The 57,671-nt window shown below is 60.7% G+C and carries 38 protein-coding genes, 1 tRNA gene and 1 other RNA gene (2 of these 40 cut by a window edge); 31 read left to right on the top strand and 9 right to left on the bottom strand.

Going from position 1 to position 57,671, the window contains the following annotated elements; all coding sequences use genetic code 11:
- From DW943_RS06775 to DW943_RS06745, 7 genes are all read left to right on the top strand, one after another.
- Positions 1–1,326, top strand: partial view of a PTS fructose transporter subunit IIC gene (locus DW943_RS06775; RefSeq protein WP_117862571.1) — the 3' portion only. 147 nt of this gene lie to the left of the window's left edge; 1,326 of the gene's 1,473 nt are visible here — the last part of the coding sequence; the start codon falls outside the window, past its left edge; the stop codon is at positions 1,324–1,326.
- A 144-nt stretch (positions 1,327–1,470) separates the two neighbouring features.
- Positions 1,471–2,745: a class II D-tagatose-bisphosphate aldolase non-catalytic subunit gene (locus tag DW943_RS06770; RefSeq protein ID WP_117862570.1), complete on the top strand. Its 1,275-nt coding sequence runs from the start codon at positions 1,471–1,473 to the stop codon at positions 2,743–2,745.
- Between the two features lie 71 nt (positions 2,746–2,816).
- Positions 2,817–3,500: a fructose-6-phosphate aldolase gene (gene fsa, locus DW943_RS06765; protein ID WP_117757862.1), complete on the top strand. Its 684-nt coding sequence runs from the start codon at positions 2,817–2,819 to the stop codon at positions 3,498–3,500.
- A 62-nt stretch (positions 3,501–3,562) separates the two neighbouring features.
- Complete coding sequence (locus DW943_RS06760) at positions 3,563–4,393, top strand: transketolase (protein ID WP_117862569.1); 831 nt, start codon at positions 3,563–3,565, stop codon at positions 4,391–4,393.
- The gene (locus DW943_RS06755; protein WP_117862568.1) at positions 4,393–5,331 is read left to right on the top strand and encodes a transketolase family protein; all 939 of its coding nucleotides are present in this window, start codon (positions 4,393–4,395) and stop codon (positions 5,329–5,331) included. Before DW943_RS06760 ends, DW943_RS06755 begins: the two co-directional genes overlap by 1 nt.
- Before the next feature lie 12 nt (positions 5,332–5,343).
- Positions 5,344–5,796, top strand: a complete 453-nt coding sequence (locus DW943_RS06750) for a PTS sugar transporter subunit IIA (RefSeq protein ID WP_117862567.1) — start codon at positions 5,344–5,346, stop codon at positions 5,794–5,796.
- Between the two features lie 394 nt (positions 5,797–6,190).
- Positions 6,191–7,891: an ATP-binding protein gene (locus DW943_RS06745; protein WP_117862566.1), complete on the top strand. Its 1,701-nt coding sequence runs from the start codon at positions 6,191–6,193 to the stop codon at positions 7,889–7,891.
- 119 nt (positions 7,892–8,010) lie between these two features.
- Here DW943_RS06745 and DW943_RS06740 read toward each other — a convergent pair whose 3' ends face one another.
- A complete protein-coding gene (locus DW943_RS06740) occupies positions 8,011–8,889 on the bottom strand; it encodes an ATP-dependent sacrificial sulfur transferase LarE (RefSeq protein ID WP_117862565.1) in 879 nt (292 codons plus the stop codon).
- A gap of 173 nt (positions 8,890–9,062) precedes the next feature.
- Here DW943_RS06740 and DW943_RS06735 point away from each other — a divergent pair, with 173 nt between their 5' ends.
- Positions 9,063–9,713 carry an HAD family phosphatase gene (locus DW943_RS06735; protein ID WP_117862564.1) on the top strand — a complete coding sequence of 217 codons (651 nt, stop codon included), beginning with the start codon at positions 9,063–9,065 and terminating at the stop codon, positions 9,711–9,713.
- Positions 9,714–9,826: 113 nt separating this feature from the next.
- Here the strand turns inward: DW943_RS06735 and DW943_RS06730 are convergent, their stop codons facing one another.
- Positions 9,827–10,939, bottom strand: a complete 1,113-nt coding sequence (locus DW943_RS06730) for a LacI family DNA-binding transcriptional regulator (RefSeq protein WP_233543616.1) — start codon at positions 10,937–10,939, stop codon at positions 9,827–9,829.
- 330 nt (positions 10,940–11,269) lie between these two features.
- On the opposite strand from DW943_RS06730, the gene glmS reads away from it, so the two are divergent.
- Complete coding sequence (glmS, locus tag DW943_RS06725) at positions 11,270–13,117, top strand: glutamine--fructose-6-phosphate transaminase (isomerizing) (RefSeq protein WP_117862562.1); 1,848 nt, start codon at positions 11,270–11,272, stop codon at positions 13,115–13,117.
- Positions 13,118–13,227: 110 nt separating this feature from the next.
- Here glmS and DW943_RS06720 read toward each other — a convergent pair whose 3' ends face one another.
- Complete coding sequence (locus DW943_RS06720; RefSeq protein WP_117848570.1) at positions 13,228–13,929, bottom strand: GntR family transcriptional regulator; 702 nt, start codon at positions 13,927–13,929, stop codon at positions 13,228–13,230.
- Between the two features lie 193 nt (positions 13,930–14,122).
- Here DW943_RS06720 and DW943_RS06715 point away from each other — a divergent pair, with 193 nt between their 5' ends.
- From DW943_RS06715 to DW943_RS06705, 3 genes are all read left to right on the top strand, one after another.
- Positions 14,123–15,157, top strand: a complete 1,035-nt coding sequence (locus DW943_RS06715; RefSeq protein WP_117862561.1) for a YeiH family protein — start codon at positions 14,123–14,125, stop codon at positions 15,155–15,157.
- Positions 15,158–15,423: 266 nt separating this feature from the next.
- Positions 15,424–16,641 (top strand): helix-turn-helix domain-containing protein, encoded by a 1,218-nt coding sequence (locus DW943_RS06710; protein WP_117862560.1) that lies wholly within the window; start codon positions 15,424–15,426, stop codon positions 16,639–16,641.
- Between the two features lie 276 nt (positions 16,642–16,917).
- Positions 16,918–17,301: a hypothetical protein gene (locus DW943_RS06705; RefSeq protein WP_117862559.1), complete on the top strand. Its 384-nt coding sequence runs from the start codon at positions 16,918–16,920 to the stop codon at positions 17,299–17,301.
- A gap of 128 nt (positions 17,302–17,429) precedes the next feature.
- Here DW943_RS06705 and DW943_RS06700 read toward each other — a convergent pair whose 3' ends face one another.
- On the bottom strand, positions 17,430–17,951 hold the full coding sequence (locus DW943_RS06700; RefSeq protein ID WP_117862558.1) for a nitroreductase family protein: 522 nt from the start codon (positions 17,949–17,951) through the stop codon (positions 17,430–17,432).
- 294 nt (positions 17,952–18,245) lie between these two features.
- Between DW943_RS06700 and DW943_RS06695 the strand changes: the two genes are divergently transcribed.
- The 4 genes from DW943_RS06695 (at position 18,246) to DW943_RS06680 (ending at position 22,943) form a co-directional block, all read left to right on the top strand.
- Complete coding sequence (locus DW943_RS06695) at positions 18,246–18,536, top strand: CDP-alcohol phosphatidyltransferase (RefSeq protein ID WP_118260475.1); 291 nt, start codon at positions 18,246–18,248, stop codon at positions 18,534–18,536.
- Between the two features lie 177 nt (positions 18,537–18,713).
- Positions 18,714–19,214 carry a MarR family winged helix-turn-helix transcriptional regulator gene (locus tag DW943_RS06690; RefSeq protein WP_117862557.1) on the top strand — a complete coding sequence of 167 codons (501 nt, stop codon included), beginning with the start codon at positions 18,714–18,716 and terminating at the stop codon, positions 19,212–19,214.
- A gap of 8 nt (positions 19,215–19,222) precedes the next feature.
- A complete protein-coding gene (locus DW943_RS06685) occupies positions 19,223–20,938 on the top strand; it encodes an ABC transporter ATP-binding protein (RefSeq protein WP_370448074.1) in 1,716 nt (571 codons plus the stop codon).
- 1 nt (position 20,939) lies between these two features.
- Positions 20,940–22,943, top strand: coding sequence for an ABC transporter ATP-binding protein (locus DW943_RS06680; protein WP_117862555.1), 2,004 nt, complete (start codon positions 20,940–20,942; stop codon positions 22,941–22,943).
- A 109-nt stretch (positions 22,944–23,052) separates the two neighbouring features.
- Here the strand turns inward: DW943_RS06680 and cysE are convergent, their stop codons facing one another.
- Positions 23,053–23,757, bottom strand: a complete 705-nt coding sequence (cysE, locus tag DW943_RS06675; protein WP_117855419.1) for a serine O-acetyltransferase — start codon at positions 23,755–23,757, stop codon at positions 23,053–23,055.
- Positions 23,758–23,981: 224 nt separating this feature from the next.
- On the opposite strand from cysE, the gene DW943_RS06670 reads away from it, so the two are divergent.
- Positions 23,982–24,629, top strand: coding sequence for a VTT domain-containing protein (locus tag DW943_RS06670; RefSeq protein WP_117800261.1), 648 nt, complete (start codon positions 23,982–23,984; stop codon positions 24,627–24,629).
- 289 nt (positions 24,630–24,918) lie between these two features.
- Positions 24,919–25,971, top strand: coding sequence for a branched-chain amino acid aminotransferase (locus tag DW943_RS06665; RefSeq protein WP_117862554.1), 1,053 nt, complete (start codon positions 24,919–24,921; stop codon positions 25,969–25,971).
- 560 nt (positions 25,972–26,531) lie between these two features.
- On the opposite strand, the gene DW943_RS06660 is transcribed toward DW943_RS06665, so the two are convergent.
- Positions 26,532–27,083: a LemA family protein gene (locus DW943_RS06660; RefSeq protein WP_199572810.1), complete on the bottom strand. Its 552-nt coding sequence runs from the start codon at positions 27,081–27,083 to the stop codon at positions 26,532–26,534.
- Between the two features lie 211 nt (positions 27,084–27,294).
- On the opposite strand from DW943_RS06660, the gene DW943_RS06655 reads away from it, so the two are divergent.
- Positions 27,295–27,879 (top strand): TetR/AcrR family transcriptional regulator, encoded by a 585-nt coding sequence (locus DW943_RS06655; protein ID WP_099432361.1) that lies wholly within the window; start codon positions 27,295–27,297, stop codon positions 27,877–27,879.
- 3 nt (positions 27,880–27,882) lie between these two features.
- Here DW943_RS06655 and DW943_RS06650 read toward each other — a convergent pair.
- Positions 27,883–27,972: transfer RNA gene (locus DW943_RS06650), tRNA-Ser, on the bottom strand.
- A 51-nt stretch (positions 27,973–28,023) separates the two neighbouring features.
- On the opposite strand from DW943_RS06650, the gene tadA reads away from it, so the two are divergent.
- From tadA to ffs, 3 genes are all read left to right on the top strand, one after another.
- The gene (gene tadA, locus DW943_RS06645; protein ID WP_117862552.1) at positions 28,024–29,805 is read left to right on the top strand and encodes a tRNA adenosine(34) deaminase TadA; all 1,782 of its coding nucleotides are present in this window, start codon (positions 28,024–28,026) and stop codon (positions 29,803–29,805) included.
- A 580-nt stretch (positions 29,806–30,385) separates the two neighbouring features.
- Positions 30,386–37,921 carry a Spy0128 family protein gene (locus DW943_RS06640; RefSeq protein WP_233543615.1) on the top strand — a complete coding sequence of 2,512 codons (7,536 nt, stop codon included), beginning with the start codon at positions 30,386–30,388 and terminating at the stop codon, positions 37,919–37,921.
- A gap of 94 nt (positions 37,922–38,015) precedes the next feature.
- Positions 38,016–38,111: signal recognition particle sRNA small type (ffs, locus tag DW943_RS06635), an RNA gene on the top strand.
- 353 nt (positions 38,112–38,464) lie between these two features.
- Here ffs and DW943_RS06630 read toward each other — a convergent pair.
- The gene (locus DW943_RS06630; RefSeq protein ID WP_117862550.1) at positions 38,465–39,433 is read right to left on the bottom strand and encodes an LPXTG cell wall anchor domain-containing protein; all 969 of its coding nucleotides are present in this window, start codon (positions 39,431–39,433) and stop codon (positions 38,465–38,467) included.
- A 212-nt stretch (positions 39,434–39,645) separates the two neighbouring features.
- Between DW943_RS06630 and DW943_RS06625 the strand changes: the two genes are divergently transcribed.
- The 4 genes from DW943_RS06625 to DW943_RS06610 all read left to right on the top strand — a co-directional run bounded on the left by DW943_RS06625 (position 39,646) and on the right by DW943_RS06610 (position 48,931).
- Positions 39,646–41,502 (top strand): ABC transporter ATP-binding protein, encoded by a 1,857-nt coding sequence (locus DW943_RS06625; RefSeq protein ID WP_117862549.1) that lies wholly within the window; start codon positions 39,646–39,648, stop codon positions 41,500–41,502.
- Positions 41,503–43,362, top strand: coding sequence for an ABC transporter ATP-binding protein (locus DW943_RS06620; RefSeq protein ID WP_117862548.1), 1,860 nt, complete (start codon positions 41,503–41,505; stop codon positions 43,360–43,362). It begins immediately after the preceding gene.
- Between the two features lie 127 nt (positions 43,363–43,489).
- Positions 43,490–44,041 carry a flavodoxin family protein BilS gene (bilS, locus tag DW943_RS06615; protein WP_117862547.1) on the top strand — a complete coding sequence of 184 codons (552 nt, stop codon included), beginning with the start codon at positions 43,490–43,492 and terminating at the stop codon, positions 44,039–44,041.
- Positions 44,042–44,842: 801 nt separating this feature from the next.
- On the top strand, positions 44,843–48,931 hold the full coding sequence (locus DW943_RS06610; protein WP_117862546.1) for a fibronectin type III domain-containing protein: 4,089 nt from the start codon (positions 44,843–44,845) through the stop codon (positions 48,929–48,931).
- A gap of 563 nt (positions 48,932–49,494) precedes the next feature.
- Here the strand turns inward: DW943_RS06610 and DW943_RS06600 are convergent.
- Positions 49,495–51,795 carry an LTA synthase family protein gene (locus tag DW943_RS06600; RefSeq protein WP_117862544.1) on the bottom strand — a complete coding sequence of 767 codons (2,301 nt, stop codon included), beginning with the start codon at positions 51,793–51,795 and terminating at the stop codon, positions 49,495–49,497.
- Between the two features lie 213 nt (positions 51,796–52,008).
- Between DW943_RS06600 and DW943_RS06595 the strand changes: the two genes are divergently transcribed.
- The 5 genes from DW943_RS06595 to DW943_RS06575 form a co-directional block, all read left to right on the top strand.
- Positions 52,009–52,881: a nitroreductase family protein gene (locus DW943_RS06595; RefSeq protein ID WP_117862543.1), complete on the top strand. Its 873-nt coding sequence runs from the start codon at positions 52,009–52,011 to the stop codon at positions 52,879–52,881.
- A gap of 159 nt (positions 52,882–53,040) precedes the next feature.
- On the top strand, positions 53,041–55,068 hold the full coding sequence (locus DW943_RS06590) for a KUP/HAK/KT family potassium transporter (RefSeq protein ID WP_117862542.1): 2,028 nt from the start codon (positions 53,041–53,043) through the stop codon (positions 55,066–55,068).
- Between the two features lie 60 nt (positions 55,069–55,128).
- Positions 55,129–55,323: a hypothetical protein gene (locus tag DW943_RS06585; RefSeq protein ID WP_117862541.1), complete on the top strand. Its 195-nt coding sequence runs from the start codon at positions 55,129–55,131 to the stop codon at positions 55,321–55,323.
- A 113-nt stretch (positions 55,324–55,436) separates the two neighbouring features.
- Entirely contained in the window at positions 55,437–57,062 is a 1,626-nt protein-coding gene (locus DW943_RS06580) for an ATP-binding protein (RefSeq protein ID WP_117862540.1), read from the top strand.
- A 4-nt stretch (positions 57,063–57,066) separates the two neighbouring features.
- Positions 57,067–57,671: the 5' portion of a response regulator gene (locus DW943_RS06575; RefSeq protein ID WP_117862539.1), read on the top strand. 109 nt of this gene lie beyond the right edge of the window; 605 of the gene's 714 nt are visible here — the first part of the coding sequence; its start codon is at positions 57,067–57,069; its stop codon lies beyond the right edge, outside the window.

The raw sequence follows: 57,671 nt of genomic DNA, 5'->3' as shown, positions 1-57,671 counted from the left end.
CAGGAAGACGTGGATTCCGCCGACCTGGTGCTCGAGTCCGTCGACGTGGGTGTCGAGAACGAGGACCGTTTTGAGCTGAAGATGGCTGAGGGTAAGTTCCTGAAGGTCGGCACCTCGGATGTAATCGCCGATCCGGTAAAGATCATCGACCAGGCCGTTGAGATCATCAAGGCGACGGGTGGCGCCGTTGACGCGCCCAAGGCCGAGGCCAAGGCAGAGAAGAAGGCCGTCTCCGCTGCCCCGCAGGCCCCGACACCGGCGTCCAAGCAGTCTATCTTTGCCGATCCTGGTAAGACGCTGCTCAATGCATTCAATACCGGCGTTTCCTATTTTATCCCCATCGTCGTTATCGGCGGCGTGTTTCTCGCCTTCTCGCTGGCATCCGGTACCGCCGGCGCCAACGGCATGGAGGTTACGAACCCGCTGATGATGAGTCTTAACACCATCGGCATGGCCGGCATCTCCATGATGATCCCGGTGCTTGCGGCTTACATCTCCTACTCGATGGCCGGCAAGCCCGCGCTCGCCCCCGGTTTTGTCTTGGGCTACCTGGTCAACAACGCAGTCGTTACCCCTAACGGCAATAGCGTTTCGACCGGCTTCTTGGGCGCCATGATCATGGCGGTTATCTGCGGCTACTTTGTCCGCTGGATGAAGACCTGGAAGGTCAACAACACCATCCAGACCATCATGCCCATCCTGATCATCCCGATTCTGACCTCGCTTGTCCTGGGTATGGCCTATATCTACATTCTGGCCACGCCGCTTGGCTTTGTGATGGACTGGCTTACCGGCGTGCTCGGCAGCCTGCAGGGCGGCTCCGCCGTCGTCCTGGGTCTGGTCATTGGCGTTATGACCGCCTTCGATATGGGCGGCCCCATCAACAAGACCGCCTCGACCTTCACCATGGCCATCATGGCCTCTGGCATCTACGGTCCTAATGGTATGTTCCGCGTCGCCGTCGCCGTTCCCCCGATCGCCTGTGGCCTCGCTGCGCTCATTGCCAAGAACAAGTTCGATGACGCCGACCGTCAGATGGGCATCTCCGCGCTGTTCATGGGCTGCATCGGTATTACCGAGGGCGCTATCCCCTTCGCGGTCAAGGACCTTGGCCACACCCTGCCCGGTATTTGCATCGGCTCTGCCGTGGGTGCGGCGCTTGCCGCCTTCCAGGGTATCGACTGCTATGTCCCGCACGGTGGCTTTATCGTCGCCCTTGCTACCAACAACGTCGCGCTGTTCTGCCTGGACATCGTGATTGGCTCCGTGGTCGCCGCTGCAATCCTGATTGCCATGAAGCCCACGCTCGACAAGCAGGCCAAGTAAACCTTTAAGGACTCCGGTTGTGCGGAGGGATGGATTTGACTCCGCACAACCGCTCCTACACAACAAAATCCATCCGTACTGATAGGGCCCGCATCTGGGTCCCAGGGAACTTTTGTCAAAAATCCTCTGGAGAAGGAGAACAAAATGTCCAACCTCACCATCCGCCAGGCCGTTCAGGGCATGCTCAAGCTGCAGGATAGCGGCGATCACGCAACCATGGTCGGCATTGGTCCCATGAGCCCCAACCTGATTCAGGCCGTGTTCGAGCTTGCCAAGGACGAGGATTTCCCGCCCATGTTTATCGCCAGCCGCAACCAGGTCGATATGGACGAGATGGGCGCCGGCTACGTCAACGGTTGGGACCAGACGCGCTTTGCCGCCGACATCAAGAAGGTTGCCGACGAGGTGGGTTACACCGGTCCGTACTACCTGTGCCGCGATCACGGCGGTCCGTGGCAGCGCGACGAGGAGCGTAACGCCCACCTGCCCGAGGACGAGGCCATGGAGCTCGCCCGCAAGTCCTTCGTCGCCGACATGGAGGCAGGCTTTGACCTGCTGATGGTCGACCCCACCAAGGACCCCTATCAGATCGGCAAGGTTATTCCGCTCGACGTGGTGCTTCGCCGCACGATCGATCTTATCGACTACCTTGAGCAGTACCGTCGCGAGCATAATCTGCCCGAGGTTGCCTATGAGGTCGGTACCGAGGAGACCAATGGCGGCTTGACCTCTACCGATAAGTACGAGGAGTTCATTTCTCAGCTGCAGCCCGAGCTCGAGAAGCGCGGCTGCCCCATGCCCACCTTTATCGTCGGCCAGACCGGTACGCTCACCCGTTGGACCGAGCAGGTCGGTCACTATAACTTTAAGAACGCCCGCGAGCTCGCCGACATGGCCAAGCGCTATGGCGTGGGCCTGAAGGAGCACAACGCCGACTACCTGGATGACGCGACGCTGCTCGAGCACATTCCGGCTCACGTGACCGCTTCCAATGTCGCTCCCCAGTACGGCACCGAGGAGACACGCGCTTACCTCAAGCTCTGCGCTACCGAGCAGATTCTGGTCGACAACGGCCTGTGCGACGATCCCTCCGACCTGTATCGCACGCTGCTGGTCAAGGCTATCAAGACCGAGCGTTGGCGCAAGTGGATGACCGGCGACGACGTCAACCTGCAGGTTGACGACATTCTGGCCGACGACGAGCTCAGCCTGAAGATTCTGGATGTCTCCGGCCACTACGCCTTTAACGATCCCGAGGTCAAGGAGCAGGTCGAGAAGCTCTACCGCAACCTCGCTGCCCAGGACATCGACGGCAAGCGCTTTGTGATCGAGCACATCAAGCGCCCGATCAAGCAGTACGTCGTCGGTCTTAACCTCAAGGGTGTTACGAGCCGCATCGAGGCTGCCCTCGCCGAGTAAGTTGTTTCGGTCTGGCCAGCGAGTCGACCGTTGTCCTTGGGTCACCAGTTTTTCTCTTGAAGGAGTGCACCATGAAGTTCTTTATCGATACCGCCAACCTTGACGAGATTGCCGAGGCCAAGAGCTGGGGCTGTCTTGCCGGTGTCACCACCAACCCGTCCCTGTATGCCAAGACCGGCGGTAAGCTTGCAGACTTTGAGCCTCACATGCTCAAGATCGCCGAGCTTTGCGAGGGACTGCCCGTGTCTGCTGAGTCCACCGCGACTACTGCCGAGGGCATGATCGAGGAGGGCAAGCGTCTTGCCGCCCTGGCTCCCAACATCGTGGTTAAGCTCCCCGTGTGCGAGGCCGGCCTTGCCGCTTGCCGCGCCCTGGCCGATGCGGGTGTGCGCGTCAACATGACGCTTGTTTTCTCGCCGACCCAGGCCCTGATGGCCGCCAATGCCGGCGCTCGCTACATCAGCCCGTTTGTCGGTCGCTTCGACGACATCGCCGAGGACGGCATTTCGCAGCTCGATAACGTTGTGACCTGCATCAAGAACTATGACTGGACCGGCAAGAACGTCGACGACACCGTCGAGATCATCACCGCGTCCGTCCGTACGCCCAATCATGTGACCCAGGCGGCGCTGCTCGGTGCCGATATTGCGACCGTCCCCATGGCCGCTCTTAAGAAGTGCCTGCACCACCCGCTGACTGACCAGGGCCTTGCCTCGTTCGAGGCCGACTGGAAAAAGGTTGTCGAGGCGCAGTAACGATGGTTCTGCCGGCCCAGCATGCGTTATGCCGGGCCGGCGTGCTCAAGAGAGGAAGTGCCATGACCGATCAGGAACTGGCCAAGATTGCCAATGAGGTCCGCCGCGGTATCGTCGCGGGCGTCCATGCCGCCAAGTCGGGGCATCCGGGCGGATCGCTTGGCGCCGCCGACATTATGACCTACCTCTACTTTGAGGAAATGAATGTCGATCCGGCGAATCCGAACCGTGCTGAGCGCGACCGCTTTGTGCTTTCCAAGGGACATTGCGCTCCGGCACTCTATGCTGTGCTTGCTGAGCGTGGGTTCTTTCCCAAGGAGGAGCTCGAGACGCTCCGTCATATCGGCAGCCGACTGCAGGGCCATCCCAATATGAATGACACGCCAGGCGTCGACATGTCGACCGGTTCGCTCGGTCAGGGCATTTCCGCTGCGGTTGGAATGGCGCTTGCCGCAAAGCACTGGGGCGACAGCTACCGCGTCTACACACTGCTGGGCGACGGCGAGTGCGAGGAGGGCCAGGTGTGGGAGGCGGCCATGTTCGCCGGTAATCACGATTTGGATAACCTTGTCGCCATTGTCGATCACAATGGCCTGCAAATTGACGGCAGTATCGACGAGGTTAACTCGGCTATGCCGCTTGCCGACAAGTTCCGTGCCTTTAAGTGGCATGTGATCGAGCTCGCCGACGGCAACGACATGGCACAGATTGCCGCCGCCTTTGCCGAGGCCCGCAAAGTGAGCGGGTCACCGGTGGCCATTATCGCCGAGACGGTGAAGGGCAAGGGCGTCTCCTTTATGGAAAACCAGGTGGGCTGGCACGGCAAGGCGCCCAACGATGAACAGTTTGAGCAGGCCATGGCCGAGCTCGCAGCAGCAGGGGAGGAGCTCTAATGGCAGACGTCAAGAAGGTCGCCACGCGCGTTAGCTACGGCGAGGCGCTTGTCGAGCTGGGCAATGAGCGCGATGACTTTGTAGTGCTCGATGCCGACCTGGCCGCCGCCACACAGACCGGTAAGTTTAAGGCCGTTCACCCTGAGCGCTTCTACGACGCCGGCATTGCCGAGAGCAACTTGATGGGGCTTGCCGCCGGCATTGCGACCACGGGTCGCGTCGCCTTTGCGAGCACCTTTGCCATGTTCGCCGCCGGTCGTGCGTATGAGCAAGTGCGTAACTCCATCGGCTATCCGCACCTCAACGTCAAAATCGGGGCCACGCATGCGGGTATTTCGGTCGGCGAAGACGGCGCTACGCATCAGTGCTGCGAAGACATTGCACTCATGCGCACGATTCCGGGCATGACGGTGATCGTTCCCGCCGATGACATCGAGGCTCGTGCTTGCGTGCGCGCCGCCTATGAGTTTGAGGGTCCGGTTTACATGCGTTTTGGCCGCCTGGCTACGCCGGTCATCAACGACCACGAGGACTATGAGTTCAAGATTGGCCGCGGCGTGGTCGTGCGCGAGGGGTCCGATGTGACCATCATCGCATGCGGCCTCATGGTCGCCGAGGCGCTCAAGGCTGCCGAGGTGCTCGCTGCCGAAGGCATCGATGCCGAGGTCATCAACATGCATACGATCAAACCGCTTGATGAGCGCCTAGTGGTTGCCAGCGCGAAGAAGACCGGTCGTGTGGTGACCGCCGAGGAGCATTCGATTGTCGGCGGATTGGGCGAGGCCGTTGCGGCGGTGCTCGCGGAGCAGCACCCGGTGCCTATGCGCCGCGTTGGCGTGCACGATGTGTACGGCGAGTCTGGCCCTGCGGTCGATTTGCTGCACAAGTACGGTCTGGACGCCGAGGGTATCGAGGCCGCGGTCAGGCCCGTGTTGTAAGGAGTGTTTTCCATGGGATTTGTATCTGCCAATCAGGTAACGATTGGGTATGCCGCCGCATCGCGCGAGGATGCTTTGCATTATTTGTCTGAGCAGGCCGTTGAGCTTGGCTTTGCCGACGATGCTTCTGCCGTCGAGGCCGCCTTTATCGCTCGCGAGAACGAGGCCGAGACTGGCCTTGTCGCCGGCTTTGCCGTTCCTCATGCCAAAAGCGACGCGATCCATGCGCCGGGCGTTGCCGTGCTCAAACTGGCCGAGCCCGTCGAGTGGCCGAGCTTTGACGGCGTGCCCGTCGATGTTGCGCTTGCGCTGTATGTTCCCGCGGGCGAGGCTGGAACCACGCATCTGCGTCTGCTCTCCAAGGCTGCCGTGATGCTGATGGATGCCGGTTTCCGTGACAAGGTGCGCGCGAGCACCGATCCCGCCGAGATCGCGGAGCTTATTAACGCCGGGCTCGAGGGCTAGTTGCAACCAGCCCGCTCAATCTATCGTTCCTTCTCCAAGGAGCAGGGCCGCAACGCATACGGCGTTGCGGCCCCGTTTGCGTTTCCCCAGATAAAGCCTGCCAAAACAAACCTGTCCCTTTTTGGCGGGTTGGCGGGGTAATGCCCGCCGCAACTTAGGGCACGGTTGGGATGTGTACGCTTTAAAGAGCGGAGCCCATGGTTAGAGAGATGCGCTCGTCTCTCTAAACGTCTCTCTAAAGAGAAAGTCGGTTAGAGAGATGGCTTTAGGTAATCTAGCAGTGAATTCGATACATCTCTCTAAATTTCTCTCTAAAAGAAGGTACTCATCTCTCTAAAGTTAGAGAGATATACTAAGCTTTAGAGAGATAAATCTATTGTTTTAGAGAGACGGAATGCCAATGCTGTTGGATGAACCTCTTGGCCTTATCGTTGAGCGCCTTCGCAGGCGGGGGACCGATGACGCATCGGTAGAAGTTAAAGCCTGCACGAATAAATTGAGTGCAGACGTATGGGAGACAGTGAGTGCTTTTGCGAACACTGCGGGCGGGCTCATTATTTTGGGCCTGAACGAAGCCGAAGGATTTGTTCCTTCTGCCAACTTTGCTATCGACAGGGTGCGCGACCAGTTTGTTTCGGGTATCGGAGACGGAGGCTCAGCGGCGGTGGTGACCCATGCGCCGCGGTATGAGCTTGGTCGAGGCGAGGTCGACGGGCTCCAGGTACTTCTGGTGCGCATCTTTGAACTTGAGCTCAAAGCGAAGCCATGCTATATCGGCGCGCGCGGCGTGCAGAACGGTAGCTACAAGCGCGTGGATGATAAAGATATCAAGATGTCGCCCGCTGAGCTATATGAGCTACAGAGTGCGCTGCTTCCGAGTGATGCAGACGGTACGGTGGTTTCGGAGGCAACAGTCGAGGATTTGGATCCAGATGTCGTGCGGTCCATTATCGCAAATCGCCGGCTGCAGACCCCGCGCGTTTTGCGCGGGGCCGATACGCTGGAAAAGCAGCTGGCCAGACTCAATATCACTACAAAGGATGGAGCTGTGAAGCTCGCGGGGCTGCTGTCGGCGGGAATTTACCCCCAGCAGTTCTATCCCAAGCTGATGATCGATGTCGCCGTTCATTCCGATGTGGAAAAATCTGCTCCTGGGCAACCCCGGTTTATTGACCGCCAGTTGTGCGATGGCCCGATTCCGGCTTGCATCGAAGATGCCCTCGCTGCGATCGGACGAAACTTGCGCAAAGCGGCGATAGTGCGAGGCGCTGGTAGAAGGGAAGATTGGGAAGTACCCCAGGAGGTTTTGCGCGAGGCCTTGGCGAATGCCTGTATCCATCGAGAGTATTCGCCCATGTTTGTGGGGCAGGCCGTGAGCGTCGATATCTACCCAGACAGAATAGAAATCAAAAACCCCGGCGGGCTTTGGGGCGGAAAGACGGTGGACAATCTTGCGGACGGGGAATCGCGCTGCCGAAACCCAAAGCTCATGAGTCTGATGGGGGCGACGCCGTTAGAGCATGCTGAGGGGGCTGTTGCGGAAAGTCAGGGATCTGGCATCCCGGCTATGATTCGCGAGATGGAGTCTCGTTCGCTTGGCAGGCCGAAATTTATCGTTAAGGCCGATTCGTTTACGGTGCTGCTTTCCCGGCACGGGGCGGAGCTTGCTGAAAACCGCATGTGGATTCAGGGCCATGTGGACACCGAACTGACGCATCGCGAGGAAACATTGCTCATGTTTATGCGGGAGCATGGGCGCGTATGCGTTGTTCAAAAAATACGAGAGGCTTTGAAGTGGGATTCGGATGACATTCGCCTGATCTGCGGGGGCCTTGTCAATAAACATGTCCTGTCAAAATGTGGCAAAGACACGTTTGAAATTATCGATATGAGCAGAGAATCGTCAGCTTCGACGGCGGATAGGATTTTGGAGGCTCTCGGCGCCGGAATGGATATGACGGCGCGAGAAATAGCGGTTGCATCGGGGGTCAAGATTTCGTCCGTCCGTTACCATCTGCCAAAAATGGCGGATAAAGGACTCATTGAAGTAATGGGTTCATCGACGAGCCGCAACCGCCGCTATCGGAAGAGGTAGATGCAGCCGAGTCGCCTCTCTAGTGTCTCTCGAAGTTAGATGGATACTAGAGAGGTGGTGGCTCCGCGATATTTCCCCAGATAAAACCTGCCAAAATAAACCTGTCCCTTTTTGGCAGGTTACTGGTTCATGTTGCCGTGGATATAGGGGGTAACCTCGGGGGAGATGTGGCCGCAGCCTAGGTCGCGCAGCGCGGACTCGATGGCGGCGGGCAGCGGGGTCTTGCCTTCAGCGTCGACGACGGTACCGCCGACGGCGGCAATCTTGGCGACATCTGCGGGTGCGGCCTCGATATGCATGCAGCCGCCGACGAGGCGTGCGCGAACCTGCGCCAGGTCAAGATCGTGCAGGTAGTCCTCGCAGGTACGGATTAAATCGATCTTATAGCGCGTAAGCTCCTCGCCCGTGGGGACACGCGTGGCCAGGCAGGCGCCTGCGGGCAGGTTCCAAACGGGGTATCCCCAGGCGCGCAGTAGCTCGCGCTCTTCGTCCTTGGTAAAACCGATCTCCATAAGCGGCGAGCGCACGCCGAGTTCCTGTGCGGCGCGCATGCCGGGGCGGTAGTCGCCGCGGTCGCTTGCGTTGCTGCCATCGATGACGGTGGGAAAGCCCAGCGACTTGGCGTGGTTGACGATGGCGGTAAAGCCGGCGCGCTTGCAGTGGTAGCAGCGGTCGGCATCGTTGCAGGCTACCTGGGGGAGCTGCAGCTGATCGACCGAAAGATTGAGCACGGGGAGCTTAAAATGCGGCCCCCCATCGGCCTGCCCGTCAACGGACCGCTCAAACGAAGCCTGCTCGGGCGTGCCGATGAGCGGCGTGGTCAGGTGAACGAGAAGGGTGCTGGCAGGCATGATGCGGGCGCAGACCACGGCCAGAAAGCTGCTGTCGACGCCGCCGGAAAAGCCGATGGCGACGCGTCCGTATGCCAAAAGCAGCTGCTCGAGCGCTGTGAGTTTGTCCTGAAGCCCCTCTGCAGGTGCGGTGGTGTCTAAAATCATGAAACGATCCTTGCCGTTGAGTACTCGGTCGAAAACTATAGTCCTACTGAGTCGCTTGTCATAAGACTTCTATCTATGTAACGAAAGTGCAATATGCTATATACGTTATATACAAGTTTACAGGTGCGGTAAAGTTGCAGGGGTGCAGCAGCGCGAAGCGATGGGGGAACGATATGATTAAGGCTGTTATTTTTGACATGGACGGAACGCTGGTCGATACCGAGCGTCTGGGCATCAAGGCGTGGAAGGCGGGCGCCGCCGAGCTTGGGGTCGCGATTGATGATGCGCTGATCCATCAGTTTATCGGTCGCACGCTGCCCGATGTCATGGACATTCTTGAGGCGCATTACGGCAGCAGAGAAACCGCTGAGGCGATCTATCATCGCCACAAGGAGATTCGCGACGAGATAGTCAAGACCGATTTGGAGCTTAAGGCCGGTGCCGCCGAGTGCCTAGACGAGCTGCTGGCTGCGGGCTATCACGTGGGTCTAGCGACGTCGTCGCGTCTCGTTACGGCCGAGCGCAACCTTAAGACGGTCGGCCTCTTTGATAAGTTTGAGACGGTGACCTGCGGCGAGGACGTCGTACACGGCAAGCCCGATCCCGAGATGTATCTGCTTGCCTGCGATCGCGCGGGCTTTGCTCCCGAGGAGTGTGCCGTGGTCGAGGATTCGCGCAACGGCTGCGTCTCGGGCATTACGGCCGGCTGCCATGTCTTTGCCGTCCCCGATATCGTGCCGCTGCCGCAGGACGTGGTGGATGGCTGCGAGGCCGTGCTCGATACGTTGTTCGACCTGGCGGCGGCAGCCAAGGCCGTGCGCTAGACAATTGCGGTGTTGAAACGAGCAATTACCCACGTTTGCGCTTAAGCAAAAGGGGCCCGGCAATGGTCGGGCCCCTTTTGCTTAAGCGGCGACTTGGCATACTTGCGGGCGTGCTATAGATACGCACCGAGGTTGATGGCCGTGGCGTCGGTCTGGCTGCTTGCCTGGGTGCTGGCGCGTTCCAGCAGGAACGGCCGCACGAGTTCTTGGCGGTTGATGTCCTCGATGGCCGTGACCGCGGTGACGGTGCGCGCTGCAGAGCCGATGTGGACTCGTTTGGTCTTTGCCGGGGCCTTGTTCTCGATTTGCTCCATTAGCAGTTGGACGCCCTTGCGGCCAATCTCGTAGCCCGGGGGCGCTACCGTAGTGAGCGGGACCGATCCGCTCCATGCGAGTGGGTTGCCGTCGCAGCCGGCCACGCGTACTTGCCCGGGGACAGAGATGCCCTTGTCGACCAGTGCCGAAACGACGCCAGAGGCCAGCACGTCGGTTAGACCGACGACAAAATCGGGGCGTTCGTCGGCGGGACGCTCGGCGATTTGGTTGCCGATACCATAGCCGTCGGCCGCCGTGTTCCACTCGCCGGCGTCAATGACTTCGATCTTGATGTCGGGATGTAGGGCGAGCGCCTTGTGAATGCCAAGGACGCGCAGGGTGAGTTGCATAAATGCTGCTCGGCCGACGACGACAATATGGCGCGCGCCACGGGCGATGGCGAGTTCGGCAATGATGCGACCCTGGGCCTCGTTGTCGGCCGCTACGTAGTAGCCGGGCTCGGAGCAATGGATGTCCAGATGGATGATCGGCACGGGCATCTTGGTCATGGCGGGGTGCCAGTCGGGGGATGCCATGGGCTGAACCATAACGCCGGACATCTGGGTGCCCATAAAATAGCGCAGGTAATGGTCCTGGAGAATATCGTCGTTATCGGCGTTGGCGATGAGCAGGTCGTAGCCGTGCTTGCGGGCCTCGTTGTGGGCGCCGCTGGCGATTTGGAGCGAAAAGCCATGATCGAGACGGGGGAGCACCAGGCCAAAGGACTTGGTGGCACCGCCCGCGAGCTGACGAGCGCTTTGGTTGGGCAGGTAGCCCAGTCGATTGATGGTTTCGTTAATGAGCTTGAGGGTCTCGGGACGCAACTTTTCGGGATGGTTGAGCGCGTTGGAAACCGTGCCCAACGAAACCCCGGCTTCACGCGCGACGTCGCTGATTTTAACCTTTGCCATAGCGGCCCCTTTGATGCGTTTCAAGTACAAGCCAGATTGTAGCATCGCCCGCCCCCGGGGTGGCAAAACCTGCCAATTAGGGACAGGTTTATTTTGGCAGGTTTTATCTGGGGAAACGATGCTGCCGCCCCAAACTACCACAAAGGTGCCTGTCCCCTTCGTGGTGGTTTGGACCGGCTGGGCATGTGTGCATCGGGTGGTATCTAAGTTGAGATACCACTTCTGGTATATCAGCTTGCGTTTGCGTGAGTACAATACTCGAACGTTGTACGTCTCAGCGCCCCTTGTGCGTGGACGTCTTGCAGTCACGCGAACGAAGGGATTTGTCCTATGTGCGGAATTGTCGGCTACACCGGCTTTGATATTGCAAAGAACATCCTGGTCACGGGCCTTAAGCGTATGGAGTATCGCGGCTATGACTCTTCGGGCGTCGCGCTCGAGGTGGGCGAGGGCGCCGCGGCGCACCTCGACGTCATCCGTCGCGTGGGCAAGGTCGCGGGCCTGGAGAGCGAGCTTTCCAACATCGACAGCGACGCTACCTGCGGCATTGGTCACACCCGCTGGGCCACCCACGGCAAACCTTCCGTCGTTAATGCCCATCCCCACACCAGCTGCGACGGTCGTATCGCCATCGTCCACAACGGCATCATCGAGAACTTCGCCGAGCTGCGCGAAGAGCTGGAGGGCCGCGGCCACCACTTTAAGAGCGAGACCGATACCGAGGTCTTCGCGCATCTGATCGAAGAGGCTTATGCCGAGACGCACGACCTGATGGCCTCCGTGCGCGAGGCTTGCACCCACGTGGTGGGCGCCTATGGCTTGGCCGCCGTTTCCGCCGATGAGCCTGGCGTGATCGCCGTGGCTCGCAAGGACTCCCCGATCGTAGTCGGCGTGGGCGAAACCGGCTCCTATGTTGCTTCCGATGTCATCGCGCTCATCGACGCAACCCGCGACGTCGTGGTACTCGAGGACGGCCAGTTTGCCAAGCTCACGCCCGCAGGCGTCGAGTATACCGACGAAGCCGGCAATGTGATTGAGCCCAAGGTTACCCATATCGACTGGGATCTGGACATGGCCGAAAAGGGTGGCTACCCCGACTTTATGCTCAAGGAGATCCATGAGCAGCCGCGCGTCGTGCGCGATACCCTGGTGGGCCGCATGACCCCCGCCGGTGAGCTCGATATCGATGAGCTGGGCCTTTCGCTCGAGGAGCTCAACGATATCGACCGCGTCTACGTGATCGCTTGCGGCACCAGCTACCATGCCGGTCTCATTGCCAAGAACCTTATCGAGGGCTGGGCTCGCATCCCTACTGAGGTTGAGGCGGCCAGCGAGTTCCGCTATCGCAATCCCATCATTACGCCGACGACGCTTGTCGTTGCCGTGTCCCAGTCGGGCGAGACGGCCGATACCCTTGCCGCCATTCGCGACGCGCGCATCAAGGGTGCCAAGGTCTTCGGTATCACCAATGTGGTGGGCAGCCCGGTGGCGCGTGAGAGCGACGGCGTCATCTACACCAAGGCCAACAAGGAGATCGCAGTCGCCTCGACCAAGAGCTTTATCGGCCAGGTCGTGAGCCTGACGCTGCTGGCCCTGCTGCTGGCGCAGGTTAAGTACCGCTTGACCACCAAGCAGGCGCGCATGCTGTTCCGCGAGCTTTCCGATACGGCCGAGCAGATTCAGTGGGTTTTGGATACCCAGACCGAGTCCGTGCATGAGGCCGCCCTGCTGTGCAAGGACGCGCAGTCGGCGCTGTTCGTGGGCCGTGGCATGGGTGCCGCTATCTCCTACGAGGGCGCGCTCAAGCTCAAAGAGGTTAGCTACCTGCACGCCGAGGCCTACGCCGCCGGCGAGATGAAGCACGGCCCCATTGCCCTGATCGACCCGGGCTTCCCTGTCATCGCCGTGGCCACCAAGAGCGCAACGTACGACAAGACCGTGTCGAACCTCATGGAGTGCAAGGCACGCGGCGCCACGGTCATCGTCGTTGCTACCGAGGGCGACGAGGAAATCAACAAGATCGCCGACTGCATCATTCGCGTGCCGGCCGTCCGCGACGTGTTCAGCCCTATCACGGCGAGCGTCCCGCTGCAGTTACTTGCCCGTGAGGTAGCCATCCTGCGCGGCTGCGACGTCGACCAGCCCCGTAACCTGGCGAAAAGCGTTACCGTGGAGTAGTTGGTTCCGCCGTCCTAACGACCAAGGCCCGGCTCCGTTGTAGTGGAGTCGGGCCTTTTGCGTTTGGCCAGATAAAGCCTGCCAAAATAAACCTGTCCCTTTTTGGCAGGTTAGCGGAGCTTGCTGGTCTCGAAGTACTTGGGATATTGGTCCAGGACCTCGGTCTGGTTGCGGAACATCATGTGCAGGTGCTTGCTGACTAAAAAGCTTGCTTCGATAGGGTCGCGACCGGCGATAGCGCGGCGAATCTGCTTGTGCTCGTTCACGATGTCCTGATTGTCGAGAACTTGCGTGGCGGCGCGCAGCCAGCGGAAGCGCTCCAGGTCGGCATTGGTCTCCTCGAGCCACGACCACACGGTGCTGCGGCATGCGATGCTAAAAATCATGTGATGCATGAGGTTGTCGCTCAAAAAGAAGCCGATGCGGTCCTCTTCGGCCATGGCCTTTTCCTGCAGCGCGATGGCGCGGTCGAGCTGCTCGATGCCTGCCGAGGTGGCACGGGCGCAGCACTCTACAATCACCTGTTTTTCCAGGTGCTCGCGAATGTAGCAGGCACTCTCGGCAAGGGTGAGGTTGATGGGCGAGACATAGGTGCCGCTTTGGGGCACGGTGCGCACCAGGCCTTCCTGCGCCAAGCGAACCAAAGCCTCGCGCACGGGCGTGCGACCCATGTCCAGGTCGTCGCAAAGCTGTTTGACGCCGAGCTTTTCGCCCGGCTTGTAGTCCAGGTAGACGATTTTGCGCCGAATGGTGTGGTAGGACTGGTCCTGTAGGCTCGTCTCCTGCTCGCCAACGTGCATCGATTCTTCCATAGCGCCTCGCAACTGTTCTATCACACTCATATGTCAGTTGTTAATTATGCCGCGAATCGGCTTTCCGTGGTGGGTGATTCGGCTGTTGCCTGAGAACTATTGCGGCGTCTTAGTCGTTGTTTACGCAAGGCTGCGCTCAATGTTGCCGTATCATAAACCGTCGCAAAGTTGAAATAGAAAGAAGGAATCCCATATGCAACTGGCGAATATCGTACGCGAGCGCTGGAAGGGTGTCTTGTTCTGCCTGATCATCGCCATTCCCGCGACGTTGCTCGGCAAACAAATCGAGGTGGTCGGTGGGCCGGTATTTGCCATCCTCTTTGGCATGGTTCTGGCGCTCGTCTTTCCCAAGAATCGTCACGAACAGCTCGCCGCTGGCGTCACCTATACGTCTAAAAAGGTCTTGCAGTACGCGGTTATCCTGCTTGGCTTTGGCATGAACCTCTCCCAGATTCTGTCCAAGGGCGCCCAGTCGCTGCCGATTATCGTGGCGACGATCTCGACCTCGCTTGTCATCGCCTTTGTGCTCTGCCGCGTTATGAACGTGCCGAGCAAGATCGCGACGCTTGTGGGTGTGGGTTCGTCGATTTGCGGCGGTTCTGCCATCGCCGCAACCGCACCCGTCATCGATGCCGACGATCGCGAGATTGCCCAGGCTATTTCGGTCATCTTCCTGTTTAACGTTATCGCGGCGCTCGTGTTCCCGACGCTCGGCGGCATGCTCGGGCTGACCAACGAGGGCTTTGGCCTGTTTGCCGGCACCGCCATCAACGACACCTCGTCCGTAACGGCTGCGGCGAGCGCTTGGGACAGCATGCATCCCGGCGCCAATGTGCTCGAGAGCGCCACGGTGGTCAAGCTCACCAGGACGCTGGCCATCATTCCCATCACGTTGGTCCTGGCATGCTGGCAGATGCATCTGGCGCGCAGGGCCGGCGGCGACGCCAAAAGCACGTTCTCGCTTAAACGCGCGTTTCCCATGTTTGTGCTGTTCTTTGTGCTGGCGAGCGTGATCACCACGGTGCTTCAGCTTCCCGCGTCCTTTACGGCTCCCATCAAGGAGCTGTCGAAGTTCTTTATCGTGATGGCCATGGCGGCTATTGGTTTTAATACCGATATCGTCGAGCTGGTCAAAAAGGGCGGCAAGCCCATCGCATTGGGCTTTTGCTGCTGGATTGGCATTGCATGCATGAGCTTGGGAATGCAGCACGTGCTGGGAATCTGGTAGAGAAGTGGCTTATTTTCGTGCTAGTTGCTGGTGAGCGCATGCTTGCGGTGGAGCGATAGGAGCTCTTGCGGGTATGGCTTGTCCGCAGGTTAATAGGTCCCGAAGAGCTCTTATCGCCCCGCCAAGGATGGCGATGCGGGGCAATTCATATATTCGCAAGAAGGCGCCGCAGGCCCTATAGTGTTTGGTGAACATTATCGTTCAATTTTGAAACACTTGAGATGCCAAGCCACAGATAAGGGTCGTGGCTGGAGACGGGGCGAACCATGGACAGCGATGTCAAGCTGCAGATTCTGATCGAGGCATTGTCCGCAGCCGGAGCATCGGCGCTGGCAATCGACGAGCGCGGTGGCGTTGTAATCTCGACCATGAGCGACGCTTCGCTCGAGCAGGATGTCGCCGCTTTTGTTTCCGAGCGTCTCGCTCGCGTGGGCGATGGAGCGCGCCTGGTAATGGGCCGCGAGGGCATGCGGTTGAGCTTGACGGTGCGCCCGACGGCCCAGGAGCACGGGGCGCTTTGGGTGGTCGTGGCGCATGAGGTGCGCGCCGCCGCGGCGCATGCGGGCATCGAGTGGCTCAATGCCGACGAGGTCGAGGCTCGTTACGAGTCGAGCACGTACGGCATCGTCGAAGACGCGGCGGCGGTCGCTGCTCCCGTACGGGAGAGCTACGCGCGCGGGGTACCCCTTATGCTCGAGGGCGAGCTGGGTGCGGGGCAGGATCAGATTGCAAAACGTTTGTACCTGGATGGACCCTATGCCGATCAGCCCTTTGTTTCCGTTGCGCTCGATGAGCTTACGGATCGCGGTTGGCGCCATCTGCTCAAAAGTTCCGAATCGCCGCTATTCCAAACGGGGCTGACACTTTGCATGGGCGGCTGGCATGCTGTTGGCCCCCAACGCCTGCGCGAGCTCGTGTCCGCAATGATCGACACGGCGCTCGCAACTCGTTGCCATGTGGTGTTGACGGCAAACGATATGCCGGGCGGCGGCGAAAGCGATCAGGCTGCTTTTGTAACCGAGCGTCTGGCCTGTGCGGTGAGTGTGGCGCCGGCGATTGTCGAGCAGGGCGATGTGTCGGAAAAGGTTGCGCGCTATCTGGAGTATCTGGCAGATATGTTTGAGACGGCAACACCTGCCTTGTCGTCCGCGGCGGCAAAGACACTCGATGCCTATCGTTGGCCCCGCAACTATCTACAGCTGCGCGAGGCTTCGGAACGACTTTATATATTAGTGGGGGCGGGTACGGTGGAGCGTGCCGTGGCAGAAGAGGTACTTGCCCAGGAGGACGTTATCAAGACCGCGACCTTCGGCGCCCCGACGCTCGAAAGCGATTTGTATATCTTGCGCCCACTGGTCGATACCGAGCGTGATATCGCGCGGTTGGTCGTAGGCCACCTTCACGGCAACAGGACCCGTGCTGCCGAAGTACTAGGCATAAGCCGTACGACCCTGTGGCGCCTGCTGAAGGACGACGACCGTTAAGCGAGGTGCCCGTGACCGCGTGCGGTACGTGTGCTACAGTCCAAAGCAGCATTGTTTCGATTCTGTTACGGCGTGCGGGGGCGTATGGCGGAGACTTCAAAAACAAATCGGGCTCGAAAGCCCGCGGCGCCGGCCAACTGTCGCACGACTTCGCGGACGTGGGGCAAAAGCGCCTCGGGCTTCGACGGCTCGTTCAAACGCACTAAATATGGTTATCCTTCGGCAAGCGCTCGCTTGGCCATGCAGGCCGAATCCTCGTTGTGGGGACGAAGACGCGTGGTGGGCTCAAAGCTCAAGCACGATGGAACGCTTGGCTACATTAGCCGCGGGGCGGCTCGCCGCAGTGGGCTCAATCCTGCTGGTTGGCATCGCTATGTTCCGATCGCGGTCGTTGTTGCGGCGATTGTCATCGCGCTCGCGGCGCTTGGTTACGCCGGCGGCGGGGCCAATCTGGACGCAATGTTTAAGTCGCCCGAGCTCGCGCATGCAGGCACAGAGGTTGTCGAGGGCGTTCAGACCCAGACGGGCGTCGCGCCCCAGCGCGGTATCGTTGCGGCGGCCTCCACCATTGCCGATGCGCAAAAGGACGAGGACGAACAAGACGACGGCGCCGAAACGACTCACACGAACGAAACGACGACAACTCCATCGGCAAGATAAGTTTCGAGTGGGACAGCAGATTTGGGATGGGGCCTTTTAGCTGCCCAAGTGTCGAATGCCAACAGTGGTGTACCCGATGTCAGTCACCAACAGCGAGGGTCCGCCGTTCGTTAGAACGGCGGACCCTCCTACTTTACATACACCACGTTGTCGCGGCGCGGCTTTGCCTCGGGAAGCGCGCCCTCGGCATAGCCCAGAATGCAGTGGCCGATGCCGCGCAGGCTTCCGTCGGCGGGCAGACCCCAGCTGGCCAGCAGCTCCAGGCCCTCGGGCGAGTCGAAGACCTCGTGCGCGCGGTGGATCCAGCACGAATCAACACCCAGCGCATAAGCCGCGTTGAGCAGGTTGCCCATGGCAAGCGAGCCGTCTTCCAGATGTGTGGGCACGCTGCGGTCGACCAGCACCACCACAACGGTCTTAGCGCCGTAGAAGGGGTCGCCATCGCTGCCCATAACCTGGGCGTTGAGCTGCGAGAGGCGCTCGACGGTCGCGGGGTCGGTGACGGCGACAAACGTCACCGGCTGGCGTCCCATGCCGCTGGGCGCGTACTGGCCTGCCTCGATGATGCGTGCGAGCTTTTCGGCTTCGACGGGGCGATCGCTATAGTTACGGCAGCTGCGGCGGTGGATGAGCGCTTCGATGGTCTCCATGGGTTCTCCTAGCGATGACGTTGCAGATGCTCCGTTCTTACCCGTCGTACCGTAGCTGTAATCGCGCAGAGGGCCCAAACAGCAATAGCCACCAATCGGAAAAGTTGGCTTGCATAAAACTGCAGCCAGAATGTGATAAACCAGTGGGATGGTTAAACGTTTTATCCCGTCTACCCTGCGGTTTTTTACCACTTGCCTAAATGATGCCCGCATAACACCTGATAAAGGTTTTACTAAAGGAGCACCAACGTTTATCAACGCGCCGTGGTGGCGCCGGGCCAGGAGGTAACCATCATGTTCCAGGCTGGAGATGTCGTCGAGACCGATTTCGAAGGATTTCTGAAGCTGCTGCGTTCCAAGACGCGTGCTTTCGTGTCGATCAATGATCACGAGTACTACATCACGCACACCGATGGCTATTGGCGTGTTCAGGATTGCGAGGCCCTCAACGATAAGGGCCACTTTACTGACTGCTCCGAGCTGGTCAACACGGTCTGCGAGGTCGTCGAGCTACCTTGGATCTGCGGCAAGAGTCTGCACGATAGCTTCTCGGGCGCTACGGTCTACGAGGCCGTCGCCGCCTAGCAGCAAATAATCGATTTCCTCTCATGACCGCCGGCGCTGCCCCCGCGTTGGCGGTCTTTTTTTGTCGATATGTTGTATAGCCTGTGCGCTGCGAACGAAGCCCTTGACGATAGTCAAAACTCGGACTAATCTGAAACTTCAATTAGTCAAAATTCGGACTATCGAATGGTGGGAGAGATGGATAACGCGGTTACGTCGGTCGATTTTGACCGAATGCTCAACGGGCTCGACCGTATTTATTCAGAGTTCGCGCGTGCCTGCGGCCTTTCGGATTGCGCCTATTGGATGCTCGTCGATATCAGCACGGCGGACGAAGACGTTGCCGTGAGCCAACTCACGAGCGAATGGTTCTATAGCAAGCAGACCATTAACTCGGCAATTAAAACCCTGACGGCGCGAGGGCTCGCGACGCTGGAATTTGCCGAAGGCAGCCGTAAGAATAAGGTCGTTTGTTTGACCGATGAGGGCCGGCGGTTCGCCGAGCACTATGCGTTGCCGGCGGTTAAAGCCGAGCAGCGTGCCTTTGGCGCGCTCGAACCCTGGGAACAGCGTGAGATTATGCGTCTGGTCGGCAAGTTTTCCCATGTGCTCAACGAGGAGTGCGAAGCGTTTAAACAGCAGATAGCCGCCGAGAGCCAAGTGGAAAAACAAGAAGAGGGGGAGACGTGCGACTCTTAATGAGGTTTATGAGGCCGTATCGCGGGCTGATTGCTGTGACACTGTTTGTGCTGCTGATAGATAACGTCGGCACGCTGCTGGTACCTACGATGTTGGCGAATATGGTCAATACCGGCATCACGACGGGTGATGTCGACTACATCCTGCGCAACGGCCTGTACATGCTTATCGCGACCGGCATGGCCAGCGGTGGCGCGGTGCTGGGCTGCTATCTTTCGGCCCGCCTGGCAGCCAACGTGGCCTGTGACATCCGCAACGCCGTCTACGACAAGTCGCTCGAGCTGTCTGCCAGCGACTTTGAGCGCTTTGGCACCGGCTCGATGATCACGCGATCGCTCAACGACATCAACGTGATCCAGCAGGCGATTCTGCAGACGATTCAGCTGGTGCTGCCGGTGCCGTTTTTGGCCGTGGCGGGCATCATCTTCGCCTGGCATATCGATCCCGCCATGGGTACGCTGCTGGGTGCAGTCGTGGCGATTGTACTGGTGGCGGCGGTCTTTACGGTGGCTAATGCCGCGCCGATCTTTATGCGCCTGCAGAGTTTTATCGACCGCATGAACGTCGTGCTGCGCGAGAACATCGTGGGCGTGCGCGTCATCCGCGCGTTTAACAAGGAGCGCCATGAGGAGCAGCGCCTAGACGAGGTGTTTAGCGATTACGCGGCCAACGCCATCAAGGTCAACCACCTGTTTGTGGGCCTTGATAGCTCTACCTTCTTTTTGATGAACATTGCCGAGGTGGCGGTGCTGTGGGTGGGCGGCAACCGCGTTGGCGCCCATGCAATGCAGATTGCGAGCATCTCCGCGGTGCTGGAATATGCGCTCCTGATCCTGTTCTTTGTGATGATGGCGCAGATGGTAGTGCTGACGCTGCCGCGCGCCGCGGCGTGCCTCAACCGTGCACAACAGGTGCTCCAGATTGAGCCGAGCATCGTCGATGGCGAGCGAACGCTCGACGCAGGCGCGTCCGACTCAAAGGACGGGGCAGACGCGGTCGCCGTGTTCGATCATATGTCGTTCCGTTTTGACGACGCCGACGAGGACACCCTGTGCGATCTGAACTTTACCTGTCGCCGTGGCCAAACGACCGCAATTGTGGGCTCGACGGGATCGGGTAAATCGACGGTGGCCAAGCTCTTGTTGCGTTTCCACGATGCCTCGAAGGGCGCCATACGCCTCAACGGTGTTGACCTGCGCGACCTTTCGCAAGACGAGATTCGCGGGCATATCGCTTACGTGCCGCAGAAGGCGTGGCTGTTCTCGGGCACGGTGGCGAGCAACCTGCGCTATGGCAACGAGGGTGCGACCGAGGCCGACATGCTTCACGCGCTGCGGGTTGCCCAGAGCACCTTCGTGCTCGATCAGCCGCAGGGGCTCGATACCCCGGTGGCGCAGGGCGGTACGAACTTCTCGGGCGGCCAGCGTCAGCGTCTGGCCATCGCCCGTGCGCTCATGAAGCACGCTGATCTGTATATCTTCGACGATAGCTTTTCGGCCCTGGACTTTAAGACCGACGCGGCCCTGCGCCATGCGCTGCAGGACGAGACGCGCGATGCCGCGGTGCTCATCATCGCGCAGCGCATCTCGACCATTCTGCATGCCGACCAGATCGTGGTGCTTAAGGATGGTGAGGTCGTGGGCTTGGGCACGCACGACGAGTTGATGGAGACCTGCGAGGTGTACCGTGCCATCGCGGAATCGCAGATGAAGGGAGGTGAGTAGCATGACCGAGGAGCTCAAGAAGCAGAGCGTCGTTGATGACGCCGTGGCAGCAGGGACGGCTGAGGAGACGGCGGTCGCACCCGGTCTGGATGATGCCGCCAAGGCTGCAGCCGAACGCGAGGCTCGCCGCCAAGCGCTCTACGAGGAAAACGAACGCGCCGAGGACGAGCGCGCCCGCGCTGAGGCAGAGCGCATGCGCGATGTGGGCGACGAGGACGAGGACGAGAAACCCAGTGACACCTGGGCGACGGTGCGCCGTCTGTGGAGCGAGGCCGCCGGCGATCACTGGCGCTTCTACCTCGTGTTCGCGAGCATCGTGTTCTACGCCATCTTTAACACCGCGGCGCCGGCGTACAGCGCCCGCGTCATCGATGAGCTGTGGGGACACGTGAAGCTGGCGTTTGCCAACGACACCACCTTCAGCATCACTTGGGAGAACTGCGGCAGGACCATCTTCATCTACTTTATGATCTGGACGGCCGCCGCCTCGTTCTACGCGCTCCAGAGCTTTTTGATGTCGAGCGTGGCCGAACGCCTCAACCTGCGTCTACGCAACCGCATCGCACAAAAGCTCAATCTTCTGCCGCTTGCCTTCTTTGACGCGCATCGTCCCGGTGAGGTCGTCAGCCGTGCGACCAACGACTTGGACAAGATGTCCGAGAGCATGCAGCGCGGATTGCTGCAGCTGCTTGTGTCGATCGGCACCGTGACGGGTGCCATCATCATGATGTTCGTCTATAGCGTTAAGCTCACGCTCGTCTTTTTGGGCTTCACGGCCCTGTCGCTGCTGGTGACCAAAGTGGTTTCGCGCCGCACGCATGATGTAACGGGCGAACGCCAGGAGTGGGTGTCCAAGATTACGAGCGCGGTCGAGGAGGGCTACTCGGGCCGTCTGGTGATTCGCGCGTTCAACCGCGAGCGCCAGAGTTCTGCCGAGGTACACGAGGCCTCGGGCGAGCTGGCGCGTGTGAGCGTCAAGGCCGACTTTATGATTAACGCTGTGGGCCCCGCGGTTCGCTTTATCGGTCGTCTGGCGCAGATCGTGATCGCGCTCGTGGGCTGCAACATGCTGGTGGCCGGTCAGATGACTGTCGGCGTGTTCCAGGCGTTCTTCCAGTTTATCTACGAGGCGTCCGAGCCCATGACGCAGCTCTCGTTTACCTTCAACTCGCTGCAGAGCGCGCTGGCGAGTGCGGAGCGCGTGTTCGACCTGCTCGATGAGCCCGAGATGGAGGCCGATCCGCAGCCGGGCGAGGCCGCCAAGCTGCCGGGTCGCGTGGAGGGCCGCGTCTCCTTTGAGCACGTGCGCTTTGGTTATTCGCCCGACAAGCCGCTCATGCGCGACGTGTCGTTTACCGCCGAGCCGGGCCAGAAGATTGCCGTGGTGGGAACCACGGGCGCAGGCAAGACGACGCTCATCAACCTGCTCATGCGCTTTTACGAGATCGACGGCGGCCGCATTACGCTTGACGGTGTGGATACGCGCCTCATGGATCGCGGCGAGCTACGGCAGCAGTTTGGCATGGTGCTACAGGATGCCTGGCTGTTCGACGGCACGATTGCCGAGAACATCGCCTACGGCTGCCCCGAGGCAACGCGCGAGGAGATTGTTGCGGCCGCTCGCGCCGCCCAGGTCGACTTCTTTGTGCGCACCATGCCTCAGGGCTACGACACGCGCGTAGCCAACGATGCCGAAAGCATCAGCCAGGGCCAGCGTCAGCTGCTAACCATCGCACGCGTGCTGCTCAACAACCCGGCGATTCTCATCCTGGACGAGGCGACGTCGAGCGTGGATACGCGCACCGAGCTTGCCATCGGCCGCGCCATGGACGCGCTCATGCGCGGCCGCACGAGCTTTGTGATCGCGCATCGCCTGTCGACGATTGTGGATGCCGACCTGATCTTGGTTATGGATCACGGCAACATTATCGAGCAGGGAACGCACAAGGAGCTGCTGGCTGCCGAGGGCGCCTACGCCGACCTCTACCTGAGCCAATTCGCATAATGTGACAAAGGGACAGTCCCGCATGTCACATCAGAAATAAGGCGCGCCGGGGATGGATTCCCTGGCGCGCCTTTGCGTTGGCGTCAATGTTGTCGGTGGCCGTCCGCCTCTAGCGCTCGTCCACGAGCTTGGTGACGAGGGCCTTGAGCTCGGCCACCTCTCGCTCGAGTTCCTTGACGCGGCGGGCATTCTCGGTGATGCCCTGGCGGTTGAGGGCACTCTGCTCGGCGGCATCGTCGGGCATGTATTCGCGGTGCTGCTTGGCGTCGAAGCTTTCCTCGAATACGCGGCAGCCGTTGCGCTTGATGACGCGGCCCGGCACGCCCACGACGGTGCAGTTGTCGGGCACGTCCTTGACGACGACCGAGTTGCCGCCGATTTTGACGTTGTTGCCAATGCGAATGTTGCCGAGCACCTTGGCACCTGTGCCCACGGTGACGTTGTTGCCCAGGGTGGGGTGGCGCTTGCCGGTCTCGTTGCCGGTGCCGCCAAGTGTGACGCCCTGATAGAGCACGCAGTTGTCGCCCACAATGGCGGTTTCGCCGATGACAACGCCCATGGCGTGGTCGATAAAGAAATGCTTGCCGATCTGTGCGGCAGGATGAATCTCGACGCCAGTGATATGGCGGGTGATTTGCGAGAGCACGCGGGCGAGCGAGCGATGTCCATGTTCCCACAGCCAGTGCTCGGGCACGTGGTTCCACTTGGCGTGCAGGCCGGGGTAAGAAAGGAAGATGACTAGGCCGTTTTGCGCGGCGGGGTCCTGTGCCTGGACGGTCTTGATGTCCTCGCGAATGGTATTGATAAAGCTCACCGGCCGCCCTCCCTTAGCGCCGCGACAATGCAATTCAATAAAGTATAGCGATTCGCTAGGGATTAGGAAGAGCAATCTTGCTCGGCTTTGCGCGACAGGTGTCAATTATGCAAACTTGCTGGTAATGAAGTCACGCTTTTGTAAGGTCGTGTGCGTTGCCGCGTCACAACCGTATACTGGTCAACTTGGACGTGTCCGCGCCCACAACTGAGAGGTTTTACTTCATGGGTTTCATCAATTTTATCGCCGAGCTGCTTAAGGATCCGCGCACCGCGATCGCCAGCTGGATCGCCGCCGGCCCGCTTATGGCCTATGGCTGCGTGTTCCTGATTATCTTTATCGAGACGGGCGTGGTGTTCTTCCCGTTCCTTCCCGGCGACTCGCTGCTGTTTGCTTCGGGTTTCTTTGCCCACAACGGTGGCTTTAACATCGTGGCGCTTCTGGCCGTCGCATGGGCGGCTGCCATTTTGGGTGATCAGTGCAACTTTATGATCGGCCACTTCTTTGGCAAAAAGATCATCGCTTCGGGCAAGGTCAAGGCCATGACGCCCGAGCGCATCAAAAAGTCCGAGGACTTCTTGGACAAGTGGGGCCACCTGGCCATCTTCCTGGGCCGCTTCTTCCCGTTTATTCGCACCTTTGTGCCCTTTATCGCCGGTATGGGCGGCATGCACTGGCGTAACTTCGTTATCTTTAACGTGCTGGGCGGCATTACCTGGTCAACGCTCTTTACATTGTTGGGCTACTTCTTTGGCGGCATCCCCTTTGTGCAGGAGCACTTTGAGCTGCTGATCGTGGGCATTGTTGCCGTGTCGATCATCCCGACCGTGGTCGGTCTGGTTAAGGCTAAGCTGGGCAAAAAGAACGCGTAGCTCGAGCCAGCGCGCAAACCGTGCAGTTGAGGCCCGTCACCGTTTACGGTGGCGGGCCTCTTCAGCTTCGGTCAAATGAAAATACTTTAGTTAGTTAAAGAAAAACGTTTTATCCGACGCGCGTGCGGAGTACAATCTCGTGCATGCGAATCGACGTGCCATCGGCTTTGATGCCGTTCGCGTGTCCCGTCCGGCTCTACGCTCCGGGCGTGCGACGTTGCGACGCGGTCGGCCTCGGTCCTTGCGTGCGAGTTCGCGAGTATGCAACTGTGTATGTAAGGAGCGACATATGACTGTCGAGAAGAAGGATATCGATTGGGGTAGCCTCGGCTTTGGCTACATGAAGACCGATTACAGCTACGAGGCTCATTGGAAGGATGGCGAGTGGGACGAGGGCGGTCTGACTACCGACCACACCCTGCATGTCTCCGAGTGCGGTGGCATCTTCCATTACTGCCAGGAGGTCTTTGAGGGCCTGAAGGCTTACACCGCCGAGGACGGCAGCATCGTCTGCTTCCGTCCCGATATGAACGCCGAGCGCATGTATAACTCTGCCCAGCGCCTCGAGATGCCCCCGTTCCCCAAGGACAAGTTCGTTGAGGCCGTCAAGCAGGTCGTTTCTGCCAACGCCGCCTGGGTTCCGCCCTTCGGTTCCGGCGCGACCCTGTACGTGCGTCCGTTTATGATCGGCTCCGGTGACGTGATCGGCGTGGCTCCCGCTCCTGAGTACACGTTCCGCATCCTCGTGACCCCGGTCGGTCCGTACTTTAAGGGTGGTCTCAAGCCCGTCAAGCTGCGCGTTTCCGAGTACGACCGCGCCGCACCGCACGGCACCGGCAACATCAAGGCTGGCCTCAACTACGCCATGTCCCTCAAGCCCACGATGGAGGCCCATCGCGAGGGCTATGCCGAGAACCTGTATCTCGACTCCGAGTCCCGCACCTATGTCGAGGAGACCGGTGGCGCTAACGTCCTGTTCGTGAAGGAGGACGGCACGCTCGTCGTTCCGCAGTCGCACACTGACTCCATCCTGCCCTCTATCACCCGCCGTTCGCTCGTTCAGGTTGCCGAGGACCTGGGCATGACCGTTGACCAGCGTCCCGTCGAGTGGGCTGAGGTCAAGTCCGGCACCTTTGTTGAGTGCGGCCTGTGCGGCACCGCTGCCGTCATTTCCCCGGTGGGCGAGATCGACAACAAGGTCTACGGTGCCGACGAGACTGTGACCTTCCCGGCTGGCTACACCGAGATCGGCCCCGTGATGAAGAAACTCCGCGAGACCCTGACGGGCATCCAGTCTGGTGCTGTTGAGGATAAGCACAACTGGGTTTACACCGTCGCGTAATTTGTCTTACCCGTCCGGGCGGAGAGCAAGTTCCCTCCCGGCGCGTCCTCGGACATGCAAGAAGCCCTCGCTGCGCACTTCGTGCGGCGAGGGCTTCTTGCGTCCTGCGGAATGCGCCGGGAGGGAACTTGCTCTCCGCCCTGCGGGCTCGGCGATGTCACAACGAACAATAATTAATCTGAATTAAAGATGGCGCGCGGCCTTTTAGGCCGCGCTTTTGTTTTGCGTCGCGCCATGTGGGGGTGGTGGCGACGTGCATTTTTGCGAGTATTCTGCAATCGAAGGCTCCTGCATATCGTCGTTCGGGCAAAAATCCGTGCTTGTCGATGCTTTTCGCGAATAATAGGCGGGGTTATGGGCTGCTGGGTCTCGGGCTGCAGGGGTATTCGCTATCTAACGCCTCTGCTGCGGAGCCCAAAGCCCTTGGTTATGTTGAATACTCCTAAAAATGCACGGCGCCTAGAGGGGGACCTTCGCGAAAAAGGAAACCGCCCCGTCGAAGTATGCATTCGACGGGGCGGTTTATGCATTTGGCCGATTAAGGATGCGCTGCCAAACTACTAGAACTTGACGGTCGGGGCCTGGCGGGCTGATTCGGCGGCCTCGAAGCCCTGGCGCTCCTTAAACTGGAAGATGCCGGCAAAGATGACAGCCGGGAACGTCTGAATGGCGTTGTTGTAGCTGAGCACGCAGTCGTTGTAGCTCTGGCGTGCATAGCTAATCTTGTTCTCGGTATCCTCGAGCGATGTCTGCAGCTGCGTAAAGTTGGTGTTTGCCTTAAGATCGGGATAGGCCTCGGCTACGGCAAAGAGCTGGCGCAGCGCACCGGTCAGCACGTTGTCGGCTTCCATCTTGGCCTCGGGCGTGGTGGCCTTGACGGCGGTGTTACGCGCACTGATCACGGCGGAGAGCGTCTCTTGCTCGTGCTTGGCGTAGCCCTTGACGGTCTCGACCAGGTTGGGGATCAGGTCGTTGCGGCGCTGCAGCTGCGTATCGATGTTCTGCCAGGCGTTATCGATGCGGTTACGCTTGGTGACCATGTTGTTGTAGATGCCGGCGATGGCGCAGACAATCACAATGACAACAACGATGCCGATGATGACGGTAATCATGATGTCTCCGTTTCGAAAGGCCGCGGCGGCATGCGCCAGCTGCCGTTGGTATAACGCTACTAGTATACCCGCAACGTTTTGCCGTGCCGAACTTTCCGGTAAGCGTTATGTTTTCGGCGGGGTTGGCACTGGGGCAAAGCGCGCGAGGTACAGGTGTAAGATATGCGACAGATTGACGAGTGTTGTCTTTGCCCTGAGGATGGCGATACCAGTGGACCTTCGCATTAAGAAAACCTACCGTGCCCTGTTCGATGCTTTCACCGAGCTTCTCGAGGAGCATCGTTTTGAGGACCTGACGGTTGCCATGCTGTGCGACCGCGCCATGATTCGCCGCACGACGTTCTACAAGCACTTTCGCGACAAGAACGATTACTTTGCCTTTTATATCGATGAGCTCATGTCCGGCTTGCCGCAAAAACAGCCCGATGAGGCCGGCACAGTGTCTGCCGAGGACGTGCGCGCGCTCCGGCACGCGATTTTGGACGATGCCATGGACCTGATTCTGGCCCATGAGCAGCTCATGGACAACATTTTGGCGAGCAGCATGTCGGGAATGCTGACCAACGTTATTTGCGACCGTATTGCCCGCTCCATCCGCGAGCGTGTGATGAACGTGCTTGCCGAGGATGCCCTGGCCCCCGTGTCACTCGAGACGACGTCTGAGTTTGTCGCCGGCGGTATTATTCGACTTTTCACGATATGGTGGGAATCGGGCCACGATCTTGAGCGTCGACCCGAGATGGCCGACGTGGTCGATGCGCTGTTTGAGCGGACCATGACACCGGTGCATCACTAAAAGTGGCGGAGAGAGGGGGATTCGAACCCCCGGAACGCTCTCGCGCTCAACGGTTTTCAAGACCGCCGCATTCAACCGCTCTGCCATCTCTCCGTGAGTCGTAATGATAGCATCGTTTTGAATTTGCAACAGGGAAGGCGAACGATGACGATCACCGAAATCGACGTGAAGTTCATGCGCGAGGCGTTGGCGGAGGCGCGAGCCGCCGCGGCGGTGGGCGAGGTGCCCATCGGAGCCGTAGTGGTGCGCGACGGCGAGATCGTCGCGAGGGCGCACAATCGGCGCGAGCTCGACCAGGACCCTTCGGCGCATGCAGAGTTCGCGGCCCTGTGCGCCGCCGCCCAGGCGCTTGGCCGCTGGCGCCTTTCCGACTGTACGGTCTACGTAACGCTCGAGCCCTGCTGCATGTGCGCAGGCCTTATGGTTAACGCGCGCGTGGGGCGCTGCGTGTATGGCGCGAGCGACGCCAAGGCGGGCGCGTTGGGATCCCTATACGATTTGAATGCCGACTCGCGCCTGAATCATCGGTTTAATGTGGCGACTGGGGTCCTGGCGGATGAGTGTCGTGAGGTGTTGAGCGGCTATTTTAGTGGGCTGCGTGGCACCGATGGTACTGGCTGCGGTTGTGGGGCCGATCTTGAGGCACATGCCGCTCATGCCGAGGCGCTCGCGTGTGCCGAAGATATCGCCGTTGAGGCGGTCGATTTTGGTGCCGCGTGCCGCCGGCCCCGCCGTGTGCTGTTGGCGATTGATTCCTTTAAGGGCAGCGTGTCGAGTGCGCAGGCGGAGGCGGCGGTTGCCGAAGGCGTGCGCCGCGTTTGGCCCGATGCCGAGGTGTGCACATTGCCGCTGGCAGATGGCGGCGAGGGAACGCTCGACGCCGTTGCCGCCTGCGGTGGCGAGCTTGTGACCTGCGAGGTTGCAGGTCCCTTGGGCGAGCGTGTGCCTGCCCGGATGCTGGTTGATGTCGAGCGCGAGTCCGCGGTCATCGAGATGGCCGAGGCGGCCGGCATTGGGTATTCGCCTTGCACGGAGTCGTCGGCGCTTGCGGCTTCGACCTATGGCGTGGGCGAACTGATGCTTCATGCGGTTCGCGCGGGTGCAAAGACTATCTATATTGGCTTGGGCGGCAGCGCCACCAACGACGGCGGCGCCGGCATGCTGCAGACGCTGGGCGCGCGTGTGGTCGATGATCGGGGCTGCGATGTCGCCCCCGGTCTTGCCGGCCTTGAGCAGGTGGCGAGCGTTGATTTGGCGCCAGCGCTGCAGGCTTTGGATGGCGCTCGTATCGTTGTGCTTTCGGATGTCGAGAATCCGCTCGTAGGGCGTCGCGGCGCGCTTGCGGTGTTCGGCGGACAGAAGGGTCTGCCGGCGTATGATGCCGAGGCGCTGAACAGGTGCGACAGCTGGATGGTCGGCTACGGCCGCTTGCTCGACGCTGCGATTGCCGGAGCTCGAGCCCAGGGGCTGTTGCGCACATCCGAGGGTGCACGGACATTTGGCTCGGTGCTCGGTGTGCCCGGCGCCGGTGCCGCCGGTGGCTTGGGCGCGGCGTTACTGGCGCTCGGTGCGGAGCTACGCTCGGGCGTGGAGACGGTGCTCGATCTGATTGGGTTTGACGAGCGCGTGCGCGATGTCGACCTCGTCATAACGGGCGAGGGCAATATGGATGAGCAGTCCGCCGCCGGTAAGGCGCCGGTGGGCGTGGCCCGTCGTGCGAAGCGATATGGCAAACCGGTGGTCGCCGTCGTGGGCGGTCGTGCCGACAGCCTGGATGCGGTGTATGGGCAGGGCGTCGACCTGGTTTTGCCGATCTGCCGCAAGCCCATGCCCCTCGACCAGGCGCTCGGTGTGCAAGAAGCCACAACCAACCTCATCTGCGCCGGCGAGTCTGCCGCTCGATCCTACGACCTCGGCCGAATCTAGAAAAGTAGTCATTTTGGGACGGGGCTAGAAAATCACCCGTAAAGGCATGTGAATCTGAACAATTCAATCCTGCGCCTTGTGGCGCTCGATGGTGCTGTCTAGGGATCGGAGGCTATGCACTTCAGGTGTTGACGCCGCCATTTATGTGCCATTAGTAGATTGCTCTTCGTTCAGTTGTTCGCCAATTAATCCTGCCAATTAATTATCATTTCGGGCGAAGACGTGGATTATCTCCATGATGGATCTCTTTGGGCATAATGTTGTCTTAAACTGTCCTAATCAATAGATCGCTCTTGGGAAGAGAAGGCGACACCAGAGGGGGAGAAGGGAATTGGAGAGGAAAGTTTTCGGCGGGGGGGGGCGGAGAGTCGCTGCTCTCTGCCTTGCGCTGGTTCTCGGCTTCGGATGTTTATCCGTTGGCGCGACGGCCGGTGTCGCATATGCGGCCACGGCATCGCGGACTGCGTATACTGCGGAGGAGTTTGAGATCACCCAGGACGGCGTGACCTATTCGTGCGAGACCACGGATAAAGGTACGGCGGAAATCACATGTATTGTTGCCGGCGACGGTGTAACCGCGGTGAGTGTGCCCAGCTCCATCGAGCATGGTGGCCAGACCTACAAAGTCACCGACCTTTATTTCTCGTCTGGTATCGTGGCCGAGAATGTTGAGCAGCTGACGCTTCCCGACACGCTCGAAAACGTGCGCGGATGGTATTTCCGGAAGTTCGTAAAGGTCAAGGAGCTCCATATCCCTGGCTCCATCAAGAACTTCGGTTGCTCGTTGCAAAACGCTGGCTCGCTCGAAAAGCTCTATTTTGATGAGGGCGTCGAGGAGATTAGCGCCAACATGATGGTCAATGGCTGCAGCAGCCTTTCGGAGATCAATCTCCCCTCCACCCTCAAAATGATTTCGGGCTCGGGCGCCTTCGAGGGGGCTACGGCCCTCACAAGCATCGAGTTTCCAAAAGATGTCGCCTTCTCCGACACCATAACGGGCGTATTCGAAGACTGCACGTCTCTGACAAGCGTGTCGTTGCCCACTTCGGTTACCAAGATCCCCTCGCACATGTTTGACGGATGCACCTCTCTCACGTCCGTCACCGCGCTGAGCGAAATCGAGTCCATCGGGGATGGGGCGTTTCGGAATTGCTCGAGTTTAACCGGGATTGATTTCCCGGGCACATTGACGAGCATCGGATCCTCTGCTTTCCAGGGGTGTGCCAGCCTGGTGAGTGTGCCCAATCTAAGCAAGGTGACAAAGATGGGCAGCGGGGCTTTTCGCGAGTGCAAAAATCTGCGGGCGTCCGTGGACCTGTCCTCGCTTCAGAGCATTCCGGGCTATGCGTTTTGCTATACGCCGGTTAAGATCGTGGGGCTTTGCGACAACCTGAAGAGTATCGGTGACTGGGCCTTTATCCAGAGCAACGTCGCCGTCCAGCTTCCCAGGACACTTGAGACAATTGGCGACTACGCCTTCTATTACGGCACGTTGCCGGAGCAGCTTTCCATTCCGGATTCCGTGACTTCCGTTGGCAGGGCAGCCTTCTCGGGCGTAGGTGGCGTGAGGGATGTGACGATCGGGCGCGGCCTCACCAAAATACCCTTGGGTATGTTTGACGACAGCACGGTTCAGAAGATCACAATCGAAAACAGCATGGATGACATCACCGGCTCGGAGAACCTCCCGTCCTCTGGCGTCGATATCGTCTACACGCGCGAGCACATCGATGATGGCGTCGGCGGTACCGTGAGCGATGACAGCACCAAGACCCTTCAGGAGCTGGTCAACGAGGCCCCCGATGGCAAGGAAACCGTCATCACCCTGAAAAAGCACGTGAAGCTCGGCTCCACGCTCACGATTCCTGCCGGGAAGATGATTAAGATCACATCGGATAAGCCCTATACCATCTTGGCAACAAAGAATAGCGGCGTCTCCGTACTGGTCAATGTTGCCGAGAGGGCGTCCCTCGAGCTGTCGGGGAAAGCGTCTCTGAGGGGTCGCTACAACAAGGGCGCCATTATTTCTAGCAGGGGAGCAGTTGTGCTCTCTGACGAGGCCGTTGTGTACGACGGTACCACGAGCGGGGATAGCACGGGCGCCGTCGACGTGTCGGGAGAAAATGCCTCGCTTACCATGACGGGCGGCGTCATCGAGCAGTGCGAGCTGCGCCATTCGTATTGCGGTGCCGTTCGCGCGTCCAGCGGCGCTCATGTAGTTATGAAGGGTGGCGTTATCCGCAACAACGGAGTCGTTACCGGGGCCACCAATTGCTTTTGGCTTACATCTTCTGGCGTCATTTTGTGGGGCAACGCTCGCTTTGACATGAGCGGAGGCCGCATCGAGGGCAACAACGGTTATCGAGGCAGTGCGGTGCTTGCGTACGGCCGGGGTAAGGGCGAAAACCAAAGAGCCAAGTTCACGATGACTGGTGGTCAGATTTCCGGCAACAGGAGCAGTAGGCTGGAGGCGGCCTACGATCCTTCCGGAGCAGTTCATATTGAGGGCAACGCCGAGTTCACCATGACGGATGGAAAGATTGAGAACAACGTTGCGTCTGGCAAAGGCAAAGGCGGAGGAGTGTGTGTGGTCGACCCGGGCTGTCAGAATAGCGAAAATGGGAATACTGCTTTCATCATGCAGGGCGGGTCCATATCTGGCAACTCCGCTTCCGCCGGTGGAGGTGTCTATACCTATTCGAATGACGTTACGCTCAGCGCGGGCAAGATCGAGAGTAATACTGCTTGGAGCATGGGCGGCGGCGTGTATAGCGAAGGCAACGAGTATCTTGGCTATAGTACGCTCCATATCGAAAACGCTTGCGTTGTTGATAACCATGCGGATAAACAGGGCGGCGGCATGTGGTTCTGCCCTACCGGAGATGCCAAGGTCTACGTCCAGGACGGCGGCCTGATCGCCAGGAACACGGCTGACGAGGCGGGAGACGACTTCGTCTTCACCGGCGCCAAAGACGCCAAATACAAACTGACCTTGGCCAACCGCGCTCCGGGCGGCGGAAAGGTCAGCTGGTACAGAGACGGTGGACTGTTTAACCCCGAGGGCACCACTGCGGCAACAAACCCCAAAATCCCGCGATTCTCGCCCGATGGTGACAACGGCGAGCCCCTGTCCTTTACCGACGCCACGCCGAACGTCGCGCTTAAATCTGTGATGAGCGAGGATGTGTATAACCTCGGCGGCGGCCAGACGTCGCTGACGATCTCTGGCAATACGGCGCCGTTGGGAGGCGGCATCGGCGCCAACGGCGGTGTTGTCATCGGCAAGTCCGAGAACATCAACATTCCCATCGAAAAGGTCTGGGAGAACCCCAGGATTCCCCATCCTGATAAGGTAAAAGTAAATCTCAAGAACGGCGATACCGTCATCGATTCGATCACCCTGAGCGAGTCTGACGACTGGGAGGGCGTCTTCTCCAACCTGCCGCAGCGTGATGCTTTCGGCGCCGTGATCGACTACACCGTGGCCGAGGACCCCGTCGAGGGCTACAGCTCCAAGGTCTCCGGCGACGCCGAGCGCGGCTTCGCCGTGACCAACGCCTCCACGGCCAAGGTCTCGGTGCCCGTCGAGAAGAAGTGGGTCGGCCCGGCGGCCGAGAAGGCCACCGTGCGCCTGCTCGCCGACGGGAAGGCCACCGGCGATTCGATCGAGCTGTCAAAGTCCAATAACTGGAAGGGCTCCTTCGAGGGCCTGCCCAAGTACTCCAAGTCCGGCGCCGTGATCGACTACACCGTGGCCGAGGACCCCGTCGAGGGCTACAGCTCCAAGGTCTCCGGCGACGCCGAGCGCGGCTTCACCGTGACCAACACTGTGAAGACGGGCGAGCTCGATGTCTCCAAGACCGTCGTGGCGCGCGAGGGCCTGGCGGTCGACGCGGACAAGATATTTAAGTTTGTGGTTGAGGCCACCGATGCCATGGGCCGCAAAGTATCCGGCACCTACGGTGACGCGACGTTCGAGGACGGCAAGGCGACCCTCAAGCTCAAAGATGGCCAGACGGCGAGGATTACGGGGCTGCCCGCGGGAACTGCCTACACGGTGACCGAACGTGCCGCCGAGGGCTACACGACCGCGGTGAACGGAGCCGAGGGATCCAGGGCCGAGGGCTCCATCTCGGCCGATCAGGTCGCCTCCGCCGCCTTCACCAACACCTTCGACCCCGCCCCCGCCACGGCGTTCGTCCCCGAGCTCACCAAGGTGCTCGCTGGAGGCCGCAAGCCCGGCCTCCGGGAGGGGGAATTCACCTTCGAGCTCTCCCTCACCGATGGCGCGGGCAATGTTCTCGAGGGCTACCCAATCGAGGCGAAGAATGACAGGGACGGCAAGGTTTCCTTTGGCGAGCTCAGCTTCACCAATCTGGGCACCTACCACGCGACCGTGACCGAGAAAGCAAGCGGCGATGTCCTGATTGAGGACGACGCGCATGCCTACACCTTCGACATCGCGGTGACTCAGACCGGTGCCGGCCTTAAGGCCGAGATCTCCAACGAGCGGGGCAAGAAGACTTTCACCAACACCTTCACGCCGCACGACAACACCAAGACCGTCACCAAGGCGGACGCCTCGGGCGCCAAGGTCGATGTGGATGGCAAACCGGTGGGCGTGGGCGATACCCTCACCTATACCATCGGCTGGGCCAATAACAGCGTCGACGACAGGGGCGCCGCGCAGGCGGCCGACGTGACGGTGACCGATGTCCTGCCCAAGGGCGTTAACTATGTTGAGGGTTCTGCCGACGGTGCCGCCTACGACGCCGCGACGCGCACCCTTACCTGGTCGCTCGGCGAGCAGGCTGCGGGCGCCACGGGCACGCTCAGCTTTGACGTGAAGGTCTCCGCCGAAGCCGCCGTGGTCGACGACATCTCCAACACCGCCACGGTCAAGGTGGGGGAGAACGAATCCCAGACCAACACGACCCACAACAGCGTGCCCCGCGGGGGCAACCTCACCGTCAAGAAGACGGTCGTCGGCGGCGACAGCCAGCGCGAGTTCGGCTTTACGGTCGCGCTGACCGACGGGGACGGCGAGCCCGTCTCTGGCACCTTCGGCAAGGGCGAGCACGCCGTGACGTTCGCGGGCGGCAAGGCGAACTTCACGCTTAAGGATGGCGGGGAGAAGATCATCTCCGGCCTACCCGTGGGCGCGCGCTACACCGTGACCGAGGATGCCGCCGAGGGCTACACGACCGCGGTTAACGGGGCTGACGGCTTCAAGGCCGAAGGCGCCGTGACCGAGGACGGCGCGACCGTCGCGTTCACCAACACGTACGGAACGGCCACCGAGGGCAGGGACGTCTCCACCGCGGGGCTCTTCACCAAGACGCTCGAGGGCCGCGACTGGGCGGAGGGCGACAGCTTCCAGTTCACGCTCGCGGGCGAGGACGGCGCCCCCATGCCCGAGGGCTCTGCCGACGGCTCCAAGACCGTCAGCGTGACGGCCGGCGCCGGCACCAAGGCGGGCGATAGGGTCGCCTTCGACTTCGGCCCCATCCGCTACACGCTCGACGACATCAAGGACGCCGGGTTCGCCGAGGTCGGCGGCAAGCGCGTGCGCGCCAAGACCTTCACCTACACGGTGCGCGAGGTCAGGCCCGATGACGGCTCCGCCATCGCTGGTGTGGCCTACGACGGCCACACCGCCACGATGACGGTGACCGTGACCGACGACGGCTCCGGCAACCTCACGGCCACGACGCCCGCAATCGCGCAGGCGAGCGGCGGCGACTTCGTCAACACCTACACGACCGAGCTCGACTACTCGGCCCGCGCGGGAGTGCGCCTGTCCAAGACGCTCTCCGGCCGCGCCATGGAGGCGGGGCAGTTCGCCTTCACCGTGACCGCGGACGCCGAGACGGCCGCCAAGCTCGGCCTCAAGACCGGCAAGGACGCCTACGCCGTGGCCGCGGCCGATGACGGTGCGGCCGGCCTGGTCGACCTCATCGGCGGGACCGCGGAGAGCGACGTGAAGTTCACCGACGCCGACGCGGGCAAGGTCTATCGCTTCACCGTCACCGAGACCAAGCTCGGCGGCGAGGGCTACACCAACGACACCGCGCCGCGCACGGTGACCATCGCGCTCGCCTACGATACCGCGACGGGCAAGCTTACGGTCACGACCACAGTTGCCAAGGACGGCTTCGAGGTCGCCCGCAGCGAGGTCTCCACAGCGAATGACGTCACGGCGACGCCCGCGCCCGTGACGGTCGCGTTCCAGAACTCCTACGAGGCCACCGGAACGCTCGGCGGCGAGGGCAACGTGGCCATCAACGCCACCAAGACGCTGACGGGCCGCGCCGCGGCGGCGGGCGAGTTCTCGTTCTCCGTCCGCGATGCCCAGGGCAATGTGGTCGCGACCGCGACCAACCAGGCCTCCGGCGACGGCGAGGCCGTGGGACTTTCGTTCTCGCCCATCTCCTACACCACCGACGCTCTCGAGCAGATGGTGGCGGACGGCATCGCCACCAGGGCCGCCGACGGCTCCTGGGTCATTCCCTATACCGTTTCCGAGGACGGTACGGACCGGCTGCCTGCGGGCGTGACGGCGGCCACGTCGAGCTTCGGCATCACGGTCAAGGTGACCGATAACGGCAAGGGCGGGCTGGATGTGGCCGTGACCTACCCCGAGGGCTCCGACGGCACGCTGTCGTTTGTGAACGGCTATAGCGCCGGCGAGGCGACGGTCGACATCGCGGGTACCAAGACGCTGGCGCTCGGCCAGGCCGGACTCGGCCTCACGCAGGCTGACATCGCGGGCAGGTACACCTTTAAGATTGAGCCGCTGGACGGCGCGCCCGCGCCGGTCGGCGCCTCCGGTAAGACGGTGACCGAGGCGACCAACGACGCCGCCGGCAACGTCGAGCTGGGCCATGTCACGTTTAAGCAGCCGAGCGATCTCGATGACGTCGAGATCGACGGCGACGGCCTGCGTACCAAGACGTTTGCCTACCGGGTGAGCGAGTCCGGTTCGGTCGACGGTGTGGTCAACGACGCGACGGCAACCAGGACCTTCACGGTCAAGGTGGTCGAGGACACCAACGCGGGCACGCTCGCCGCGGAGGTCCTGCCCGCAGAGGGCACGCCCGAGGGTAAGGGCGCGTTCGAGTTCACCAATACCTACGGCGTGAACCCGACGCCGAGCTCCGTTACCGACCAGATCGAGGTGAACAAGAAGCTCAAGGGCCGTGACCTGGCCGAGGGCGAGTTCGAGTTCCAGTTGGTCGAGCTTGCCGCCGACGGCAGCGAGAGCGTCGCGGCGACGGGCAAGAACGCCGCCGACGGCACGGTCGCGCTCAGCCCCGTCACCTACACCGCGCCCGGCATGCACAGCTACGAGTTGCGCGAGGTCGCCGGCACGGCGGGCGGCGTGACATACGACAAGGCGACGTACCGCGTGCGCACGACGGTCACCGATGCCGGTAACGGCACGCTCGCCGTCAAGCACGAGCTGGCGGATGCCGAGGGCAATCCCACGGGCGACGACTCGGTGACCTTTACCAACGGCTACGAGGCCGCACCCGTCACCCTCAAGCTGGGCGCCGCCAAGGTGCTCAAGGGCGCCGAGCTCAAGGCGGGCCAGTTTAGCTTTGAGCTCAAGAGCCGGGACGGCAAGGTCATGTCGACCGCCAAGAATGCCGCCGATGGCAGCGTCACGTTCGATGCGCTGACCTTCAATCAGGCCGGCACCTACACCTTCACGGTGAGCGAGGTCGACGACGGCCAGGCGCACGTGACCTACGACAAGGCGGTGCACAAGATCGTCGTCACGGTGAGCGACGAGGCGGCAGACGGCACCAGGACGGGCTATTTGTCGGCGAAGGTTTCCTACGAGGGCGACGCCAACCTGCCGCCGGTCTTCACCAACAGCTACGCCGAGGAGCCCGGCACCCCCGGCACCCCCGAGAACCCCGGCACGCCGGGCGGCGGCTCGGGCGGCGGTTCAGATAACGGCTCCGGCAGCGGCGCTAGCGGTGACGGCTCCAAGGGCGGTATGCCCGACACCGGCGACCGCAGCCTGCCGCTTGAGGCGCTCGGCGCCATGGCCGGCATCGGCGCGCTGACCGCAGCGGGCGGCGCGGTCCTGTACCGCAGGCGCCGCTAGCGATATGGACGAGTGGGGCGAATCCATCCGATGGGTTCGCCCCACTTGCCGTGGCGGGCGGGAGCAGGTAAGATATACCGAGCGCCTAGCGCGTTCGATGGGTTCGGATGACGACATGTTCCGAATCTGGTCAGGTCCGGAAGGAAGCAGCCATAAGGAGCCTCTGTCGGGCGTCCGAATCCATCGAGCGCACGGGCGTTTTTTGGTGCCGCGACATGGCCCGGCCGGCGACGAGGTATTTGGTGTCTCGCTGGTCCTCGGCTGCGCCTGCGGGATCGCTCGACTACCAAATGCCTCGTCGCCGGCCGGGCCCCGTCGTCCAAAAATCACCCGTAAAGGCGCGTTAGTCTAATTAAATCTATCCCTTAAGGAATGCGGCTTGCTAGTGTTGTCTGGGCATTGATGGCTGCGTGGTTCAAGAGACGGCGGCGTTGGCATCTGTTTTAACAAGTAAAGAGGCCCGCTTCCTTCGTTTGAGTTGGGGAAGCGGGGCCTCTTTTGATTTTGGGCTTGCGGATTGGCAAAGGCGACGTTCGCTGGTAGCTACCTTGAGTTCTTGATGCGGCGTACACCCGCGGTGGCTATTCCGAACCCTGCGGCGGCGATTCCTGCGAGTGCGATTGCGCTCGGCGCTGTGTCGCCTGTGTTTGCGAGCTTGCCGGTGGTCGTATTTGCTTGCTTGGTGGAGCTCGATGGAGCGTATTTGCCGGTCGCGGGCGAGCTGGCGGGCTGTGCCGTTTCGGCCGGCTGCGCTGAGCTGGAGGGTTTTGTCGTCTCGGCGGGTTTCGTTATCTCGGGCGAGGTGGCCTTGTCTGCCGCGGCCTTTGCCTCTTCGTATGCCTTGCAGGCGTCGTCATAGGCCGCTTGCGCCTTTTCCAAATCGCTGATGAGCGCATTTCGCTTGGCTACGTCTTCGTCGATGTGGGCTTTGGCTTCCTCTGCCTCACTTTCGAAATACTGAACCTGTCTTTTCTGGCTTTCGAGCCGGCGTTGGCAGTGGTGAAGATCATCTTCACAAGATTTTTCTCGCCTTTCTGCCGACATGATCTCACTTCGCAACTGCTTAATAGTTTCGTTAGAAGCTCCGTCGTCGATTGCCTTATTTAATTCTGCCTGAAGGCCGCTTGTCCGGTTGTGGGCCTCATCGTATTTGGCTTGGGCTGCATCGACGTTCGCTTGCATGGCGGGAAGGGGTTCCCTCCGTTTGGCGGCTTCCGTCACCACCATGCCGTAGATCTCTTGAAAAGCGGTAATGTCATCATCGATTTCCGCAATTTTCTCGGGACTTGCGGCGTTTTTTGCGGCCTCGAGGTTTTTGAGCGCTTCCTGCATGGCTGCATACGCTTTGTCTTTTGCGGCGGCCGCGTCTTCCGTCTGCAAGGCAACTGCACCGGTGGGGGAGCTGGTTTCCGCCGCGATCGCCGTTGCGGGGGCGATTCCCGCGACAAGTGCCGCGGAAAGGGCGATGCCCACAGTTGCTCGTCTTGCTCTTCTTGCGAGAATGTCGTTCATCTCGGCACCTCATTTCAAGGGTTGGCGACTCGGCTGGTAGCACTACTGTAAGTATACCAAGCGATTGGCGCGCCGCTGACCGGGCATGCGCACCTCTCCGCTTCTTTGGAAACCGAACCCCATTAGAAATGACGAGTTGTTTACGCTTCTTTTGGGCTCACCGTACTATCATGATTCGAATTGAGTGTGAATGATGATAGGGAGCGCCTTCTATGATTGAGCTGCTCAGGCGTTTTGGTGGTAAGTTTCGCCGGTATATGGTGATCGGCCCTGCGTGCAAGTTGATTGAAGTGATCTTTGACCTGCTTACGCCGCTGGTGATTGCCCAGATGATTGATAAGGGCATCGGCGCGCACGATGTGAACGCCGTTGTCCACTACGGCGTGGTGCTCGCCGCCATGGCTGTGATCGGCATCTCGTTTACGCTCGTCTGCCAAAAGATGGCGGCGCTCACCTCGCAGGGCATGGGCACCGACATCCGCGGCGCGCTCTACGGGCACATCAACAAGCTGAGCTACGCCGAGCTCGACCGCTTCGGCACGCCGTCGCTCATCACCCGCATCACCAACGACGTTAACCAGGTGCAGCTCGCTGTGGCGCTGGGCGTACGCATGCTCATCCGCTGGCCCTTCTTGGCCGTGGGCTCCATGGTCGCGGCCCTTTCCATCGACCTTAAGCTCGGCATGATCTTTTTGATTTGCACGCCCGCCATCGGCTTGGTGTTTTGGTTTGTCATGGCGCGCTGCATCCCGTACTACAAGCAGCTGCAGGCAAAGCTCGACCGCATCGCGCTTATCTGCCGCGAGGGCCTTTCGGGCGCCCGCGTGGTTCGCGCCTTTGTGCGCGAGGACCATGAGCGCGAGCGCTTTGCCCAAGCCGCCGATGACCAGGCCCATACCGCCATCGCGGTGGGTAAGCTCTCGTCGATTCTCAACCCCGTCACGTTTCTTGTGATGAACCTGGGCGTGTGCGCCATCCTGTGGGTGGGCGGCATCCAGGTCAACGTGGGCGAGCTTACGCAGGGTCAGGTCATGGCGTTCGTCAACTACATGACGCAGACCCTGACCTCCATCGTGTACGTTGCCAACCTAGTCGTGGTCTTTACCAAGGCGAGCGCCAGCGCGTCGCGTATCAACGAGGTGCTCAATTGTGAGCCGAGCATCACCGACGGGGGCAGCCAGCCGGTCGCGCTGCCCGAGCCGAATGATCTGGCGGGTGGCGCTGTTCCGGTCTCCGCGTTGAGCTTTGACCATGCGAGTTTTTCGTTTGGCGCAGGCGCCGCCAACGCCGTCAATGACGTGACCCTGGAGCTGCCGTTGGGCAAAACGCTCGGCATCATCGGCGGCACGGGTAGCGGCAAGTCCACGCTCGTCTCGCTTATCCCGCGCCTGTACGATGCGGGCACCGGCAGTGTGAGCGTGATGGGCTCCGACGTGCGCGCTTGGCCGCTCGACCAATTGCGCCATGTGGTTGCAACCGTCCCACAACGCGCATCGCTCGTGAGCGGCACGATCCGCAGCAACCTGACCTGGCGCGACGAGGCGGCGACCGACGATGAGCTCTGGGCGGCGCTCGATATGGCGCAGGCGAGCGAGTTTGTGCGCAACAAGCCCCAAGGCCTGGATGCCCCGGTCGAGGCGGGCGGCAAGAACTTTAGCGGTGGTCAGCGCCAGCGCCTGACCATCGCGCGTGCCCTGGTGGGCTCGCCCCAGATTCTGATCATGGACGACTCCGCCTCGGCGCTCGACTTTAAGACCGACGCGGCGCTTCGCCATGCCATTCGCGAGCGCAGCGTGCGCGGTGCCGCCGAGGGCGGGCTGCCGCTGACGACCGTCATCGTGAGCCAGCGTGTCTCGACCGTTCGCGATGCCGACATGATCTGCGTGCTCGACCACGGTTCGGTTGCGGGCTTGGGCACGCACGATGGGCTGTACGCGACCTGCCAGCTCTATCGCGAGATCTGCCAGTCGCAGCTTCGCCGCGAGGAGCTCGAGGGCCAGCAGGGGAGTGCGACACCCGCGTCCGCCCCGGCTGCCCCGGCATCCACTTGCGCAAAGGAGGGCTGCTAAATGAATCCGTATACTTCTTCCGGTTCGGTCGCCACGATGACGGCCAACGTGTCCGGCAACGATAGCCTCAACGACCTGGGTGACGGCCCACGCCAGCCCGGCGATCCCGAGCGCTATCCCGCCGGCGCGGTGACCCGCCGCCTGCTGGGCTATGTTCGTCCGCACCGCGTCTCGTTTACGGCGTCGTTTGTGAGCGCCGCCATCTCGGTGATTCTGCAGCTCTACACGCCTATTCTCATCGGCGAGGGCATCGACCTCATCGTCGCGGCGGGCCAGGTGGACTTCGATGCGCTGCTGCCGCTTGTCACCAAGCTCGCGCTCGTCGTGGTGGGGGCCGCGGCCTTTCAGTGGCTGCAGGGCTATTGCGTCAACCGCCTGTCCTACGAGACGGTGCGCGACATGCGCGTGGAGGCAAGCGACAAGCTCAGCCGCATGCCGCTCAGCTTTATCGACAGCCATGCCCACGGCGACCTTATGAGCCGCGTGGTCAACGATGTCGACCAGGTGGGCGATGGTCTGCTGCAGGGCTTTACCCAGCTCTTCACCGGCGTTATCACCATCGTTGGCACGCTTGCTTTTATGCTCTCCATTAACCTGACCATGACGCTCGTGGTGGTGCTCGTCACGCCGCTCTCCATCTTTGCGGCCGGTGCCATCGCCAAGCTCTCCAACAAGAGTTTTACGGCCCAGCAGCGTATTCAGGGTCAACTGGGCGGTCATATCGAGGAGTATGTGGGCGAGCAAAAGCTCGTGGACGCCTTCGCCTACGGCCCGCACGCTCAGCAGCGCTTCGATGCCCTTAACGCCGAGCTCTATACGGCAGGTGAGCGCGCGCAGTTTATGGGCTCGCTCTCTAACCCCGGTACGCGCTTTATCAACAACATCATCTACGCCGTGGTTGCCGTCATCGGCTGCGTGGGCGTGATCACGGGCGTGCCTGCGGCGCTCACGGTGGGCGGCGTGCAGATCTTCCTGTCCTACGCCAACCAGTACACTAAGCCGTTCAACGAGGTCACCAACGTTATTACGCAGATCCAGACTGCGTACGCCTCGGCGCGCCGCATGTTTGCGCTGCTCGATGCCCGCGAGCAGGAGCCTGATGCGGAGGATGCCGTTGAACTTGCCGCCCCGCAGGGTGAGGTGACCTTTGAGCACGTGGACTTTAGCTATGTGCCCGATCGCAAGCTGCTGCAGGATATCTGCATCGAGGCCAAGCCCGGCATGCGCTTTGCCCTGGTCGGTCCTACGGGCTGTGGCAAGACAACGCTCATCAATTTGCTGCTGCGGTTTTACGATATCGATGCCGGACGCATCATGGTCGATGGCCGGTCTTCGCGTGACTACACGCGCGCAAGCCTGCGCCGCGCCTTTGGCATGGTGCTGCAAGATACCTGGCTGTTCGAGGGCACCGTGGCCGAAAACATTGCCTACGGTTGCCCCGACGCCACGCGCGAGCAGATTGTCGAGGCCGCCAAGCGCGCTCATGCGCACAAGTTTATCGTGCAGCTGCCAGGCGGCTATGACACGGTGATCGGCGGGGACGGCGGCACGTTTAGCCAGGGTCAAAAACAGCTGCTGTGCATCGCGCGCGTCATGCTTACCGACCCGGCGATCTTGCTGCTGGACGAGGCGACCTCGAGCATCGATACGCGCACCGAGCTGCAGGTTCAGGCGGCATTCGACGAGCTCATGGCAGGTCGCACAAGCTTTGTCGTGGCGCACCGCCTGAGCACCATCCGCAACGCCGACTGCATTCTGGTGATGCGCGACGGCGAGATTATCGAGCGCGGCACGCACGACGAGCTGCTAGCGGCAGGTGGCTTCTACGCCGAACTCTACCGCAGCCAATTCGCCCAGTGAGCAAGCCCGTGGGGCAAATGAATCAATCGACAGACGGTGGTTTACATCTGTCACGTTAGTACTAAGATATTCATCTAATAAATTGCATTAGTGGCTTTAGTTTTGGGGGAAACGAGGCAACGTGACTATGACGTGCTCTTTGGTGGTTAACAGCAAGAGCGGTAATACCAGGATGGTTTCGGGTGCGATCAAGCGCGCTCTGCAGGCTGCGGGCGTTGAGTTTGTCCATGCCGCGGCGTTGAGCGACGATGCGGATGCAGATCAGGTTGCGCTCGAGGCGCAGGGGGCCTGCGCGGCCGACATGGTGCTCGTCGGTTTTTGGTGCGACAAGGGCGCGTGCACGCCTTCGGTCGCGGCGTTGCTCTCTGCCTTGCACGGCAAGCGCGTGTTCCTGTTTGGCACCTGCGGATTTGGGGCCGACCAGAGCTATTACCAGCAGATTATCGACCGCGTAACTTCCAATCTGGCCGTGGATGCCGAGCTTGCGGGCTGGGCGATGTGTCAGGGTAAGATGGGCCCTGCGGTCAAACAGCGCTACGAGGCCATGCTCGAGCAAGATCCCGACAACGCCCGATTTAAGATGCTGCTCGACAACTGGGTTGCCGCGAAGGACCATCCCACCAAGGAAGATCTGGACAACATGGCGGCGGCGGCCAAGAAGGCCGTGCTGGGGGAGTAGCTCCCATCGCTGACGGCGGTCGGCCCATCTTTCTAAATGTAACGTCCTCCCGGGCGTCGGGGCACGAAGTTCCCTGCTCTACAGTCCTGCGCAAGACGAAGGCCACATTAAGTGGCCTTCTTTGCGTGCGGAACTCGCGATGAACTTCGTGCCCCGCCGTCCGGGAGGACGCCTCTTTATTGATGGGAGGCCTGATAGGTCGATGGTTCCGTGCCCGGATGCGTCCAAAGTGGGACGGGCTTTCCGGATGGGCAGGCTTTCGGAAAATGCGTCCCGGAATTTGCCTTTGGAATGGGACGTAGTTTCCCGTTGAGGTGCTTTGCGGAAAGTGCATCCCACTCTGGGCGGTCGAAGTGGGACACACTTTCCCAAAGGCGCTCCAACGGGAAATTGCGTCCCATTATTCGGTCAAGAAACGGGATGCATTTTCCCAATGAGAGCAAAACCGGAAAATGCATCCCACAATCAGCCCTCAAAGTGGGACGCCGTTTCCCAATGAGGCTCAAGCGGAAAATGCATCCCGGAATTTGCGCTCAAAGTGGGATGCGGTTTCCGGTTGAGGGTCTAAGGGGAAAGTGCGTCCCAGAATCGACGCTTGAAATGGGATGCAGTTTCCCGATGAGGCACTCGACGGAAAATACATCCCAGAAATGGCCTTTGAGCTGGGATAAGATTTCCGCGGCATCTCGGATTCTCAAAAATGAGACACGCCGTTGGCGAAAATGAGACACGTGATATCGGGCATCGGACGTATCATTTGCAAAAATGAGTCCACTCCACTCGAGTAAAGCGAGGTCCCTCATGTACGTTCCACACCCCCGTATCCGTAGGCTGTCGAAAATCCCGCTTGTTGGGACGGCGGCGCTTGCTGCGTTGATCGCCACGAGCGTCGCCTGCTTCACGGCCACGCCCCAGGTTGCCCAGGCGGCAGACGCGCCCGCAATCACCGATATGACCGAGCAGGATTATCAAGCCCTGGGTCTGGGCACGAGCGAGGACATTCCGGCCGATACCGTTGGCCCCTATTCCACTGATACCCCCACGACGTTTGCCACGCGCAGCGAGGTCTATATGGCAGCTAACGGTAGCCATGGCAATCGCTACACTCTGCGCGACAAGCTCGAGAACGTCGAGCGCGGTGACATTGGCGGCAGCAGCAAACTCACCGATGGCTATGGAAGTGTGTGGGGCGCCGCAAAGTTCTGGCAAAACGTCAACAACTTCGATACGAACAGCGATCTCTACAAGCATAGCGACTACGGTGGCGGCACCTGGTCGTACCTAAGCAACAATGAGTCCTCAACAGTACTCGCCAACGACAACAACGGTTTCTCGGGCATTCACGCCACGAGTGTTGAGTTCTGCAGCGACGCCAGCACGGGCAAAAAGAGCCGCGTTGCCGAGCTCCGTGCCTACGGCGACAGTTCCTCCACGACGATTGACGGCAAGTCATACGCCGGAAAGGTTGAGCTGGTCCTCTACTCGTTTAGCAACGGGCGTACGCGCACTCTCGACACACACCTGCCGGTGACGGTCAACACTAATATGATGTACGAAGGCCGTTTTAAGTACCTGGATGCCGGTTACCTGCAAGAGCACGACGCCGTCTTTGATGTCGAGGCGGGCGATGTCGATGGCGACGGCGTCGACGAGCTTTTTGTCTACGCGGGCTGCTATGTCGACGAGAACGGCGTGCGCAAGGCTGTAGTCGACATGTATGACTTGGAGGGCGGCAACTGGAAGCAAAGCGTCGTCAAGATCGATGCCGGTAACGCCGCGGACTACACCACGCACAACAAGGGCGGGAACGACTCCTGGACGCAGCTTCAGTCAGCTCCTGTCGTTTCGCTAGCGGCCGGCGACCTCGATCGCGATTTTTGCGATGACCTCGCCATCGTGGTCTCGGCACCCTACGGCAAGAAGAATATTGATAAGTCGACCCATTGCGAGCTGTTTTCGTGGGATGCATCCAAGGGTGCGCTCGTCCATGTCGATGCTCTGGGCGACGCGGGCGCAATCTCCCTCTCCGCGAACGGCAAGACCATGGTCGCTGCGAATGCGACGTTCGGCACGTTTGCCGCCTACGATGAAGAAGGAAAGAAGACGGGTGAAACCGTCACGGGCCTTATTCTTGCGGGCTATGACTGGCAACGCAGCGCTTTTGATTACGGCGCTTCTGACGGCAGCAAGGGGCTGTACGGCGCGCTGTACCGCTACGCGTATTTTGACTCGGAGTCTGGCGAGTTCAAGCTTTCCGATTGCAAGGAATACAGAGACGGGCTCCTCGCCTCCTATGGGCTGATGCATGTGCCCAACAGCGCATGGAAGGATAGCGCTCAGGATAAGCGCTATCCGTGCACCTTGGCGCCTATTGCCCTTGCCACTGCCAACCTTGACGGCCTGTCCGAGCAGCTGGCGGTCGACGAGGTGCTCGTGGGCGGCGATGTGTTCCGCGACTTTGCCTGCAACACGGCACAGAGCGGGGCTCAGGGCTTGGGGTCCATGGTCGGAACCATGAGCATGAGCGGTCAGCAATACAACAGCAGCAACAAGCATGACCACAAGGGTATAGAGCAGGTGTGGATCAGCGACGTCAAGGCGGGCAGCGTCTCGGGTTCGGACCGCTATAACGAGAGCTTTATCGCCGTGGTGGGCAAGCACCGCGACGAGGACCTGCGCAAGAACGATGACTACTATTGGATGACCGCCTCGCATTTTTCGCTCGACGAGAACGGAAAGGTGCGCCGCGGCGAGGAGCAGGTGATTAGCGAGAGCAACCGTCGCGGCACTACCTATGGCACATTTATCTCGCTCGCGCTGCCCGATGTCGACAACGACAGCGTCAAGATTACGTACAAGGACCGCTACAAGGTCTATACCAACCCGCGCGTGCTTGCCGTGCTGCAGGATGCGCCCTATGTTGAGGATCTGGAGCAGGCATACGGCTATCTGGTGTTGGGCGGCACGTCATACGGAGAGGAAAAGGGCACGGGGACATCCCAGGGCTATACCATTGGCGCCGAGTTGGGCGTTGCCGTCGAGGTGCAGACCGGTCCGCCCCTGGTCGCGATGAATGCTTCAGTCGATTTTGCCGCCGAGGGATGCTATGACTACCGGAGCGAGCGCACGGTCAGCGCAAGCGTAAGCTATGAGTCGCATGCCGGCGAGGGTGACAAGGCCGTGCTCTACACGATTCCGATGGTCTATTACGAGTATGAGATCGAAAATGAGGAAACTGGTGGCAAGGGCGTGATGGCGGCGCCCGTGTCGCTCGGCGCGCAGACCTCGGTCGTTAATGTCGAGGCCTATGACCGCATTGCCAAACAGCACAATATGACGCCGCTCAGCTACTTTTTGACCAACCGGTCGGGAGAACCCGGAACCTATCAAACGACGCTCAACGGCGAGACTCCCGTTGGGGATTCCTTTGGCCTGGGCAAGCCTGGCGTAACGCGCGCCTACACGCACGATGGGTTTAACGGCGCCGCCGCGCAGTCGGGGGCGAGCATTGAGCAGACCATCGAAGTCGAGGAGGGCAAGGAGCAGGAGCTCGAGCTCGGCTTGACGCTGAACGGCAGCGTTGTCATGGGCGCGAAGCTCGCAAAGCACGAGTTGTTTGGCGGCCTGTGCTTTGGTGCCAACGCCGGCTTTACTACGGGTAACTCCTCGAGTGAATCGACCGAATACGGCGGCACCGTCGACAACCTGCCCGAGGCCGCGCAGGGCAAGTACGGTTTTGTGTGGCGTCTGGGCGTCAACGCGGTGGATGTCGACAAGTTCGAGGCAGACTCGGGCGACAAGCTCGGCACCAAGGACACCGACCAGTTCTGGATCGTGGGCTATGACGTTAAGGACGTCGAGATGCCCGACGCGCCGGCCGTGACGGGCTTTACGGCAAACGCCGTCGATTCGACCAGCGTTACGTTTAGCTGGGACGATGTACTCGCAAACAAGAGTGGCTTTAGCTACGGCGTTGGCATGCTGCAGAGCAATGCGGCGGATGCGGTCGTCAATAGCTGGAAGATTGCCGACAACACGCAGACCTCGCTCAAGTGGGATGGGCTGCAGCCCAATACGGAGTATCGATTCGCCATCGCCGCCGTTAAGAATGGATCCACGACCGAAACAGGTATTCGCTCGGCAATCATCACGGTCAAGACCATGCCCGATGGCATGACGATGACCGTGAGCGGACCTGCGGCGGATGCTGCGGAGGGGTCGGATCTTGGATACGACTCTTCGGTTGAGCGCACGGCGGGAAGCCACCTGACGCTCTCGGCGATTGGCCATGTGAAGCAACTCGGTGCCGACGATAGCGAAACAGGGCTGGCACCGACCTATATGTGGTACCGCAAGGGCCGCGGCGAGACAGAGTTTAAGCTCGTGGGTGCCGATGGCAACCTCGCGGCTGGAACGGCCTCAAAGCTCGAGATTGACCTGGCCGCAGACGATGACGGTGCGCAGTATTACTGCCACGTGGGATACAACGACGTGGGCCTCGACACCGGCACGACGCTCGTGAATATCGAGGCCGAGGAGACGGCGCCCACAACGGTGAACGCCACCCCGATCCGCACGCGCCGCCTGTTCTCACAGGCAAGTGCGGGCGCCAAGAAGTTCCTGGACCATACGCTGGTAAACACCGCCGGCCCAACCGATTCCGAAGGCTCAAAGGACCCCGAGACTCCTGAGACCCCGACGAACCCGGACAAGCCCAAGTCCGACAACGGAGCTAAGACCGACACCAAGGTCAAGACTACGACCACAGCGAAGAACCTCGCAAACACCGGCGACCAAACATTCGCCCTAGTCGCCACCGCAGCAGCAGCGGGAGCAACGCTCGTAGTGATAGCCCTCATCATGCTGATCAAGCGCCGCAAGACCCACTAGTAGCCAGTCGAACATATCGACAACCCAAAAACCCGGGTAGCCAAAAAACAGGCCACCCGGGTTTTCTGTTGAGTGGAGACTCCGCAAGCGGAAACTGCATCCCACAATTAGCGCCCGGAACGGGACACATTTTCCGTCAAGCCCTCATCCGGAAAATCCATCCCAGTTTGAGCGCCCAGACCGGGACGCACTTTCCCAAAGGGTCCTCAACCGGAAAATACATCCCGGAATCCAGCTGAATAGTGGGACACACTTTCCCAATCGGGTCCCAAGCGGAAACTGCATCCCATTCCAGACAAGAATTCCGGGACATACTTTCCGCAAACAAAGAAGGCCACATAACGTGGCCTTCAACTTATATATGTTCGGCGATACACCCAAGACAAGCCACGCCCCAACATCAGGGCGTCTGTCCAGGCGGAGGCATATAAGGTTCATCGCGAGTTCCGCACGCAAAGAAGGCCACTTAATGTGGCCTTCGTCTTGCGCAGGACTGTCCGAGCAGGGAACCTTATATGCCTCCGCCTGGACAGACGTTTCAGTTGTGGCTCAGCAGCTAGCAGCTACTTAATCTTGGTTGTGCCCGGCGCCAGGTTGGGGTCGGTCTCGTTGGCCTCGGTCTGGAAGTGCTCCGTATAGACGTTCTTGCCGTCGCGGAACATTTCGTAATACTGCATCTTGGCGTAATCCTCGCGTGCCTTGGTGGCGGCTGCGGCAACGGCGTCGTCGCCGGTGACGTTGGAGGAGAGCGCCCAGCGCAGGCTGGCGTCCTCGTAGCCCACCGAGTTGATGGCGGGCAGCGACTCGCGCAGCGTCATGTGCGCCTTCTGGTAGTCGGTCAGTGGTGCGCCGATCAGCTGCATCAGCTGGGTGGACAGATAGTTGGTGGACAGGTCGTCGACCTCACTCGTCTGGTTACAACCGGCAACGTCGTAGTTAGCCCAAATGATGTAGTCGGTCTGCCACAAGCGCTCCTGGTGGGTGGCGTCGTCCTCGTTGGTAAACCACTTGTCATTGAACTTGGACGGGAAGAACGGCTGATGGTCGCCCCAGAACACCACGACCACCTTGCGGTCGAGCTTGCTTAAGGCGTTAAGGAAGTAGCGCAGCGCCTGGTCGGACTGCTCGATGCACGAGACATACTCGTCGACATCGGAGAGCGTGCCGTCCTCGACGGTCTTGGCGTCCAGGTCGGTCGTGTCGATGTTCAGGTGCATCTGCTTGTCGACCGGCAGCAGGCCCGTGTCGTAGCCCGAGTGGTTCTGCATGGTCACGTCGAAGATAAACTGCGGATCGGCGTTCTGGTCGAGCAGCTCAAGAATCTTGTCGTAGGTAGCCTGGTCGGTCACCATGCCGCGCAGGGTATCGGCTCCCTGGAAGTCGTTGATGGACAGGAACTGGTCAAAGCCAAAGTCCTTGTAGACGTTCTCGCGGTTCCAGTTGGTCGCGTGGTTGGGGTGCATGACCGTGGTGGAATATCCGAGCGACTTGAACTGCTCTGCCAGGTTCCCAGTCGTTTCCATGTTGTAGATGGTGTAGGGGTACACGCCCGAGCCCAGGTTGGCCATGGAGTTGCCGGTCATAAACTCAAACTCGGTATTGGCGGTACCGCCGCCGTAGGCGCTCACATAGAGCTTGCCGCGACTGAGGCAGTTGGACAGGCTCTTAAAGTACTGCGGACCCTCGTAGCCGGCGCGCATGTTCTGGTAGATCGACAGATCCGAGAACGTCTCGTTCATGATGGCGATGACCGTGGGCTTCTCGCTGTCGAACTGCTCCTTTGCGGCGGCGCGCTCGTCACTCTTGGCCGCGTCGGACTTGTCGTAGGCCTTGGCGTACTTTTTGAGCGTGGTCTTGGCATCGTCGACGGAGTAGTCGGCGGGTTTGGGCGGCTTGATGGACTGCGCCGCACTAATAAAGGCAGGCAGGTAGCCCTCGCGCCAGTAGCTCTCGAGCGGGCGCCAGGTGTAGACGGTGATGCCGAGGGTGTTGTAGTAGTCGATAAGCGTGACATGCGCGGTCACGCCGCCCAGGCACAGCACCGCCACGAGCAGGTTGATGAGCAGCATGCGCTTGGCGTTGGCGGCACCCTTTTGACGGTGCGGTGCCACCAGGCCGGCGTACTCGCATAGCAGCATGGCGATGGCGGTAAAGCCCATGGACAGCACGCAGAACAGCGAGATGGAGAAGGTGTAGCCGTTGCCGGCGACTGCGGCGGCGGTGGAGATGGCCGAAAGGTCGCCCGGCTGGATGGGCATGGATTTAAACGTGATGACAAAGAACTCGGCAATGCCCAGGACAAAGAGGGCAAAGGCCAGGACCGCGGGAGCCGCGCCGTGGCGCTGGAACAGGAAGAACAGGCCGACCATGAGCGTGGTGATGATAGCCCACTCGAGCAGGATGCACAGGGGGTAGACCCAGGTAAAGTCGTGGTTGGACGAGACCTCCATGCCCAGCAGCGCAAAGACGCCGGCGAGCAGCAGGCACAGGACGGCGGCGACGAGCGGTTTGCCCACAAAGGCGCCGCGCAGACGGGCGAGCTTGCCGGTGGGAGCGGGGGCGTCGGGCGCGGCAAACGCAAAGACGCGCGGGGCGATACGGTCGCGGGCGATGCTGGCCCAAGCGCAGCCGGTGAGGATGGCATTGGTCAGGATGAGCATCACAAAGGCGAGCGGCTCGTTTTGGGCGACGAGGCCAATGGCGCCCCAAATGGTCAAAAAGAGCTGGAACAGGCCGAAGGCGACGCTCCACCCAAGAGCGCTTTTGGCAACGGTGCCCGACTGAGCGCGAATGGCCTTGGCCTCGCGCAAGACAAGGTAGACGGTCGCCGCAAGACCGACGAGCGAGATGGCGGCAGCGAACATGCTGAGACTCCTCACAAACTAAAACCTACGAAAGCGGGGGTTTACCCGATTGTTACCAAGATATGCGCTGCATTTGGTGACTGCGCACAACAACCAGCCATAATAACGCGCGTGCGTGGTGGTGTTGCGCAATGTAGCGGCGACCTGCGCGATAATGGACGGGAATTACACGGAAACGTAAAGGCTTCTTAAAGAAATGGCGAGGGTAGGGCGATGAGCGAGCAGGTTTGCAAGGCGGACATGGGCAGCGACGGAGCTGCGGTCGTGGATACATACGGCTATCCGGTCGAGACTACGGGCAACGCGGTGCTGGACATCTTGGAGCATCGCTCGTCTACGCGTGCCTTCGCGCGTGATGACGATGACCGTCCCGTGGCGGTGACCGACGAACAGCGGGCGGCGATTCTGCATGCGGCGAGCCGTGCGCCGTCGGCAGGCGCCATGATGATGTATTCCATCGTGAGCATTCGTGAGCAGGCCACATTGGACCGCCTGGCCGACCTGTGCGATCATCAGCCCATGATCGCCAAGGCGCCCTGGGCACTCATATTTGTAGTCGACTATGCCAAGTGGATCGATCTGTTTGAGCACGTGGGTTGCTTTGAGCCCGAGTTTGTCGAGCGCACGGGCAAGTCGCCCCGTCGTGCGCCGGGCCTGGGCGACTTTGCCATCGCGGCACAGGATGCCATGATCGCCGCTCAAAACGCCGTGGTTGCCGCCGAGGCCCTGGGGCTGGGGAGCTGCTATATCGGCGATGTCGTCGAGAACGCCGAGGAAGTCGCCGCGCTGCTGGACTTGCCTCCCTATACCATGCCGCTGTCGATGCTCATCATCGGCACGCCCCGCAAGGAGCGCCCGGCGATCGCGCATCCCGTGGTGAACCTGGTGCATGAGGAACGCTACTGCCGTGCGGATGCCGCGACCATGGACGCGCAGGTGGCCGAGATGGACAAGATGTTTCGCCCGCATGCCCGCGAGGTGGGGGAGCGCGTCGTGGATATCTACACCCGCAAGCACACGAGCCCCTTTATGGCCGAGATGAGCCGCTCCATGGAGTGGTGGTTCAAAAACTGGCTCGGAAAATGACGAATGCGACAAGGGGACAGTCCCTTTGTCGCATTCCATATCGCCATGGTGGCCTAAAGGCCGTATAAATGTTTATCTAGCTGGGAAAACAGCGCCATTCAAACATGGGCTGATTACCTATAATCCCGTCGAACGTTAAAATTGGGAGGAAACTGGCTTATGGAACAAAAGGCAAAGGAAGTAGCCTCGCACGCTGCGATTCCTGTGAGCATCTCGGCGATGCTCGTCACGCTGGGCGTGGTGTATGGCGATATCGGCACCAGCCCCATGTATGTAACCAAGGCGCTCGTTGCCGGCAACGGCGGCATCGGAAGCGTCACGCAGGAGTTCGTGCTCGGCGCGCTCTCCCTTGTCGTGTGGACGGTCACGCTGCTGACGACCGTCAAGTACGTGCTGATCTCGCTGCGCGCCGACAACCACGGCGAGGGCGGCATCTTTGCCCTGTACAGCCTGGTCAAGCGCTGCGGCAAGTGGCTCATCATCCCCGCCATGCTGGGCGGCGCGGCGCTCCTCGCCGACGGCATCCTGACGCCTGCCGTTACCGTGACCACGGCCATCGAGGGCCTGCGCACCATCCCGGCGGTCCATGCCGTGCTCGGTGACGACCAGGGTCGTGTCGTCGCCATCACGCTTGCCATCATCATCGCGCTCTTCTTGGTGCAGCGCATCGGCACGGCCAAGATCGGTCACGCCTTCGGCCCCATCATGACGCTGTGGTTTTTGTTCCTGGGCGGCACGGGCCTGTTCTTTGTCTGCCAGTATCCCGCGGTGCTGCTGTGCCTCAACCCGTTGCGTGGCATCGCTTTTCTGCTGAGCCCCAACAACCATGCGGGCATCATGATTTTGGGCAGCTGCTTCCTCGCTACCACCGGTGCCGAGGCGCTCTATTCCGACATGGGCCATGTGGGCCGCGGCAACATCTATGCCACCTGGCCGTTCGTTAAGTGCTGCCTGCTGCTGTCCTACATGGGCCAGGGCGCGTGGCTTATCAACAACGCCGGCAACCCGGAGCTCATGGGTATCGCCGACCTCAACCCCTTCTACCAGATGCTCGCCCCGGGTCTGCGCCCCTTTGCCGTCGGCCTTTCCACCGTCGCGGCCATCATCGCCTCGCAGGCGCTCATCACCGGCGCATTCTCGCTGGTGTCCGAGGCCAGCCGCCTGGACCTCATGCCGCATATGCAGGTCTTCTATCCTGCCGAGACCAAGGGCCAGCTCTACATCCCCATGGTCAACAACGTCATGCTCGTGGGCTGCGTCGTCGTGGTGCTGCTGTTCCAGAACTCGGCGCACATGGAGGCCGCGTACGGCCTGGCCATTACCCTGACCATGATGTGCACGACAATGCTGCTCTTCTTCTATCTGCACGTGGAGCGCAATCTCAAGGTCGCGCCGTGGATCTTTGCCGCCTTCTTCCTTTTGCTCGAGGGCTTCTTCTTTGTGAGCTCGCTCACCAAGTTCTTCCACGGTGGCTACTTCACCATTCTCATGGCTGCACTCATCATGGGCATCATGGTGTGCTGGTACAACGGCACGGCTGTTGAGCAGCGCCAGTTTACGCTGCTGCCGCTGCGCAGCTACCTGCCGCAGCTCAAGCGCCTGCGCGATGACGATCGCTACGAGCTCATGAGCGACAATATCGTGTACCTGACCAAGGACACCAACACCGACTATATCGACCGCGATATCGTCTACTCCATCCTGGATAAGCACCCCAAGCGCGCTCGCGCCTGGTGGTTCGTGAATGTCGAGACCATGGACGAGCCGCATACCTTTGCCTACTCGGTCGAGACGTTCGGCACCGACTACGTGTTCCGCGTGCATCTGTACCTGGGCTACAAGATCAACCAGCGCGTCAATGCCTACCTGCGCCAGGTTGTTCAGGACCTGGCTGCCAGCGGCGAGCTGCCGGCGCAGACGCACGATTACTCGGTCTACAAGGACCCGGGCAACATCGGTACGTTCAAGTTCGTCATGATCCGCAAGCTGCTGGCACCCGAAAGCGACGTGGAGCCGAGCGAGCGTACGGCCATCACGCTCAAGTACATCATCCGCCGTGCCGCCGGCACGCCTGCGCGCTGGTACGGCCTGGAGAACTCCAACGTGAGCTTTGAGTACGTGCCGCTGTTCACCAAGTTCAAAGCCGTGAATAAGATGCAGCGCCTGGCTCCCAACGAGCGGCCGTAGACGTCGGCGGCTACACGGAGTTGGTTTTTGATGGATAAGCATGAGGCCGGGGAGGTAAACATGGATACAAAGGCGCTCGATGGCCATGAGGCGGTGGTCGAAATGGTGCGTGAGGCGCGCGTCGACGCCGCCGAAGATCGGTTCTTTACGAATCGGGCCAACATGGACATGGCCGATCGCGTGATTTCGGTCGTGGCGCTGGTGTTTGTCGCGGCGTGCGTGTGCGCACTGCTCGCGCACGCGCTGTTTGTCTAACGACCGCAGGCTGCAAAGGCTATACACTTGGAACCACCACAAGGGGAAACCACCACAAAGGTGCCTGTCCCCTTTGTGGTGGTTTTTGTTTTTGAGAGAGGGGCGGGGCGCTGATGGACGTCCATGCGGACGGCGATATTGCCGAGAACTTTTGGTGGCGGCGCACAACGCTGACGCGTCGCAGCCCTCTGTATGACGCCTGCGTATCGGCGGGGCTGCTGGCCGCGGCGACGATTGTGGGCGCGCTGCTCGACCATCCGGGACTCGCGCCGAGCATCATGATCGTCTATGTGTTCGCCGTGCAGCTGTGCGCATTCTTTACCTGGAGCCGCCTGTATTGCCTGCTGAGCTCGGCTGCTGCCGTGGCGCTCTACAACTATTTGTTTGTCGACCCGCGCTACTCGTTGTCGCTCATCGACCGCGTCTATCCCGGCATGTTCTTTATCATGTTTGTGGTCTCGCTCGTGTCGAGCTCGATTGCGCTGGCCCTGCGCCGCGCCTTGGCGCAGGCTGCCGCCAGCGACCGTCGCACGCAGATGGTGCTCGAGACCAACCGCATGCTGCAGCGGTGCGGCGATCAGCAACAGATTGTGCATGCTATGGCAACGCAACTGGCGCGTCTTTCGGACTGTCCGGTCGTGTGGTATAGCGCCGATCCGGAAGACGATGACCTGCTGCCGCGCACGATGTACACGGCCGTGGGCGATGCCGCGCCGGTGCACCAGCTAGCGCCCCAGATGCCGCCACGGCTCTCGGCATCCGCCTATGTGGGAACGCCGCTCGATGCCACCTATGGCGGCTCGGCGTTCTTTGGCATATACCTGACCGTGCACTCGGGCGACACCATGGTGCGCGCGGGTGATCCCGACTCGGTGGTGGGGGTGCTCGCCATTGTCGCCGAGCCCGATGCGCTGACGCCCGAGGAGCGGACGCTTGCCGATGCCATCGTGAGCGAAGGCGAGCTGGCGCTCGATCGCGCCCGCGCCATGGAGGCCCGCGAGGAAGCGGCGGTGCTCGCTAAAAACGAGCAGCTGCGCGCCAACTTGTTGCGCTCCATCTCGCACGATTTGCGCACGCCGCTTACCAGCATTTCGGGTAATGCCGACGTGCTGCTCGACCAGGGCTCGACCGGCACGGCCGTGCTCGACGACCAGACGCGCCGCGGCATGCTCCTATCCATTCGCTCGGATGCGCAATGGCTCAACGCTACCGTCGAGAATCTGCTCGCCATCACCAAGCTCGAGGGCGGCGGTATGCACCTGTCGACCACGCTCGAGCTTATGGACGATATCGTCGAGGAGGCGCTGCGCCACGTAAACCCGGCCGTGCACGAGCACGACCTCAAGGTGGTGGCGTGCGACGAGCCGGCGCTCGTCAACGTCGACGCGCGCCTGATGGTGCAGCTGGTGGTCAACCTGGTGAACAACGCCATCACCTATACGCCCTCGGATTCGCATATCGTGATCTCGATTGGCGTCGACGACGGATGCGTGGCGTGCTCGGTGGCCGATGACGGCCCGGGCATTGCGCCCGAGGACCGCGAGCGCATCTTTGAGTCGTTCTACACCGCCAACCATGGTCTGGCCGATAGCCAGCGCAGCGTGGGTCTGGGGCTTTCGCTTTGCCGCTCCATTGCGCTGGCACATGGCGGTAGCATAGGGGTTGCCGCGGCGGCCCCGCACGGCTCGGTCTTTACGATTGAGCTTCCCGCCGCCGACGTTTCGTTTGATAAGGAGTAGCGCTGTGCCGAACTCTGCCGTAAAACCGCTCATCTTGGTTGTTGAGGACGACCCCGCCGTCCGCAACCTTATCGTCGCCGCGCTCGAGGCGCACGGCTTGCGCCATATGGCCGTGGAGACCGCCCATGCCGCCATCGCCGCCGCCTCGTCGCAGGCGCCGAGCATTGTGCTGCTCGACCTGGGCCTGCCCGATATGGACGGCGTCAAGGTGGTGGAGTCGGTGCGCGCGTGGTCGGGCATGCCGATTATCGTGGTCTCGGCGCGCAGCGAGGATGCGGACAAGATCCGTGCGCTCGATGCCGGCGCCGACGACTATCTGACCAAGCCGTTTTCGGTCGAGGAGCTGCTCGCGCGCATCCGCACGACGCTCAGACGCCTTTCGTATGCGCAGACGGGCGGCGTTGCCTCCGAGGGCTCGTTCGATACCGGTGAGCTGCATATCGATTTTGATGCCGGTATCGCCACGATGGACGGCGAGGAGCTGCACCTGACGCCGATCGAGTACAAGCTCTTGTGCCTGCTGGCGCACAACGCCGACAAGGTGCTGACGCACCAATATATCCTGCACGAGATTTGGGGCACGGCAACTAAGAGCGACCTGGCGAGCCT

This window comes from Collinsella sp. AM44-11, from assembly GCF_003467145.1.
Lineage (GTDB): Bacteria > Actinomycetota > Coriobacteriia > Coriobacteriales > Coriobacteriaceae > Collinsella.
Note: the sequence above shows the minus strand (reverse complement) of the source record. Positions and strands in the feature narration are given on the sequence as shown.

What these genes read in the sequence shown, in the direction of transcription:
- fsa (WP_117757862.1), top strand. Translation starts at nt 2,817, where the DNA reads ATGAAGTTCTTTATCGATACCGCCAACCTTGACGAGATTGCCGAGGCC.
- DW943_RS06680 (WP_117862555.1), top strand. Translation starts at nt 20,940, where the DNA reads ATGACCGAGGAGCTCAAGAAGCAGAGCGTCGTTGATGACGCCGTGGCA.
- DW943_RS06770 (WP_117862570.1), top strand. Translation starts at nt 1,471, where the DNA reads ATGTCCAACCTCACCATCCGCCAGGCCGTTCAGGGCATGCTCAAGCTG.
- DW943_RS06730 (WP_233543616.1), bottom strand. Translation starts at nt 10,939, where the DNA reads ATGGCAAAGGTTAAAATCAGCGACGTCGCGCGTGAAGCCGGGGTTTCG.
- DW943_RS06600 (WP_117862544.1), bottom strand. Translation starts at nt 51,795, where the DNA reads ATGTTCGCTGCCGCCATCTCGCTCGTCGGTCTTGCGGCGACCGTCTAC.
- DW943_RS06760 (WP_117862569.1), top strand. Translation starts at nt 3,563, where the DNA reads ATGACCGATCAGGAACTGGCCAAGATTGCCAATGAGGTCCGCCGCGGT.
- DW943_RS06595 (WP_117862543.1), top strand. Translation starts at nt 52,009, where the DNA reads ATGAGCGAGCAGGTTTGCAAGGCGGACATGGGCAGCGACGGAGCTGCG.
- DW943_RS06685 (WP_370448074.1), top strand. Translation starts at nt 19,223, where the DNA reads ATGAGGCCGTATCGCGGGCTGATTGCTGTGACACTGTTTGTGCTGCTG.
- DW943_RS06735 (WP_117862564.1), top strand. Translation starts at nt 9,063, where the DNA reads ATGATTAAGGCTGTTATTTTTGACATGGACGGAACGCTGGTCGATACC.
- DW943_RS06660 (WP_199572810.1), bottom strand. Translation starts at nt 27,083, where the DNA reads ATGATTACCGTCATCATCGGCATCGTTGTTGTCATTGTGATTGTCTGC.
- DW943_RS06610 (WP_117862546.1), top strand. Translation starts at nt 44,843, where the DNA reads ATGTACGTTCCACACCCCCGTATCCGTAGGCTGTCGAAAATCCCGCTT.
- DW943_RS06745 (WP_117862566.1), top strand. Translation starts at nt 6,191, where the DNA reads ATGCCAATGCTGTTGGATGAACCTCTTGGCCTTATCGTTGAGCGCCTT.
- DW943_RS06710 (WP_117862560.1), top strand. Translation starts at nt 15,424, where the DNA reads ATGGACAGCGATGTCAAGCTGCAGATTCTGATCGAGGCATTGTCCGCA.
- bilS (WP_117862547.1), top strand. Translation starts at nt 43,490, where the DNA reads ATGACGTGCTCTTTGGTGGTTAACAGCAAGAGCGGTAATACCAGGATG.
- DW943_RS06625 (WP_117862549.1), top strand. Translation starts at nt 39,646, where the DNA reads ATGATTGAGCTGCTCAGGCGTTTTGGTGGTAAGTTTCGCCGGTATATG.
- tadA (WP_117862552.1), top strand. Translation starts at nt 28,024, where the DNA reads ATGACGATCACCGAAATCGACGTGAAGTTCATGCGCGAGGCGTTGGCG.
- DW943_RS06755 (WP_117862568.1), top strand. Translation starts at nt 4,393, where the DNA reads ATGGCAGACGTCAAGAAGGTCGCCACGCGCGTTAGCTACGGCGAGGCG.
- DW943_RS06630 (WP_117862550.1), bottom strand. Translation starts at nt 39,433, where the DNA reads ATGAACGACATTCTCGCAAGAAGAGCAAGACGAGCAACTGTGGGCATC.
- glmS (WP_117862562.1), top strand. Translation starts at nt 11,270, where the DNA reads ATGTGCGGAATTGTCGGCTACACCGGCTTTGATATTGCAAAGAACATC.
- DW943_RS06620 (WP_117862548.1), top strand. Translation starts at nt 41,503, where the DNA reads ATGAATCCGTATACTTCTTCCGGTTCGGTCGCCACGATGACGGCCAAC.
- DW943_RS06695 (WP_118260475.1), top strand. Translation starts at nt 18,246, where the DNA reads ATGTTCCAGGCTGGAGATGTCGTCGAGACCGATTTCGAAGGATTTCTG.
- DW943_RS06715 (WP_117862561.1), top strand. Translation starts at nt 14,123, where the DNA reads ATGCAACTGGCGAATATCGTACGCGAGCGCTGGAAGGGTGTCTTGTTC.
- DW943_RS06720 (WP_117848570.1), bottom strand. Translation starts at nt 13,929, where the DNA reads ATGGAAGAATCGATGCACGTTGGCGAGCAGGAGACGAGCCTACAGGAC.
- DW943_RS06585 (WP_117862541.1), top strand. Translation starts at nt 55,129, where the DNA reads ATGGATACAAAGGCGCTCGATGGCCATGAGGCGGTGGTCGAAATGGTG.
- DW943_RS06580 (WP_117862540.1), top strand. Translation starts at nt 55,437, where the DNA reads ATGGACGTCCATGCGGACGGCGATATTGCCGAGAACTTTTGGTGGCGG.
- DW943_RS06690 (WP_117862557.1), top strand. Translation starts at nt 18,714, where the DNA reads ATGGATAACGCGGTTACGTCGGTCGATTTTGACCGAATGCTCAACGGG.
- DW943_RS06700 (WP_117862558.1), bottom strand. Translation starts at nt 17,951, where the DNA reads ATGGAGACCATCGAAGCGCTCATCCACCGCCGCAGCTGCCGTAACTAT.
- DW943_RS06590 (WP_117862542.1), top strand. Translation starts at nt 53,041, where the DNA reads ATGGAACAAAAGGCAAAGGAAGTAGCCTCGCACGCTGCGATTCCTGTG.
- DW943_RS06750 (WP_117862567.1), top strand. Translation starts at nt 5,344, where the DNA reads ATGGGATTTGTATCTGCCAATCAGGTAACGATTGGGTATGCCGCCGCA.
- DW943_RS06740 (WP_117862565.1), bottom strand. Translation starts at nt 8,889, where the DNA reads ATGATTTTAGACACCACCGCACCTGCAGAGGGGCTTCAGGACAAACTC.
- DW943_RS06670 (WP_117800261.1), top strand. Translation starts at nt 23,982, where the DNA reads ATGGGTTTCATCAATTTTATCGCCGAGCTGCTTAAGGATCCGCGCACC.
- DW943_RS06665 (WP_117862554.1), top strand. Translation starts at nt 24,919, where the DNA reads ATGACTGTCGAGAAGAAGGATATCGATTGGGGTAGCCTCGGCTTTGGC.